The 57,671-nt window shown below is 33.0% G+C and carries 58 protein-coding genes, 4 tRNA genes and 1 riboswitch (2 of these 63 running past the window's edge); of the genes, 42 read left to right on the top strand and 20 right to left on the bottom strand.

Translation table 11 applies throughout. The features are described 5' to 3' along the window. The 3 genes from LPB88_RS20795 to tgt all read right to left on the bottom strand — a co-directional run. Positions 1–849 carry the 5' portion of a DMT family transporter gene (locus tag LPB88_RS20795; RefSeq protein ID WP_230717582.1) on the bottom strand. Its footprint begins 39 nt before the window's first position, so 849 of the gene's 888 nt are visible here — the first part of the coding sequence; it begins with the start codon at positions 847–849; its stop codon lies off the left edge, out of view. After that, the gene (locus LPB88_RS20790; protein WP_230717581.1) at positions 836–1,924 is read right to left on the bottom strand and encodes an LptF/LptG family permease; all 1,089 of its coding nucleotides are present in this window, start codon (positions 1,922–1,924) and stop codon (positions 836–838) included. Before LPB88_RS20790 ends, LPB88_RS20795 begins: the two co-directional genes overlap by 14 nt. Positions 1,925–2,022: 98 nt before the next feature. Next, complete coding sequence (tgt, locus tag LPB88_RS20785; protein WP_230717580.1) at positions 2,023–3,153, bottom strand: tRNA guanosine(34) transglycosylase Tgt; 1,131 nt, start codon at positions 3,151–3,153, stop codon at positions 2,023–2,025. Between the two features lie 412 nt (positions 3,154–3,565). Here tgt and LPB88_RS20780 point away from each other — a divergent pair, with 412 nt between their 5' ends. The 4 genes from LPB88_RS20780 to LPB88_RS20765 all read left to right on the top strand — a co-directional run bounded on the left by LPB88_RS20780 (position 3,566) and on the right by LPB88_RS20765 (position 6,980). Next, positions 3,566–4,438, top strand: a complete 873-nt coding sequence (locus LPB88_RS20780; RefSeq protein ID WP_230717579.1) for a polysaccharide deacetylase family protein — start codon at positions 3,566–3,568, stop codon at positions 4,436–4,438. Positions 4,439–4,555: 117 nt separating this feature from the next. Beyond that, positions 4,556–4,855 carry a hypothetical protein gene (locus LPB88_RS20775; RefSeq protein ID WP_230717578.1) on the top strand — a complete coding sequence of 100 codons (300 nt, stop codon included), beginning with the start codon at positions 4,556–4,558 and terminating at the stop codon, positions 4,853–4,855. A gap of 246 nt (positions 4,856–5,101) precedes the next feature. Then, positions 5,102–5,950, top strand: a complete 849-nt coding sequence (locus LPB88_RS20770; protein WP_230717577.1) for a transketolase — start codon at positions 5,102–5,104, stop codon at positions 5,948–5,950. Positions 5,951–6,026: 76 nt separating this feature from the next. After that, positions 6,027–6,980: a transketolase family protein gene (locus LPB88_RS20765; RefSeq protein ID WP_230717576.1), complete on the top strand. Its 954-nt coding sequence runs from the start codon at positions 6,027–6,029 to the stop codon at positions 6,978–6,980. Positions 6,981–7,179: 199 nt separating this feature from the next. On the opposite strand, the gene LPB88_RS20760 is transcribed toward LPB88_RS20765, so the two are convergent. Continuing rightward, on the bottom strand, positions 7,180–8,361 hold the full coding sequence (locus tag LPB88_RS20760; RefSeq protein WP_230717575.1) for an FKBP-type peptidyl-prolyl cis-trans isomerase: 1,182 nt from the start codon (positions 8,359–8,361) through the stop codon (positions 7,180–7,182). Between the two features lie 79 nt (positions 8,362–8,440). On the opposite strand from LPB88_RS20760, the gene LPB88_RS20755 reads away from it, so the two are divergent. After that, positions 8,441–8,827, top strand: coding sequence for an RNA-binding S4 domain-containing protein (locus LPB88_RS20755; RefSeq protein WP_230717574.1), 387 nt, complete (start codon positions 8,441–8,443; stop codon positions 8,825–8,827). 135 nt (positions 8,828–8,962) lie between these two features. Next, the gene (locus LPB88_RS20750) at positions 8,963–9,463 is read left to right on the top strand and encodes a phosphoribosyltransferase family protein (protein ID WP_230717573.1); all 501 of its coding nucleotides are present in this window, start codon (positions 8,963–8,965) and stop codon (positions 9,461–9,463) included. Here the strand turns inward: LPB88_RS20750 and LPB88_RS20745 are convergent. Further along, positions 9,455–9,973, bottom strand: a complete 519-nt coding sequence (locus LPB88_RS20745) for a shikimate kinase (protein WP_230717572.1) — start codon at positions 9,971–9,973, stop codon at positions 9,455–9,457. The two genes, LPB88_RS20750 and LPB88_RS20745, sit on opposite strands and share 9 nt — an antisense overlap. Positions 9,974–10,100: 127 nt before the next feature. Between LPB88_RS20745 and LPB88_RS20740 the strand changes: the two genes are divergently transcribed. The 14 genes from LPB88_RS20740 to LPB88_RS20675 all read left to right on the top strand — a co-directional run bounded on the left by LPB88_RS20740 (position 10,101) and on the right by LPB88_RS20675 (position 21,513). Next, a tRNA-Lys gene (locus tag LPB88_RS20740) sits at positions 10,101–10,173 on the top strand. Between the two features lie 41 nt (positions 10,174–10,214). Beyond that, positions 10,215–10,287, top strand: a tRNA-Lys gene (locus LPB88_RS20735). A gap of 41 nt (positions 10,288–10,328) precedes the next feature. Further along, positions 10,329–10,411: transfer RNA gene (locus LPB88_RS20730), tRNA-Leu, on the top strand. A 446-nt stretch (positions 10,412–10,857) separates the two neighbouring features. Beyond that, positions 10,858–10,930: transfer RNA gene (locus LPB88_RS20725), tRNA-Lys, on the top strand. Between the two features lie 354 nt (positions 10,931–11,284). Then, positions 11,285–12,097 (top strand): hypothetical protein, encoded by an 813-nt coding sequence (locus LPB88_RS20720; protein ID WP_230717571.1) that lies wholly within the window; start codon positions 11,285–11,287, stop codon positions 12,095–12,097. 271 nt (positions 12,098–12,368) lie between these two features. Next, positions 12,369–13,271, top strand: coding sequence for a LytTR family DNA-binding domain-containing protein (locus LPB88_RS20715; protein WP_230717570.1), 903 nt, complete (start codon positions 12,369–12,371; stop codon positions 13,269–13,271). Positions 13,272–13,372: 101 nt separating this feature from the next. Further along, entirely contained in the window at positions 13,373–14,527 is a 1,155-nt protein-coding gene (locus LPB88_RS20710) for an acyltransferase (protein ID WP_230717569.1), read from the top strand. A 173-nt stretch (positions 14,528–14,700) separates the two neighbouring features. Continuing rightward, positions 14,701–15,201: a tetratricopeptide repeat protein gene (locus LPB88_RS20705; RefSeq protein WP_230717568.1), complete on the top strand. Its 501-nt coding sequence runs from the start codon at positions 14,701–14,703 to the stop codon at positions 15,199–15,201. Positions 15,202–15,334: 133 nt separating this feature from the next. Continuing rightward, positions 15,335–16,294, top strand: coding sequence for an ion channel (locus LPB88_RS20700; RefSeq protein WP_230717567.1), 960 nt, complete (start codon positions 15,335–15,337; stop codon positions 16,292–16,294). Positions 16,295–16,359: 65 nt separating this feature from the next. Further along, positions 16,360–17,259 (top strand): MerR family transcriptional regulator, encoded by a 900-nt coding sequence (locus tag LPB88_RS20695; RefSeq protein WP_230717566.1) that lies wholly within the window; start codon positions 16,360–16,362, stop codon positions 17,257–17,259. A gap of 36 nt (positions 17,260–17,295) precedes the next feature. Continuing rightward, complete coding sequence (locus LPB88_RS20690; RefSeq protein WP_230717565.1) at positions 17,296–18,762, top strand: NAD(P)/FAD-dependent oxidoreductase; 1,467 nt, start codon at positions 17,296–17,298, stop codon at positions 18,760–18,762. Between the two features lie 3 nt (positions 18,763–18,765). Continuing rightward, complete coding sequence (locus tag LPB88_RS20685; RefSeq protein WP_230717564.1) at positions 18,766–19,605, top strand: phytoene/squalene synthase family protein; 840 nt, start codon at positions 18,766–18,768, stop codon at positions 19,603–19,605. A gap of 83 nt (positions 19,606–19,688) precedes the next feature. Next, positions 19,689–20,129 (top strand): sterol desaturase family protein, encoded by a 441-nt coding sequence (locus tag LPB88_RS20680; RefSeq protein WP_230717563.1) that lies wholly within the window; start codon positions 19,689–19,691, stop codon positions 20,127–20,129. Positions 20,130–20,217: 88 nt separating this feature from the next. Beyond that, complete coding sequence (locus tag LPB88_RS20675; RefSeq protein ID WP_230717562.1) at positions 20,218–21,513, top strand: deoxyribodipyrimidine photo-lyase; 1,296 nt, start codon at positions 20,218–20,220, stop codon at positions 21,511–21,513. A 51-nt stretch (positions 21,514–21,564) separates the two neighbouring features. On the opposite strand, the gene LPB88_RS20670 is transcribed toward LPB88_RS20675, so the two are convergent. After that, positions 21,565–22,869, bottom strand: coding sequence for an AarF/ABC1/UbiB kinase family protein (locus tag LPB88_RS20670; RefSeq protein ID WP_230717561.1), 1,305 nt, complete (start codon positions 22,867–22,869; stop codon positions 21,565–21,567). Further along, on the bottom strand, positions 22,866–23,528 hold the full coding sequence (locus LPB88_RS20665; protein ID WP_230717560.1) for a TetR family transcriptional regulator C-terminal domain-containing protein: 663 nt from the start codon (positions 23,526–23,528) through the stop codon (positions 22,866–22,868). The genes LPB88_RS20670 and LPB88_RS20665 overlap by 4 nt, the downstream gene beginning before the upstream one ends. 98 nt (positions 23,529–23,626) lie before the next feature. Between LPB88_RS20665 and LPB88_RS20660 the strand changes: the two genes are divergently transcribed. After that, positions 23,627–24,538: a TIGR01777 family oxidoreductase gene (locus tag LPB88_RS20660; protein ID WP_230717559.1), complete on the top strand. Its 912-nt coding sequence runs from the start codon at positions 23,627–23,629 to the stop codon at positions 24,536–24,538. Positions 24,539–24,541: 3 nt separating this feature from the next. Here the strand turns inward: LPB88_RS20660 and LPB88_RS20655 are convergent, their stop codons facing one another. From LPB88_RS20655 to rmuC, 5 genes are all read right to left on the bottom strand, one after another. Continuing rightward, positions 24,542–25,111, bottom strand: a complete 570-nt coding sequence (locus LPB88_RS20655) for a YceI family protein (RefSeq protein WP_230717558.1) — start codon at positions 25,109–25,111, stop codon at positions 24,542–24,544. 296 nt (positions 25,112–25,407) lie between these two features. Beyond that, positions 25,408–25,803 (bottom strand): VOC family protein, encoded by a 396-nt coding sequence (locus LPB88_RS20650; RefSeq protein ID WP_230717557.1) that lies wholly within the window; start codon positions 25,801–25,803, stop codon positions 25,408–25,410. 24 nt (positions 25,804–25,827) lie between these two features. Further along, positions 25,828–26,376, bottom strand: a complete 549-nt coding sequence (locus LPB88_RS20645) for an acyl-CoA thioesterase (RefSeq protein WP_230717556.1) — start codon at positions 26,374–26,376, stop codon at positions 25,828–25,830. A 6-nt stretch (positions 26,377–26,382) separates the two neighbouring features. Continuing rightward, entirely contained in the window at positions 26,383–26,748 is a 366-nt protein-coding gene (locus LPB88_RS20640) for a 6-phosphogluconate dehydrogenase (protein WP_230717555.1), read from the bottom strand. Positions 26,749–26,754: 6 nt separating this feature from the next. Next, complete coding sequence (rmuC, locus tag LPB88_RS20635) at positions 26,755–28,128, bottom strand: DNA recombination protein RmuC (RefSeq protein ID WP_230717554.1); 1,374 nt, start codon at positions 28,126–28,128, stop codon at positions 26,755–26,757. A 186-nt stretch (positions 28,129–28,314) separates the two neighbouring features. Here rmuC and LPB88_RS20630 point away from each other — a divergent pair, with 186 nt between their 5' ends. From LPB88_RS20630 to LPB88_RS20610, 5 genes are all read left to right on the top strand, one after another. Then, on the top strand, positions 28,315–29,196 hold the full coding sequence (locus LPB88_RS20630; RefSeq protein WP_230717553.1) for a protease complex subunit PrcB family protein: 882 nt from the start codon (positions 28,315–28,317) through the stop codon (positions 29,194–29,196). A 7-nt stretch (positions 29,197–29,203) separates the two neighbouring features. After that, complete coding sequence (locus tag LPB88_RS20625) at positions 29,204–29,602, top strand: hypothetical protein (RefSeq protein WP_230717552.1); 399 nt, start codon at positions 29,204–29,206, stop codon at positions 29,600–29,602. A 50-nt stretch (positions 29,603–29,652) separates the two neighbouring features. Continuing rightward, positions 29,653–30,204, top strand: a complete 552-nt coding sequence (locus LPB88_RS20620; RefSeq protein ID WP_089352958.1) for an RNA polymerase sigma factor — start codon at positions 29,653–29,655, stop codon at positions 30,202–30,204. Then, positions 30,201–31,964, top strand: a complete 1,764-nt coding sequence (locus LPB88_RS20615; RefSeq protein WP_230717551.1) for a hypothetical protein — start codon at positions 30,201–30,203, stop codon at positions 31,962–31,964. Before LPB88_RS20620 ends, LPB88_RS20615 begins: the two co-directional genes overlap by 4 nt. 70 nt (positions 31,965–32,034) lie before the next feature. Further along, complete coding sequence (locus LPB88_RS20610) at positions 32,035–32,562, top strand: MepB family protein (protein ID WP_230717550.1); 528 nt, start codon at positions 32,035–32,037, stop codon at positions 32,560–32,562. Between the two features lie 52 nt (positions 32,563–32,614). On the opposite strand, the gene LPB88_RS20605 is transcribed toward LPB88_RS20610, so the two are convergent. Beyond that, positions 32,615–36,043, bottom strand: coding sequence for a T9SS-dependent choice-of-anchor J family protein (locus LPB88_RS20605; RefSeq protein ID WP_230717549.1), 3,429 nt, complete (start codon positions 36,041–36,043; stop codon positions 32,615–32,617). A gap of 613 nt (positions 36,044–36,656) precedes the next feature. Between LPB88_RS20605 and LPB88_RS20600 the strand changes: the two genes are divergently transcribed. The 3 genes from LPB88_RS20600 to LPB88_RS20590 are packed head-to-tail and all read left to right on the top strand — an operon-like array spanning position 36,657 to position 38,565. Beyond that, positions 36,657–37,238, top strand: a complete 582-nt coding sequence (locus LPB88_RS20600) for a pseudouridine synthase (RefSeq protein ID WP_230717548.1) — start codon at positions 36,657–36,659, stop codon at positions 37,236–37,238. Between the two features lie 60 nt (positions 37,239–37,298). Continuing rightward, positions 37,299–37,754 carry a tRNA (cytidine(34)-2'-O)-methyltransferase gene (locus LPB88_RS20595; RefSeq protein WP_230717547.1) on the top strand — a complete coding sequence of 152 codons (456 nt, stop codon included), beginning with the start codon at positions 37,299–37,301 and terminating at the stop codon, positions 37,752–37,754. 1 nt (position 37,755) lies between these two features. Next, the gene (locus LPB88_RS20590; RefSeq protein WP_230717546.1) at positions 37,756–38,565 is read left to right on the top strand and encodes a hypothetical protein; all 810 of its coding nucleotides are present in this window, start codon (positions 37,756–37,758) and stop codon (positions 38,563–38,565) included. On the opposite strand, the gene LPB88_RS20585 is transcribed toward LPB88_RS20590, so the two are convergent. The 4 genes from LPB88_RS20585 to LPB88_RS20570 form a co-directional block, all read right to left on the bottom strand. Beyond that, positions 38,562–39,338, bottom strand: a complete 777-nt coding sequence (locus tag LPB88_RS20585) for an ABC transporter ATP-binding protein (protein ID WP_230717545.1) — start codon at positions 39,336–39,338, stop codon at positions 38,562–38,564. The two genes, LPB88_RS20590 and LPB88_RS20585, sit on opposite strands and share 4 nt — an antisense overlap. 97 nt (positions 39,339–39,435) lie before the next feature. Beyond that, complete coding sequence (locus LPB88_RS20580) at positions 39,436–39,849, bottom strand: GxxExxY protein (RefSeq protein WP_230717544.1); 414 nt, start codon at positions 39,847–39,849, stop codon at positions 39,436–39,438. A gap of 133 nt (positions 39,850–39,982) precedes the next feature. Next, positions 39,983–41,011, bottom strand: a complete 1,029-nt coding sequence (locus LPB88_RS20575) for an iron ABC transporter permease (RefSeq protein ID WP_230717543.1) — start codon at positions 41,009–41,011, stop codon at positions 39,983–39,985. 5 nt (positions 41,012–41,016) lie between these two features. Beyond that, entirely contained in the window at positions 41,017–42,159 is a 1,143-nt protein-coding gene (locus tag LPB88_RS20570; RefSeq protein ID WP_230717542.1) for an ABC transporter substrate-binding protein, read from the bottom strand. 177 nt (positions 42,160–42,336) lie between these two features. Between LPB88_RS20570 and LPB88_RS20565 the strand changes: the two genes are divergently transcribed. From LPB88_RS20565 to LPB88_RS20535, 7 genes are all read left to right on the top strand, one after another. Further along, on the top strand, positions 42,337–42,699 hold the full coding sequence (locus LPB88_RS20565; RefSeq protein ID WP_230717541.1) for a DUF5522 domain-containing protein: 363 nt from the start codon (positions 42,337–42,339) through the stop codon (positions 42,697–42,699). 104 nt (positions 42,700–42,803) lie between these two features. After that, the gene (gene cobU, locus LPB88_RS20560) at positions 42,804–43,328 is read left to right on the top strand and encodes a bifunctional adenosylcobinamide kinase/adenosylcobinamide-phosphate guanylyltransferase (RefSeq protein ID WP_230717540.1); all 525 of its coding nucleotides are present in this window, start codon (positions 42,804–42,806) and stop codon (positions 43,326–43,328) included. A gap of 95 nt (positions 43,329–43,423) precedes the next feature. Next, complete coding sequence (gene cobT, locus LPB88_RS20555; protein ID WP_230717539.1) at positions 43,424–45,103, top strand: nicotinate-nucleotide--dimethylbenzimidazole phosphoribosyltransferase; 1,680 nt, start codon at positions 43,424–43,426, stop codon at positions 45,101–45,103. Between the two features lie 191 nt (positions 45,104–45,294). Then, a complete protein-coding gene (locus LPB88_RS20550) occupies positions 45,295–46,086 on the top strand; it encodes an adenosylcobinamide-GDP ribazoletransferase (protein ID WP_230717538.1) in 792 nt (263 codons plus the stop codon). Further along, positions 46,071–46,607: an alpha-ribazole phosphatase gene (gene cobC / locus LPB88_RS20545; protein WP_230717537.1), complete on the top strand. Its 537-nt coding sequence runs from the start codon at positions 46,071–46,073 to the stop codon at positions 46,605–46,607. Before LPB88_RS20550 ends, cobC begins: the two co-directional genes overlap by 16 nt. A gap of 223 nt (positions 46,608–46,830) precedes the next feature. Next, a riboswitch (cobalamin riboswitch) is annotated at positions 46,831–47,037 on the top strand. A gap of 26 nt (positions 47,038–47,063) precedes the next feature. Then, complete coding sequence (locus LPB88_RS20540) at positions 47,064–48,917, top strand: TonB-dependent siderophore receptor (RefSeq protein ID WP_230717536.1); 1,854 nt, start codon at positions 47,064–47,066, stop codon at positions 48,915–48,917. A gap of 1 nt (position 48,918) precedes the next feature. Next, positions 48,919–49,962: a YncE family protein gene (locus tag LPB88_RS20535; RefSeq protein WP_230717535.1), complete on the top strand. Its 1,044-nt coding sequence runs from the start codon at positions 48,919–48,921 to the stop codon at positions 49,960–49,962. A 61-nt stretch (positions 49,963–50,023) separates the two neighbouring features. Here LPB88_RS20535 and LPB88_RS20530 read toward each other — a convergent pair whose 3' ends face one another. Continuing rightward, positions 50,024–51,493, bottom strand: coding sequence for a S41 family peptidase (locus LPB88_RS20530; protein ID WP_230717534.1), 1,470 nt, complete (start codon positions 51,491–51,493; stop codon positions 50,024–50,026). Positions 51,494–51,742: 249 nt separating this feature from the next. On the opposite strand from LPB88_RS20530, the gene LPB88_RS20525 reads away from it, so the two are divergent. The 6 genes from LPB88_RS20525 (at position 51,743) to LPB88_RS20500 (ending at position 55,091) form a co-directional block, all read left to right on the top strand. Beyond that, on the top strand, positions 51,743–52,252 hold the full coding sequence (locus LPB88_RS20525; protein WP_230717533.1) for an RNA polymerase sigma factor: 510 nt from the start codon (positions 51,743–51,745) through the stop codon (positions 52,250–52,252). Then, a complete protein-coding gene (locus LPB88_RS20520; protein WP_230717532.1) occupies positions 52,239–52,697 on the top strand; it encodes a hypothetical protein in 459 nt (152 codons plus the stop codon). Before LPB88_RS20525 ends, LPB88_RS20520 begins: the two co-directional genes overlap by 14 nt. 17 nt (positions 52,698–52,714) lie before the next feature. Continuing rightward, entirely contained in the window at positions 52,715–53,242 is a 528-nt protein-coding gene (locus tag LPB88_RS20515) for a DUF4252 domain-containing protein (RefSeq protein WP_230717531.1), read from the top strand. 1 nt (position 53,243) lies between these two features. Continuing rightward, positions 53,244–53,786, top strand: a complete 543-nt coding sequence (locus LPB88_RS20510) for a DUF4252 domain-containing protein (RefSeq protein ID WP_230717530.1) — start codon at positions 53,244–53,246, stop codon at positions 53,784–53,786. A 160-nt stretch (positions 53,787–53,946) separates the two neighbouring features. Then, a complete protein-coding gene (gene yiaA / locus LPB88_RS20505) occupies positions 53,947–54,345 on the top strand; it encodes an inner membrane protein YiaA (protein WP_230717529.1) in 399 nt (132 codons plus the stop codon). A 194-nt stretch (positions 54,346–54,539) separates the two neighbouring features. Beyond that, positions 54,540–55,091, top strand: a complete 552-nt coding sequence (locus LPB88_RS20500; RefSeq protein WP_230717528.1) for a DUF6252 family protein — start codon at positions 54,540–54,542, stop codon at positions 55,089–55,091. Between the two features lie 47 nt (positions 55,092–55,138). Here the strand turns inward: LPB88_RS20500 and LPB88_RS20495 are convergent, their stop codons facing one another. After that, positions 55,139–56,524, bottom strand: coding sequence for a S41 family peptidase (locus LPB88_RS20495; protein WP_230717527.1), 1,386 nt, complete (start codon positions 56,522–56,524; stop codon positions 55,139–55,141). Between the two features lie 151 nt (positions 56,525–56,675). After that, positions 56,676–57,671, bottom strand: partial view of a carbamoyl-phosphate synthase large subunit gene (carB, locus tag LPB88_RS20490; RefSeq protein WP_089352933.1) — the 3' end only. The gene runs 1,860 nt beyond the window's last position; 996 of the gene's 2,856 nt are visible here — the last part of the coding sequence; the start codon falls outside the window, past its right edge — the gene reads right to left on this strand; it ends in the stop codon at positions 56,676–56,678.

Here is a 57,671-nt window from a genome sequence, read left to right as displayed (position 1 = left end):
GTTTAAAATAACTGTAATAACAATTATAAAGGCTCCAATATAAAATTCTGTACTCATTTTTTCTTTTCCTCCAAGAATAAAATAAGCCAGAACAATTCCGTAAACAGGCTCTAAATTAGTCGTTAACATCACCGTATAAGGTGTTAATTTCTGCATAACTTTTACTGATGCCGTAAAAGCATAAGCCGTACAAATGGACGCTAAAACAAGCAACAAAATCCAGTTGTTTAATGACATTGTAAAAAAGTCGGCAGTAAATTTTCCCTGCACTAAAAAATAAATAGAAATAAAGAAAACTCCGGCACCAAACTCATAAAATGTAATAACGGACGGATCATGTTCTGTAATCAACTTACCATTCATTAAAGTAAACAAAACGCCTAAAATAATAGCTGCCAGGGCATAATACATCCCGTGCAGATATTTAACTTCGACTTGCATAATAAGTGCTAAACCGGCAATAATAATTAATCCGAAGAAAACTTCATAGAATAATATCTTTCTGCCATAAAAAAGCGGCTCTAATAAGGATGCAAAAAAAGCTCCTAATGAAAATATCGAAAGTGTTATCGAAACATTCGAAACGTGAATTGCTCTAAAAAAGAAAATCCAATGCAGCGCAATCAGCAATCCAACAAAAATCAATTTGGCAAAAGACTGAACAGAGATTACAAAAGATTGTTTTTTATAAACTATAAATCCGGCCAAAAAAATACCTGCTAAAAGCATTCTGAACCAAACTAAATTTTCGGCATCAATAGTGATTAAAGCGCCCAAAATGGCTGTGAAACCCCAGATAAAAACAATTAAATGAAGATTTAAATAACTTTTTAAATTATCGTTTCGCATTACGTAATAAGTAAACTGCCAGAATTCCGAAAACAATATTCGGGAACCAAACAGCTAATAAAGGTGAGAATGTAGATTTTTCGGCAAGAGTACCGAATATTTTATCAAAGAATACAAAAGAAAACGCAATTGCAATTCCAATAGCAAGATTCGTTCCCATACCACCGCGTCGTTTCATTGACGAAACTGCTACAGCAATAATTGTTAAAATAAAAGCCGAGACCGGTACGCTGTATTTTTTATAAAGTACAACTAAATAGGTATTAATATTTCCGGAACCTCTTTTTCTTTCTTTATCAATAAAGTCTATTAATTTTCCAAGAGACAGTGTTTCTGCAATATAAACCACAGGAGTTAAATCGGCCAATTCAAATTTAAAAGGCACCTTTTTTTCGGGTACTTTTTCAATTTTATCACCCAATTCTCCAATTGTTCTTTTAGTATAATCGTACAGAATATAGGTTTTAGCTTTCGGATCCCATTTAATACGGCTTGCAGTAATTTTATAGGTCAACTTATCTTTTTCAAAATGTTCCAACGAAAAATTAAAAGCCGTTTTAGACTCCTCATTAAAACTATTTACAAAAATAAAATCATGATCATTAAGTTGTCTGTACACGTTTGTACTTTCGCCACGCATCGCTTCTTTACCACCACCTTTTAAATAGGTATATCTAAAATTATTAAAGCCTTCACTTGCCGCGGGAACAATAAAAAATCCCATCAAAAGCACAAAAACCGAAACAATAGATGCACCAATAATATAAGGTCGTAAAAAACGCGTAAATGAAATACCCGAACTTAAAATAGCAATAATTTCTGTGTTATTTGCCAATTTTGAAGTAAACCAAATAACCGATAAAAACAAAAATATCGGAAATAATGAGTTCGCAAAATAAATGGTAAAGTTGTAGTAATAAATCGCAATTTGCGTAAACGGAATCTTATTTTCCAGCATTTTATTCACCTTCTCAGAGACGTCAATTACAATTCCAATCGGAATAAATAATAAGATCATCACCGAAAAAGTGGCTAAATATCTTTTTAAAATATACTTATCTATTATCGTTAGCATAGATTGTTCGTTTCAATTTTAACGCTCAGGTTTCAGGTTTCAGGTTTCAAGTTCTATACCGAACATGAAACCTGAAACTAAAAAAACTTGAAACTTTTTTATAGTCTTTGACTCATATTTTTAACCATCATTTCTTTCCATGGTCTAAAATCTCCTGCTAAGATATGTTTTCTGGCTTCACGAACCAACCACATATAAAAACCAAGGTTATGAATCGTAGCAATTTGTTTTCCTAAATATTCGTTAGCTGCAAATAAGTGACGCAAATAAGCCTTTGTATATTCAGTATCTACAAAAGTATGTCCCATTTCATCAACTGGAGAAAAATCAGCTTCCCACTTTTTATTCTTAATATTAATTGTTCCGTTTGCCGTAAACAACATACCATTTCTGGCATTACGAGTAGGCATCACACAATCGAACATATCAATACCTAACGCAATATTTTCAAGAATATTAATCGGAGTTCCAACTCCCATCAAATATCTTGGCTTATCCTCCGGTAAAATTTCACAAACAACCTCAGTCATTGCGTACATTTCTTCTGCTGGTTCTCCTACTGACAAACCACCAATAGCATTTCCTTGTTGTCCTGAATTCGCAATATATTCAGCCGATTGCTGACGTAAATCTTTATAAGTACTTCCCTGAACAATTGGAAAAAATGTTTGTTCGTAACCATATTTATAAGGCACTTTGTCAAGGTGATTGATACAACGATCCAACCAACGGTGCGTCATGTGCATCGAACGTTGTGCATACCTGTAATCGCAAGGATAAGGCGTACATTCATCAAAAGCCATAATAATATCGGCCCCAATTGTACGTTGAATTTCCATTACACTTTCTGGTGAAAAAAAGTGATATGAACCATCAATATGCGATTTAAACTTCACTCCTTCTTCCTTAATTTTTCTATTATTCGAAAGAGAATAAACCTGATATCCACCAGAATCAGTCAAAATATTACGATCCCAATTCATGAATTTATGCAATCCACCCGCTTTTTCAAGAATTTCGGTTTGAGGACGTAAATATAAATGGTATGTATTTCCAAGAATAATATCCGGATTAATATCGTCTTTTAGCTCACGTTGGTGTACACCTTTTACAGAAGCCACCGTACCAACAGGCATAAAAATAGGCGTTTCAATTACGCCGTGATCTGTAGTAATACTTCCCGCTCTAGCTTTAGATTGCGGATCTTTTTGTAATAAATCAAACTTCATCTGTTTCTTTTTTCAGTCGGCAAAGATAAGCTAATTTCAGAGATTTTTAATTAGATAATTTGGCAATTAGAAAATTAGACAATGATTTTTACCTGTCTTAAAGTTTGGAATTTGGAATTTTAAATAGTTGGAATTTTAAATATTTTGGGCGTTCCCTCCGGTCGGGCTATCCGCTATATCTTTTGTTCCAGTAATTATCATTGTTAATTAAGACCTCAAAGGTGTCACAAAAGGATGCCGCTTCTATCCCTAACGCAAAAAAAAGACATGACAGTTCAACAAGAAATCTTTAAATTTGAATAAACATATTATCAGGCTAAGCGGAGCCGAAGCTCCGCAAAGTAAAGGCATCAGTATAATAAAAAATCCGTTTAGATCCGTGTGCCATTAATTCACCACAAAAAAATCAAAAATGAACTTAGCTCAAAAACTAGGATATCCTGAAAACGCCAAACTATTAATTATCCATGCCGACGATGCCGGATTATCACATTCCGAAAATCAAGCAACCATAAAAGCACTTCAAAACGGATCTGTAAACTCCTATAGTATAATGGTACCGTGCGCATGGTTTTTCGAAATGGCAACATTCGCCAAAAACAATCCACAATTCGATTGCGGCATACATCTTACGCTAACCTGTGAATGGGAAAATTATAAATTTGGTCCAGTTCTTCCTATTAATGAAGTTCCAAGTCTAGTTGATAAAAACGGTTACTTCTACAAAACCAGAGCCGACTTTAAAAACAACGCAAAACCATCCGAAGTAAAAAAAGAACTCACCGCTCAAATCGAAAGAGCATTACAATTCGGAATCCAACCCACACATCTCGACTCGCACATGTGCAGTGTTGGCGTTACTCCTGAAATTTTAGAAATCTATAAAGAACTGGGAAAAACATACAATCTACCCGTTTTCATCAACAGACAATTTGTAGAATCGATAAGTTTATCTGACGAAAAATATGATTATGAAAACACCCTTTTAGCTGATAACCTTCTGATTGGCTATTTTGCTGATTTCGAAAAAGGAGAACTTAGAAGATCTTACGAAAAAGCTTTAGATACCATAAAACCCGGTTTTAATGTTTTCCTGCTTCATCCCGCTTTTGATGATCGAGAAATGCAAGGCATCACGATAAATCACCCAAATTTTGGTTCAGAATGGCGCCAGATAGATTTTGATTTTTTTACAAGTCAGGAATGCAAAACAAAACTTCATGAAAACAATATTCAATTGATAACCTGGAAAGAGATTCTTGCAATTAGACAATGTGTCAATTAGAAAATGAGACAATTACTTATTTTATTATGTGAATAGTAAAACTTTGTATTTGAAACATATAACAATCTGAACTCAATAATTCCATAACTTTAGTATCCATTTAAAAAAGTAGAAATCATGATAAATTCAGAAGATAACAATCCTATAAAAGAAGATCAAATCGAGAGAAATCTTGAAAATTTAGATTATCCTGCAAACGAAGATATTTACAATAAGGAAGACAAATTGAAAGACATCGATCTGGAGGAAATCTCATCAGAAAAAACAATCACGCCAAGCGATCATGAATGGAAACAAAATAGTGATAAACTTGGAAATGATTTAGACGTCCCAGGTTCAGAGCTTGATGACGAACAAGAAGAGATTGGATCTGAAGATGAAGAAAACAATTTTTACAGCGAAGGCGACACAGAATAAGCTTATCAAAATCACTAAGAAAAACAAAAGTCTCAATTTGGGGCTTTTTTTATTTTTAAATTTTCATCAAAAATAAGTCTGATAAAGACTCCATGTTTAAAAAATCAAAACCAATATCTATTTTTTTTCTAGGATCAACAAAAAAACAGTCGCAATTTAACAATTACGGCAAACTAAAGCAAAAAATCATTTGTCAGCCCGCAAAATAACGATTACTTTTGCACCAGTTTAACTTTTACATATAAAATGAAGCCTAACACACAACAATTAAGCGATTTAACTATCCAAGTAAGAAGAGATATTCTTCGAATGGTACATGCTGTCAACTCAGGTCACCCAGGTGGTTCACTAGGTTGTACTGAATTTTTGGTGACTCTTTACCAAAACATTATGGAGCGCAAAGAAGGTTTTGATATGAACGGAATTGGAGAAGATCTTTTCTTCCTTTCAAATGGTCACATCTCTCCTGTCTTTTATAGCGTTTTAGCACGTAGCGGTTATTTCCCTATTTCAGAACTTGCAACTTTTAGATTATTAAATTCTCGTTTGCAAGGACATCCAACTACTCATGAAGGATTGCCTGGAGTTCGTATAGCTTCTGGTTCATTAGGACAAGGTTTATCTGTAGCTCTTGGAGCGGCGCAAGCTAAAAAATTAAATGAAGACAATCACTTGATCTTTTCTTTACACGGAGACGGTGAATTGCAAGAAGGTCAAAACTGGGAGGCTATCATGTATGCTTCTGCTAAAAAAGTAGACAACATTATTGCAACTATTGACCTTAACGGAAAACAAATTGACGGTACTACTGATGAAGTTTTACCAATGGGAAGCATCCGTGCAAAATTCGAAGCTTTTGACTGGGACGTTCTTGAAATTAAAGAAGGAAACAATATCGACGCTATTCTTGCTGGTCTAACAGATGCTAAATCAAGAACAGGAAAAGGTAAACCAGTTTGTATTTTACTACATACTGAAATGGGTAATGGTGTAGACTTTATGATGCACACTCATGCTTGGCATGGTAAAGCACCAAACAACGATCAGTTGGCAAGTGCTTTAGCTCAAAACATCTCAACTTTAGCAGATTATTAAAAACTAGCTTTAAGCTTTAAGCAGTAAGCTATTTGCCTATTGCCTACAGCCTATTGCGTACAGCAAAAAAAATAAAATGAAAAAATATACAAATACAGGAAGTAAAGATACTCGTTCGGGTTTTGGAGCGGGAATGACTGAACTAGGTCAAAAAAACGAAAATGTTGTAGCACTTTGTGCTGATTTAATTGGATCATTAAAATTTGATGATTTTAAGAAAAATCACCCAGAGCGTTTTTTCCAAATTGGTATCGCAGAAGCAAATATGATTGGTATTGCAGCTGGTTTAACTATTGGAGGAAAAATTCCTTTTACAGGAACTTTTGCTAACTTCTCTACAGGAAGAGTTTACGATCAAATTCGTCAATCTGTTGCTTATTCTGATAAAAACGTAAAAATTTGTGCTTCTCACGCAGGTTTAACACTTGGTGAAGATGGAGCAACTCACCAAATCTTAGAAGATATTGGTTTAATGAAAATGTTGCCAGGAATGACTGTAATCAACACTTGTGATTACAATCAGACTAAAGCAGCTACATTAGCATTAGCAGATCATCATGGTCCTGCTTATTTACGTTTTGGACGTCCGGTTGTGCCTAACTTCACTCCTGCTGACGAGCCTTTCGTAATTGGAAAAGCAATTTCATTAAACGAAGGAACTGATGTTACAATCGTAGCAACAGGACACTTAGTTTGGGAAGCTCTTATTGCTGCTGAAGCATTAGAAGCAAAAGGAATCTCTGCGGAAGTAATCAACATTCACACTATCAAACCACTTGACGAAGAAGCTATTCTTAAATCATTGGCTAAAACCAAATGTGTGGTAACTGCAGAAGAACATAACATTCTTGGAGGTCTTGGAGAAAGCGTTTCAAGAGTATTAGCTTTAAATAACCCAGCTCCACAAGAGTTTGTAGCTGTAAACGATAGTTTTGGTGAATCTGGAACTCCAGAGCAATTAATGGACAAATACAAATTAAACAATCAAGCAATTGTTGAAGCTGTAGAAAGAGTAATCAAAAGAAAATAATTTTTATATTTTCTTACTTATAAAAAAACCTCGAAAAGCAATTTTCGAGGTTTTTTGTTTTTATTGAAGTCATATAAAATTAAAACTTCAACACTAAATACTTTTAAATTTCAACTAAACAAAAGTAAGCTCAAAACTTAGACATAAAAAAACCTCGAAATCACTTTCGAGGTTTTATATAAATCAAATCAACTAAGACTTATTTTTTTTGATAAGGATATGTATTATCGACATGTATTCTCTTTCTTCCTGCAGCTGCATAATCATCATCCACAAATTTTCGCGGATTATCAATAGATTCCGGTTTAGCTGGATCTGTAAGTTCACCTGTAGGTTTTCTAGGGATACCAAAAGTTTCTGATTCATTTGTATTTGGCGTTGCCGGATTGTCTACAACAGGATCCCAAGGATAGTACAAACTTACCCCTGTAACTGGAGCACCACTTGGTTTTGTAATTTCAAATCTGGTTGTATATCCATCTCCATCATCATCACTATCCAAAAAGTCAGGAATACCATCTCCATCCGTATCATCAGGATTAACTGGTTTATTAGGATATAGAGTAGTATTTCTATAATCACGAACATAACCATCACCATCAATATCTTCATTAATATCCAAGACACCATCAGGAGTTCCAACTATAGCACCATTAGAAATAACATACTCATGATCTAATCTTTTAAAATCATACAGTTTAAAACTAAAGATTAAAGGAGAATAAACAGGAATTGTACTCGAAGCAGGTGGTGATGCATAGTAACCCAATCCAGAAGGAATAAACAACACTCCAGCTCCAAAATTTTCATATTTATTACTTCCATCAGCATTAACAGAAGTTGTTCCAGTTTTAAATTGAGGAAAAATTTCACTCCAGCCCATTATAGCACCATACAAATCAAAAGCCGAATTTGGATATAAAACCTGCTCAAAAAATGTTGTCGTTAAATGTGATGGTACTGTCACTGTTTTTTCAATACGTGATAAATATTCCCCTCTATACGCAGCAACTACACCATCTGTATTCATTGGCGAAGTACCAACACCTTCTCTTAAAACCAAATAATACATTTTATATGCAATTCCGTGTAAATCTATATCTCTTAAAAGCAACTTAGGAAACGAATCGCTGTTTAAATAAGACATAATAGAAGGCTGTGTAGATGGATCAGTTATTAACGAAATTGTAACATCCATATCGGCATTCACCGTTATATAATTTGTTTTTAAATACTCTTCAATATTTGCGTTATCAACATCATACTGTGTCTTATAATCCCTAAGAGGAACTACAACCGGTTCATCATCATCTTTTTTAGAGCAAGAAACCAAAGAAATACCCGCAAGCAATAAAATAAAATAATATTTAAATTTATTCATTATTGTTAATTTTTTAAGTGCGCAAGATACAATATTGATTTATTTTTGTAAAGAATTTAACTTCGATTTTAGAAAAATTATGAGAATAGACAAATACTTATGGTGCGTGCGTTATTACAAGACCAGAAACATGGTAACTGAAGCCTGCAAAAAAAACCATATCACTGTAAATGGGCAAGTTGCCAAGCCCTCTAAAGAAGTTTTTCCTACGGATAAAATTACTTTTAGAAAAGATCAGATTACACAAATTATAACCGTACTCGATATTCCGGAAAGTCGCGTTGGAGCAAAACTTGTGGATATATACAGAAAAAATGAAACTCCGCCAGAAGTTTACGCACATTTAGAACTATTAAAACTTTCTAAAGAACATTATCGCAAAAGCGGTACCGGAAGACCTACCAAAAAAGACCGAAGAGATATTGACGAATATGGAAACGATATAATTGATGAAGAAACAGAATAAATTTCAATTTTTAAATTCCAAATTCCAAAAAAAGACAAAAACAAACCTCAACATTGGAATTTCTTTTTTTTAAGATTGGAATTTGGATTTTTTTTATTGGAATTTAAAATTTGTACTTTAGCAAAAAAATAAATCATGAGCAAAAACATCATCTTAACCAATCAGGAAATCGAACACAAAATAAAACGTATTGCATACCAAATTTACGAAACGTTTGTAGATGAAGAAGAAATTGTGATTGCCGGAATCGCGTCTAATGGATCTGTTTTTGCCCAAAAAATTGCTGTAGCTTTAAGCAGCATTTCGTCACTTAAAGTATCACTTTGTGAAGTTAAAGTTGACAAACAAAATCCACAGTTGCCAATACAAACCTCTTTGACCGCATCTGAATACGAAAACAAAGGATTAGTTCTTGTGGATGACGTTTTAAATTCAGGCACAACTCTCATTTATGCTGTTCGTCATTTCTTAGACGTTCCGCTTAAGAAATTCAAAACAGCAGTGCTTGTAGACAGAAATCACAAAAAATACCCAGTAAAGGCCGATTTTAAAGGAATTTCATTATCAACCTCTTTGTTAGAGCATGTTCAGGTAGTTTTTGACGAGAATGGTGGCGATTATGCCTTTTTAAGCTAAGATCTCTAAAATATCTTCAACCGTTTCTTCGACAGTTTTATCATCAACTGTAACTTTATGTTGCGCATGGTTGTAATAAAAACTTCTGTCGAACAAATGCTTTGCAATAAACTCTCTCATTTCTTCCTCATTCATATCGGCAATTAGCGGACGTTTGCTTTTGTTATGTACCAATCTATTATATAAAGTCTCTATAGAAGCCTTTAAATATATAGAAGTAACATCATCTCTTTTTAATAATTCATGATTATTGGCATAACAAGGCGTCCCTCCACCTAAACCAATTATACTATTTTCTGAAGATTGAAGTAATTCTACGAACATTTCATGCTCTAATTTTCTAAAATAGATCTCTCCATGTTGTTCAAAAATCTCATTTATCGATAAATTTGTTTTTTTTTCGATGCATTTATCTAAATCAAGAAACGGAATATTTGTAGTTTTTGACAAATTTTGAGCAATTGTTGACTTTCCGCAACCCATATATCCTAATAATATAATCTTTTTCATTTTAATAAGAACCTAAAAATTAAGGTGTTGTAAATTTTGAGTAAAAAAAGACAAATTTATAATAAAATAGCTTGCAAATATCAAAAATAACTCCTTATATTTGCACCCGCATTCAAGGAAAGAATATGACTCGATAGCTCAGTTGGTAGAGCACATCACTTTTAATGATGGGGTCCTGGGTTCGAGCCCCAGTCGGGTCACAAAATTTGTGATTTAACAAAATACTTTCCTTGATCGCAATGACTCGATAGCTCAGTTGGTAGAGCACATCACTTTTAATGATGGGGTCCTGGGTTCGAGCCCCAGTCGGGTCACAAAAGGTCGAGTATTAATTTACTTGACCTTTTTTATTTTAGGCCACGTGGAGAAACGGTAGACTTGCCATCTTGAGGGGGTGGTGCTCGTAAGGGCGTGTGGGTTCAAATCCCACCGTGGTCACTAAAAAAGAAAAAGCCTGAGAATCTATATTCTCAGGCTTTTTTTATGGAAGACTACAAAACAGACGTCAATTTTATACACATCTCGATTTCTGAAAACGTCAATTCGAGGATCACCTTTCTTTTTTTTATAGAATTCCTTCTCTTTCGGTTTCCTGCAATTCGTTTACACAAGTCAAAGAATTTCAAATTAAAGAGCTCCATAAAATATAAGACTAATAGACCTCACTTAAAACCTACAATTCCTCTAACAAAAGGCTCGAATTCCATACCATCAAGGCCTCTAAAAATTAAAAACACATAAAACGTATTTTATTTTCTTTTGTTTCTACCTCTATTTCAATTCATTAATTCAAAACAATCCTTTTACATTAAATTAACTTAAAAAAAGGTAGTGATATATAAAAAATAACTCCTTATATTTGCACCCGCGTTCAAGAAAAGAATGACTCGATAGCTCAGTTGGTAGAGCACATCACTTTTAATGATGGGGTCCTGGGTTCGAGCCCCAGTCGGGTCACAAAAAAAGGTCAGATATTAATTTATCTGACCTTTTTTCATTTTAAGCCATATGGAGAATATGTAATCATGTTCAAAATTTGGATATCACACAAATATCCTTTCCCTTTAACATTGTTTTATTTATATATTCAATGTTCACATATAAAATCAGAGTATCTTTACCCACGATTGCGATAAAGAATATGCAAATGACTGACCATCTTTCCTTTTCATAACTCCAAATCCCTGTTTCAAGTCATAACGTTATAATAACAAAATTTCACTAATAAACATTAACCTATTGCTAGTTTTCTTCCTTTTAGGTTTTTTATTAGTTTCCGCATTCAACCCTAATGAACTATAATATATGACATTGATATCCAAAGAAAAGTTTACCGAAGCTGCTGGCCTTTCAAAAATTCCTATCCCAGGATTACCTTCTTATTTAATGAAAGTAATGAAAATTGACAATTTAAATACTATTGTAAAAGAAGCAGGTAATCTTGAGGGTGCAGATTTTGCTAATTATGTCTTAATGAAAATTGGTGTAAAAGTCCAATTTGACGCTGCCGAGTTACTAAACATTCCTCGTGAAGGAGCTTTTATAGTTATTGCAAATCATCCCTATGGAGGTATCGAATCATTAGCCTTATTAAGTACAATCGCAAAAATACGTCCTGACACAATGTATATGGGGAACTTTTTATTAAAGGAAATTCCAAATCTTGAAAAATGCATTATTGCGGTAAATCCATTTGAAAATATACAAAATTCTGCAAGTATCACTGGATTAAAAATGACACTCAAAGCTTTATCAGAAGGCATTCCTGTCGCAATATTTCCCGCGGGAGAAGTTTCATCTTATAATTTTAAGACGAGTGAAATCACAGATCCGGAGTGGCATCCTGTGGTAGGCAAAATTATCTGCAAGGCAGACGTTCCTATTTTACCTATATATTTTCATGGAAATAATGGTTTTTTCTTCAGTATGTTAAAATCAATTCACCCTATGTTGCAAACTTCAAAACTGATTTCGGAACTCTTTAACAAACAAGGACATGTTCTAAAGATGACTATTGGAGAACCCATTTTTTTAACCAGGGTTCGAGGCAAAGTTTCTGATCCTCTAATGTTAAAAAATCTTAGAAGCAAGTTGTATGCTCTCAAAAATCAATTGCATAATTAAGAGATTCAATTTTCATAACAAACTTTGAAAATCAAATACTTTTCTTTTCACGCTTCTGTCACGTCACTTAAAAACTTAAAGTAAAAGGTTTAGATTTTATACCAAGGAAGTCATACACAAGCGGAAATCTTTATTTATAAAGGTTTCCGCTTTTTAATTTTATTAGCCCTACTAAATATAAAATCGCCCCTTACCACTCATAATACCCCTCAAACAATAAACACCAAACCTATTATTTTTTCTTATTTTTAATCCCGAAAAAAAAATAATCATGAAATTGTACATCAACATAGAACATTTGACAAAAGAAATTGAATATCCGCAACGATATCAATCTCAAAATCTAATCAAAAGTTCGGTTATTGTATTTCTAATTATTCTTGCATTTCTTTTATTATTCAAACCATTTGGAGTTTATGATCCGGAACTCAGGATGCATTATTTACTCATTTGCTTTTTCCATGCCTTAACCCCAGCGCTGGTTCTACTAACTTATTTTGGAATATTGAATTTCAGAAAAGCTAAAAACCAAATTAAATGGACTTTACTCAAAGAATACATTCAAATTGGAATACTATTAGTTTTAATAGGCACATCGAGCTTTTTAATGCGTGATTTTCTTTATAACAACCCAAACAACTCGTCGTGGAACTATTTTCTTGAAGAAATTAGAAACTGCTTTGTTGCGGGAATATTTTTTTATTTTTTTCTAAGATTATCCAGCTTTTATTTTGAATCAAAAAAAGGATCCCCATTTGTTCTTCAGTTTATTCCGCTGGCAGTTGAACCAGAAAGAAAAATCCTGAAATCCAATATTTTTATTAATACACAGGTAAAGCAAGACAACTTCAACTTAAACATTGATCAATTACTTTTCGCAAAAGCGGACGGTAATTATATTGAGTTAACAAAATCAAATGGCAACCAAATCACCACAGAAGTAAAGAGAATTTCTTTAACACAATTTGAAACCCAAATAACAGATTACCCACACTTTTTTAGATGTCACAGAACCTATTTAGTAAACATGTTCAAGGTTGAAAAAGTATCCGGAAACTCCCAAGGCTACCTATTATCATTTAATGAAACCAACATAAAGATTCCTGTTTCCAGAAAACAAATCGACAGTTTCAACAACTATTACCAAGAGCTTCGCAGTAAATATATTGCCTAAGCTAGTTGTTCATCACAAAAGCTAGTTGCCAGTAACAAGCCTTGCCATCACTGCCTTTTACTGTTGTACGTTTGCCATCAATAACGCTAAACCAATTTATTATGTCAACTGCAACTGCGACCCAAAATCAGAGTTCTGATTCTCAAAACAAATTATTATACATAGACAACATTAAAGTTCTATTAACCATATTAGTGGTCCTTCATCACACTTTTATCGCTTATAGCACTTCTGAAGGCTGGTATTACACTGAACAAACTAAACTACTAGGAGCAAGAATTCCCATGACAATGTTTATAAGCATTAATCAGTCCTTTTTTATGGGCTATTTCTTTATGCTAGCCGCATACTTTACGGGTTCTTCTTACTCCAGAAAAGGAATCTCAAAATTTATCAAAGACCGTCTTATTAGATTAGGAACTCCAATACTATTCAACTCTTTTATTCTTTCACCCTTCATCTCTTATCTTGTTTACTATTTTGCCAAAGCGCAGCATATTAACTATCTTGATTATTTAAGAGGCTATGATAGTTGGATCGATTTAGGAGTTACATGGTTTCTGGCCGCATTGTTACTTTTCTCTCTAATTTATGCTGCAGCTAAAAAAATATTTAATACTAGCTTAGAAAAACCATTAACAGCACCAAATTCAAAAACAATCTTATTATTTGCAGTAGCACTAGGAATTATTAGTTTTCTAGTCAGAATTCTATTTCCAGTAGGATGGGTTCTTGAACCAATAGGTTTCCAGCCTGGGCATTTTTCGCAATATATTGCCCTATTTATTATTGGATTACTGGCGGCCAAAAACAATTGGTTTGAACAGCTTTCAGACAAAATAGGCAAACAACTCAAAAGATCAGCTTTACTATGTTTATTATTTTTCCCCGTATTCCTTATAATCAAATTTAAACTAAACAGTCCTTCATCTTGGTTTTCTGGAGGTTTTCACTGGCAGGCATTATTATATGCAGTCTGGGAACAATGGATTGGTATTTCTATACTAACAGTATTACTAATTAAAGGAAAAAGAAGCTGGAATACTTCCTCAAAACTTCTTATTAAATTATCACGTAGCAGTTTTGCCGTTTATATTTTTCATCCGTTAGTAATTGTCGCATTCACCTTAGCGGCAAGAAACTGGGCTGTTGATCCTGCAATAAAACTTCTTGTAGCAGCACCATTAATAGTTTTAGGTAGTTTTGTACTTGGTTCACTTATTCTATTAATCCCGGGAGTTAAGAAAATTATTTAGTGATATCGTTTTAATTCAATGAAGTTATAAGATCTAGTTTTCTTCTCTATTTTCCATCAAAACCCCAGTAAAATAAATTACGATTATTTCACAACAAAATTTCTCTTACAAAATAAAACTTTCTTAAATTCGTTTCCGAATTATTAACCTACTAACTAATCCCAAATTGGTTTATGAAAAAATTATTACCTCTATTATTTATTATGGTCAGCTGCTCTACATGGGCACAATCTGCAACGGCTTATTTTGACAAAGCCTTAAAAAAGGCCGAAGCCGGAAACACAAAAGGCGCTATTAGCGATTACACAAAAGCGATCAACATGAGCCCAAAATTTGTTGAGGCTTATCAAAATCGCGGTGTTGCAAAAGTAAAATTAAACGATCTAAAAGGTGCTCTAGCCGATTTCAACAAAACAATCGAACTGGACAACATGAATGCAGATGCTCTTACCGGCCGTGCCAACGTAAACTACAAATTGCTAAACTACAACCAAGCAATAGAAGACTGCACTTCTTCTTTGGGTTTAAACCCAAAAGATTATATCGCTTACAATTTAAGAGGCTTAGCGTATAACAAAATAGGAGACAAAAAGAATTCTTGTAAAGACTTTTCAAAAGCAATCGAGCTAGGAAGCCAAAGTGCCATAAAAAACAAAGCTACTTTTTGTAGATAATACAAAGTCACTTGAAACATCAATACAAAAACAGTCTGTAAATTTAATTTTTCAGACTGCTTTTTTCATTAAAAACAGCACTATAACTTCATATTAAAGATATCCTTACATTTGCGCTATAAACCAAACCATAATGGCACTTTTAAGAAAAATAAACCACAACGTCGAGACAGATAAAAATTCAGGATTTGGCAGCAATGCCGGCAGTTACGGAGGAAGATTTGTAAACAAAAATGGAACTCCGAATATCGAAAAAAGAGGCATGCATTTACTCAATCGCATTAGCTGGTATCACACCATGATCGACATGCCAAACTGGAAATTCATGCTCATCTTGTTTACCTTTTATATCGCAATCAACTTTATTTTTGCGATTATTTATTATGCAATAGGAATTGAGCACCTTAACGGAATTGCACAATCACAAAGTGTATTGACTCAATTTGGACAAGCTTATTTTTTTAGTGCACAAACTTTCACCACCGTTGGTTACGGCCATATTAGCCCAACCGGATTTATGACCAGCGCACTTTCTGCTGCCGAAGCTTTAATTGGCCTATTAAGCTTTGCCATTGCAACCGGTTTATTCTTTGGAAGATTTAGCAAACCAACAGCATTTTTAAAATTTTCACATCATGCTTTGATTTCTCCTTACGGAAAAGATAAAGGATTAATGATTCGGCTTGTTCCCTTTAAAAACACCAATTTTACAGATGCTACAGCCAAAATTACTTTAGGACTGAGCTTTGAAGAAAACGGAGAAAAAACAAACAAATTTTACAATCTGGAATTAGAATTAGATCGAATAAATGCCCTTTCATTAAGTTGGACATTAGTACATCCTATAACAGAAAAAAGTCCGTTGTATAATTTTACCGAAGAAGATTTTAAAAAGACACATGGTGAAATATTAGTTTTCATCACCACTTTTGATGACATGTTCAGCAATACTGTTGCCGCAAGAACCTCCTATACATTTAATGAAATAATATATGGAGCAAAATTCGAAACCATGTACAACAGAAGCAAAGATAACTCTAAAACGATCCTACATTTAGACAAACTTAACCAATATGAAAGGATAACCCTCTAATAATCTATCATTTTAATCAAGTTTTAAAGTTTTTATTCTATTTTTGTTTATCAAATGGTATTATAATGGTAAACAACATAAGAACGGTCTTCAGTATTAAAGATCTGGAAAACTTATCTGGAATAAAAGCACACACTATTCGCATCTGGGAGAAAAGATATAACATCTTAGAACCAATGCGAACAGATACTAATATCAGACTTTATAATTTACAAAATCTACAGAAGCTTTTAAATATCACATTACTACACGAATACGGTTATAAAATTTCTAAAATTGCCACGTATCCTGAAGAAAAAATTCCGCAATTAGTACGCGAAATCATTTCTAAGAAAAATTCTCAAAACTACGCCATCACGTCATTCAAAATGGCGATGATGAATTTTGACCAGGAATTATTCTTCAATACTTTTGATTGGTTGATTTCTGAAAAAAGCTTCAAAGAAGTTTTCAAAGATCATTTTCTTCCTTTATTAAAAGAACTGGGATTATTATGGCAATCTGAAACCATAACTCCAGCAAATGAACACTTTATGAGTCATTTGATTAAACAAAAAATATTAATTTACACCGAAAGCCTTCAAATACAAAAACCAACCAAAACAGATCGGATTTTTGTACTCTCTTTACCTTTAAACGAAATTCATAAAATAGGATTACTCTATCTTCAATATGAAATTTTATCTAAAGGCTACAAAGCCATATATTTAGGAGAAAGTATGCCAATCGAAAATCTACAGGATTTAACCCGACATTTTGAGAATATTACATTTGTATCTTTCATGACGGTTCAGCCAGATCGCAATGTGATCAATCAATATGTGAAATCGATGGGACAAAAATTACTACAGGAAAGCAATGAAATTTGGCTTATGGGCAACATGACCGAGCACATTGATCAGAAAAATTTACCCGAAAGAATCCGCATTTTCGATACCATGGACGAAACAATTAGCATGTTATAATATTTTGTTTAAAGTTTTTGTATATTTGTTAAACAAATGAAAAAAACTATAGCAATAATAGGGTCCGGCTTCTCAGCATTAGCTGCTTCGTGTTACTTGGCAAAACAAGGAAACATGATAACTATTTATGAAAAAAACGATACTATTGGCGGGCGGGCGAGACAATTCAAGAAAGACGGTTTTACCTTTGATATGGGACCTAGCTGGTATTGGATGCCCGATGTTTTCGAACGTTTCTTTCAGGATTTCGACAAAAAAACAGCCGATTATTACGAACTTATAAAGCTAGATCCAGCTTATCGGGTTTATTTTGGTGTTGACGACTTTATCAATATCTGTGATAATTTAGAAGCCATAAAAACCACTTTTGAAACTATTGAAAAAGGAAGCGGCAAAAAATTAGAAACTTTCATTAAACAAGCCAAAAGCAATTATGACATTGCTATTAAAGACTTAGTTTATCGTCCAGGAATTTCTCCACTTGAATTAATCACCCTTGAAACTACTTTAAAACTCTCCCAGTTTTTCAGCAATGTAAGCAATGATATTCGCAAGAAATTCAAAAACGAAAAACTAATTCAGATTCTCGAATTTCCAGTTTTGTTTTTAGGCTCCAAACCTTCTAAAACACCTTCCTTTTATAATTTTATGAATTATGCCGATTTTGGATTAGGAACATGGCATCCAAAAACTGGAATGTTTGATGTTGTTCGGGCAATCGAAAAACTAGCTTTAGAACTTGGCGTTACAATAAAAACCAATTCTCCAATAGAAAAAATAGTTGTTGAGCATAAAACTGCAACCGGAATTATTATTGACGGAAAACATATAAAAGCAGATATTGTTTTAAGCGGTGCTGATTATCATCATACCGAAACTTTATTAAACAATGAACATCGGGTCTATTCTGAGAAATATTGGGAAAGCCGTGTTTTTGCACCATCTTCCCTTCTATTTTTCATCGGATTTGATAAAAAAATAGAAAACATTTCGCATCATGCTTTATTTTTTGATGTCGATTTTAACCAGCATGCCATTGATATTTATGACAATCCTAAATGGCCTGAAGCACCTTTGTTTTACGCCAATTTTCCATCAAAGACAGACGCATCTGCAGCACCGGAAGGAATGGAGAGTGGATTTTTCCTGATTCCGTTAGCACCCGGAATAAAAGACACACAAGCACTTCGCGAAGAATATTTTGAAAAGATAATTGATCGTTTTGAAAAGCTTACACAGCAAAAAATTAAAAATAACATTATCTTTAAAAGATCATTTTGCAAGAACGATTTTGTCACTGATTACAACGCATACAAAGGAAATGCATACGGAATGGCCAATACATTATTACAAACCGCTTTTTTAAGACCAAAGCTAAAGAGCAAAAAAGTCAGGAATTTATATTTTACAGGACAATTAACCGTTCCTGGACCAGGAGTTCCGCCAGCCTTAATATCAGGAAAACTAGTAGCTGAGTTAATTCAAAAATCTTTTAGATCCTAAAAAATGAAATCACTATTCGACACCGTTTCTTTCAAATGCAGTAAATTAGTTACTCAAAGCTACAGCACTTCATTTTCGTTAGCAGTCAAAATGTTGTCACCAAACATTCGTGAAGCGATTTACAGCATCTACGGATTCGTACGTTTTGCTGACGAAATTGTCGATTCTTTTCAAGATTATGACAAAGAAAACCTCATCAATGATTTCGAAAAAGAATATTACAAAGCCATTAAAGCTGGCATTAGTTTAAACCCAATTCTAAACTCGTTTCAACACACTGTAAAACAATACGACATTACAGACGATCTTGTTCAGGCATTTTTAAAAAGCATGAAACTCGATCTTATCAAATCAAATTACAATACACAAACCGAATACGAAGATTATATTTATGGCTCTGCCGATGTTGTGGGTTTAATGTGCCTTAAAGTTTTCGTAAAAGGAAACAATCAAAAGTATGAGCAGCTAAAAAACGAAGCAATGCGACTAGGATCAGCTTTTCAAAAAGTAAATTTCCTGAGAGATCTAAAAGATGATAATTTGGTTTTGAACCGAAATTATTTCCCAGGCGTTAATCTAAATTCTTTTGATGAAAATACTAAAACAGCCATCATTAATGAAATTGAGGAAGATTTCAGAATCGCTTATCAAGGAATTGTAAAACTCCCTATAGAAGCAAAATTTGGCGTTTATACTGCTTTTATCTATTATAAAAAGCTATTGACAAAACTCAAAAACACACCTTATTACGAAATTGGAAGTTCAAGAATCAGAGTTTCAAATTATACTAAAGCTGGGCTTTTGGCACAATCTTTTGTAACTTACAAACTAAAACTGGTTTAATAATTTCTCCTCGGTTTTTATCATTTCGACAGAGGAGAAATAACAAACCCGAACAATAACTTTAATATTTCAAAATATACAAAATGATTTCTTTTCTAATCTTTTTAAGTGTTTTTCTCTTCATGGAATGTGTTACCTGGCTCACGCACAAGTATATCATGCATGGATTAATGTGGTATTTTCACGCAGATCATCACAAACCCAAATACGAACACACATTTGAGCGCAACGACATTTTCTTTGTCATTTTTGCAACTCCAAGTATAATTCTTTTTTATTTTGGCGTTGAGGGCAGATTCAACTATTTGTTTTTCATTGCCTGTGGCATAACTTTTTATGGTTTGTGTTACTTTTTAATTCACGATGTATTGATTCACCAGCGTTTTAAATGGTTCAAAAACACTAAAAATAAATACCTGATTGGTTTACGAAAAGCACATAAAATACACCACAAGCATTTAGGAAAGGAAGATGGAGAATGTTTCGGAATGTTATTCGTCCCTTTTAAATATTATAAAATATAAATAATTTGGGCATTTTCGCCGTGGCGAACAGGTTTTACGTTCCCGTTTATTTGTATCAGGCAAAAGACAAAACAAAGAATTTCCAACAATGACAAAACAAAAAGTTACTTTTTTCTGGTTCCGACGTGATTTACGTTTAGATGATAATACTGCATTATTTCAAGCTTTGCAATCTGATTATCCAGTAATTCCGCTTTTTATTTTTGATGAAGATATTCTGGAAAATCTTCCAAAAAATGATGCACGAGTGACTTTTATCTACGATTCACTAGAGAAAGTAAACCAAGAACTTCGTGCAACTAATTCATCAATTTTAATCAAAAAAGGAAAAACTTTAGATGTTTGGAAATTACTTTTCGAAGAATTCGATATTCAACAAATCTTCTTAAATAAAGATTATGAACCATTCGCGATTAAGCGTGACGCAGCGATTCAGGAATTAGCAAAGCAAAACAATATTGAAGTCTTTTCGTTTAAAGATCACGTCATTTTTGAAGAAAAAGAAATCACAAAATCAGACGGACTTCCCTACACTATTTATACACCCTATAAAAATAAATGGCTCGAGAAATATCATCTTATGGGACAAGTTCCGGAATATGACACCAAACCATTATTAAAGAACTTTATCAAGCAGCAATTCCCATTTCCTGATTTATCAGAAATTGGTTTTGAAAGAAGTGCCATAAAAGTACTTCCGCATAATTTAACTCAAATTGCCAATTATAAAGAAACACGAGATTTTCCGGCTTTAGACAGCACCTCCTATCTTTCGCCACATTTACGTTTCGGAACCGTTAGTATTCGGAAATTAGTGAATTGGGCAAATACCAAAAACCAAACCTTTTTGAGTGAATTAATCTGGCGAGAGTTTTTTATTCAGATACTATTTAGTTTTCCAAAAGTGGTGAATCACAACTTCAAATCGGCTTATGATGGCATTCAATGGCGTAATAACGAAGACGATTTTAAACGCTGGTGCTCCGGAACTACAGGTTATCCAATGGTTGATGCCGGAATGCGCCAACTGAATGAAACGGGTTATATGCACAATCGTGTTCGCATGGTTGTGGCAAGTTTTTTATGCAAACATTTGTTGATTAACTGGCAATGGGGCGAAGCTTATTTTGCCGAAAAATTATTGGATTTCGAATTGGCTTCAAATGTTGGAAACTGGCAATGGGCCGCTGGAACAGGTTGTGATGCTGCACCGTATTTTAGAGTTTTTAATCCTGAGATTCAACAAAAGAAATTTGACGAGAAAGGAATCTACATCCGTAAATGGATTCCTGAGTTTGATTTAGGTTATAACGAACCAATGATTGATCATGCTTTTGCAAGAGATCGTGCGATTGAGACTTATAAGGCGGGAATTTTAAAATAGTTTTATTTTGTTTCAAGTTTCAGGTTGCATAACCTGAAACTTGAAACAACTCTAATACTTCAAATAATTCTCTACTTTAATTTTAGCTTTTAAATCAAACATCAAATTATACAAGCCAAAGAAGGTTCTATTCATATAAATGAAGTGTTTAGAACCACGATTTCCGTTCATTTTTTTGAGATTGGTATCGTTAGAAAAACGCTCTCCTAATTTGGCAATGCTTTCAAAGAAAGTTTCATCTGCAAAATCGAAAGTTTCGCCTTGAAAAGGTTTCGTGAAAAGTGATAATAAATCATGAAACATCTCCGTAAAATATTCAATTTCAGAAGGCGAATCGTCCGGACGAAGAATCTCTAATTCGAACAATTTTTGATTGAAAAGTGTTTGATCTGTGATGACATTTTTATTGATCAATTCGAAATAGGGCTCATAAAACTCAGCTGGAATTTGTTTCATACAACCAAAATCCAAAGCAATCAAACGGTTTTGATCGTCTACCAGAAAGTTTCCGGGATGTGGATCTGCGTGCACTTTTCTCAAAACATGAATTTGATACATATAAAAATCCCAAAGCGCCTGACCAAGTTTATCGCCCACTTCACGATCTGTGCTTTTAGCTGTAAACTCCGAAAGATGAATTCCGGTCATCCAATCCATCGTGATTATTTTCTCTGATGAAAACTCCGGATAATAATTCGGGAACACTATGTTTTCTATTTTACTGCAAGCTGCAACGACTTCCTGACTTTGTTGAAGTTCGAGTAAATAATTAGTTTCTTCGATAAGTTTATCTTCTACTTCTTTAAAATATTTATCCGAGTCTTTTCCCTGAAGATTAAACATTCTAATTGCGATAGGTTTTACCAAAGCCAAATCTGACGAAATACTGTTGGCAACTCCCGGATATTGGATTTTTACGGCTAGTTTTTTGCCGTTTTTAGTTGCCAAATGCACCTGACCAATACTAGCTGCATTTACAGAATTGGCATTGAATTCGTCAAATATTTCATAAGGTGTTTTACCAAAATTGGTTTTGAAGGTTTTTAGAACCAATGGTGCCGAAAGTGGCGGAACTGAGAATTGTGATAAAGAAAATTTCTCAACATAAGCCTGAGGCAAGAAGTTCTTGTCCATACTTAGCATTTGAGCCACTTTTAGCGCGCTTCCTTTTAGACTCTTTAAACCATCGTAAATATCTTCGGCATTATTTTCATTTAGTTTATCACGGGTCAAATCTGAATTTACCATTTTTTCGGCATAATGCTTTATGTAGTTTACGCCTACTTTTGCACCGGTTTGCACCAATTTACTGGCTCTTTCTATTTTTGACGTTGGTATATAATCGATCGTTTTCATTGTTTGCTGTATATTTTTTCTTTAAACAGGAATTTTCCAAAATCTAAAAGATGATTCATTGGCGCAACATTCATTAATTCGAATGAGGCATTTACTGATTTTTCGATAAAAATATCGGTTTTTTCAAAAGCCGCTGATTCATCGTGCATCCAGAATTTTATGGTCATCATCAATTGCAGCCAAGCTGATTCCTGAATGGCTTTTTCTTGAAATTTTTGAAGTTTTTCTTGTTCAAGTCTATAATCATCCGTCAGGATTTCAGAAACATATTCTTTAAATCCTTCACGAAGCGAGGTTAATTGCACTAAATTTCTAATTGGATTTTTATCAATTTTTAATGCCTGAAGAACATAACTTCTATTGGCTGTCAGAATCTCAAAGAAGGTAAAATAAAAGCTCAGCATTTTGTTCTTCATATCGTATTCCTGATAATCTGCATTTTTATGCAACAAATCGATTGTATTGACTAAAAAGAGTCTGAAAATCTCTTTTTCTAAACCTTCTAAGGTTCCAAAAAACACATAAAATTCGGCCTCTGTAAAATCATTTTCTTTTGCAAAATGATAAACCGACTTTGGTTTTTGCCCTTTTTCTAAAACCTCATCCATATATTTTGAAACAATATCATCTCTTGTAATTGTCTTATTTTTAGTTGCCATTTCATTAAAATTTAGAATTTGCCTTAAAGGTAAGCAATGTTTAAGTACCTTTACTTTGCCTTAAACATAATGCACTGTTAAATATATTATAAACTATTATGGCGAAAAATGTTTTAATAACCGGAGGCACTGGTTTTATAGGAAAACATCTAACTGACACACTCTTAGATAATGGTTTTACAGTATCTATTTTGAGCCGGTCTGCCAGAGAAAACACCTCTTTGATCACTTATTACAAATGGAATTTAAAGACTGATTATATCAACGAGGAAGCCATTTTGCAAGCTGACTATATTATTCATTTAGCAGGAGAAGGTATCGTTGAAAAAAAATGGACTAAAAGTCGCAAAAAAGTTATTCTGGAAAGCCGCCTAAAACCAATCGACTTAATCTTCTCTATTTTAAAGAAAAACAATAAAACATTAGATGGTTTTATTTCTTCTTCGGCCGTTGGGATTTATGGCGCTATTACCAGTCCGGAAATTTGTACCGAAGCTACCACTCCGGCAAATGATTTTTTGGGAGTTACTTGCCAGGAATGGGAACAAACGGTAGATAAAATTAGTTCTTTAGGTATTAGAACGGTTAAAATTAGAACTGGAATTGTATTAGGAAAAAACGAAGGTTTTTTAAAAAAAATGAGCCCCAATTTTAAAGCTGGTTTTGGTATGATTCTAGGTACAGGAAAACAATATCTTCCCTGGATTCATATTCAGGATTTATGTCAGATTTACTTGAAAGCATTAACAGATCCAGAAATGCACGGAGCTTATAATGCCTGCGTAACCGACAATACAACAAACCAAACGTTTTCAAAAACACTGGCTAATTTGTACGGATATAAAATCTGGCTCCCAAAAATCCCTTCGTTCCTACTTAAAATTGTTTTAGGCGAAATGAGCGAGGCAGTCTTAAAAGGTCAACGAGTTTCTTCTGAAAAAATTCAAAAAACAGGTTTTCAATTTCAATTTACCAATTTAGAACAAGTGCTTTTAAATTGTTTGGATTAAACTTTATTTTAAAGTCAGATACATAGACTCGTTTGTTCTCACAATCCCAATTAATTCTGTATTGACTGTTTGAGAAACTTTAGCAGCTATTCTGTTTGGAATTTGAATATTGAAATCAGACATCGAAATGGGAAAATCGGATATAATTTGAATTCCGTCACCAACTTTTTTGATTAAAGCACTTACAATGACTTCCTTAGTTTTTCCGTGCATTATAAGCTTTCCTTTTACTTGATATTCTTTTTCAACTTCTGATACATCCTTTAAATCAAATTTTTGAATTTTGCCTTTAAAAACAGCTTTAGGATATCGATGGCTTTCCAAATAATTTTCATTAAAATGTTCCTGCATCAGGTCTAATTTAAAACGAAAATCTTTGATAATAACGGTACAAACAAATGTACTTGTTCTAGGTTCTAAAAGGATTGCAACCTGTCTGTTTACGGCTTTTACTTCTTCAAAAAACGGAACTGATGCTTCAAAGTTTACTGTTCCTGTGTTAGTAAAGAATTTTTCCTGCGCAATAACGGAATAAGCGGTAAATAGCAAAATAAGTAAAGTAGTTTTTTTCATAATCGTCAATAATTAAACAATTATGTCATTCGTATTTTTTTATTTTAAGAAGAGAAAAAAACTGGACTTAATATAACATTTAAAAAAAATAGAATGGCAGTACTCCGTGAAAAACAGTAACCCAATCATTATACTTAAAGTTACGAAATTTTAAGGAATATGGTTTCCTTTTAATCCTAAATGTTTGTGAAATGTTTTATGGGGTGAAATGTCATTTGTGAAATGAAAAATGACTTTACAAGTTGTTGTTTTGTAATGCTAAATATTGTCCGTTTGGGACAAAATATTTCAAGCTATTATCCTTGCACTTCTGTACATATCTCAATTAAAAAACCATCTAGATCCCGAACATAAGCTACAATTTGTCCCCATGGTTTTTGTTTTGGTTCTGTTACTAAGATTGCACCAAAAGAAATTGCCTTTTTCACCAACTCTTCAACATTGTCAGTTATAAAACCAATTTCTATTGCAAAAGGCTTCTCTTCGATTTTACTTTCCAGGAAACCTTCTTTTAAATTTTGCTTTGCTAATGTTTTTGAGGCAAACGAAATGGTTGTTTCTCCGGTACTTAATTCTCCGTAATCGTTTCCAGGTGCGATAAATTTTCTCGAAAAACCAAATGCATTTTCATAAAACACAATAGATTTTTCGACATCTTCTACATATAGAATTGTATATCCAAACTTTACCATTTCTCTTTTATTTAATAGATTACTCTAACTAATTTCCAGCAATACATTGTATTTGTCTAAACTTGCTAAATCTTCGATAGAATTAACGTTAGCAATTTTTTCATGATCCTCTACTTCTTTTCTAACTTCAATATGCTTAATTGCTTTTCTAAAACGTCTAACCTCTTCCAGATTCGATAAAATTAATCCGGGAACCTGTACGCTTTTCCCTTCCTTATCTTTAGCAACCATTGTAAAATAAGAAGAGTTACAATGTTTAATCGCTCCGGTTTGAATATTCTCGGCTTCTACACGAATACCTACGACCATCGAACTTCTTCCCACATAATTTACAGAAGCTTTCATGGTAACCAGTTCTCCAACTTCAATAGGTTTTAAAAAATTCACCGTATCAACCGAAGCCGTAACGCAATAATTACCACTAAATTTTGAGGCCGAAGCAAAAGCAATCTGATCTAACAATTGTAAAATATATCCTCCGTGAATTTTACCACTAAAGTTAGTGTGCGACGGTAACATTAATTCTGAAATACTAATTTTTGATGAGGAAACGGGTTTAAAATCTGCGGCCATAATTGTTTATTTATATTTAAATGGGGAAGTTTCTTTTCGAACTGCGGTGATGAAAAAACGAGAATCTCCCCACCAGCTAAATGTTTTATATCTTTCAACATAAGTCAATTTTACGTATTGACCTTCTAATTCATTCAATTGATCTATTACTTTTTGATCACTGTCTAATACTGAAAATCTAAATATTTGCGAACTAGAAACGCCTTGGCTTAACTCTCCTTCCCAGGTTTTCATTATTACACCTTTATGACTCATTCTAATCAATTCGCCTGAGCGATAACCTTCACTATAAGGTACAAAATAGATAAAGGCAAAATAAATGGTAAAAATAAGAACACAAAGTGCAGCAATTATTAATAAAATTCTTTTCATAGGATCTTAGTTTAAAGATTGATTTTCATCTGAATTTGAAGCTCTGGCAATAATATTTTCAGGAAGTGCTTTTTTAGCCTTTGCTCCCATTTTCTTTAATTTTTCGACACTCGAAATCAGATTTCCTCTACCATCAACTAGTTTGTTCATGGCATTTTCGTATTCCGTTTTAGTATCTTTTATTTTAGTTCCAATTCTTAATAAATCACTCACAAAGCCTTCAAATTTATCATACAATGCTCCGGCTTGTCGAGCAATTTCAAAAGCGTTTTCCTGTTGTTTTTGATTCGTCCACATACTATCAATCGTCCTTAAAGTTGCCAATAAAGTTGTTGGTGTAACGATTACAATATTTCGATCAAATGCTTTATTATATAAGGTAGAATCTTCGTTTAAAGCTATGGCAAATGCGGGTTCTATTGGAATAAAAAGCAAAACAAAATCCGGACTTTCTATTTGGTATAAATCATGATAATTTTTACTTCCTAGTTGTTCAACATGCCTTTTAATTGAACTTACATGTTCTTTTAGAAAATCTGCTTTGAGAATTTCTGATTCTTCATTAATCCATTTTTCATAAGCAACCAGAGAAACCTTAGAATCGACAATCATCTTTTTGCCATCCGGTAAATTAATTACAACATCCGGCAATACTCTGTTTCCTTCGTTATTGGTAAAACTTTGCTGAACTTCATACTCTCTGCCTTTTTCTAAACCTGATTTTTCCAGAACACGCTCCAGAACCAATTCGCCCCAATTGCCCTGCATTTTACTATCACCTTTCAAAGCTTTGGTAAGGTTTAAGGTTTCTTTGCTCATTTGCGCATTCATTTCGCTTAACCCAACAATCTGCTGACGTAAAGCGGCGTGATAATCGATACTTTCTTTATGAGTTTGCTCGACTTTTTTCTCAAAACCCTGAATTTTATCCTGCAATGGCAGCAAGATACTTTTCATATTTTCACTATTTTGTTCGGTAAATTTAGCCGACTTTTCTTCGAGAATTTTATTGGCTAAGTTTTCAAACTCTTTGGTGAATTTCTCCTGAAGTTCTGTGATTTCATTTTTCTGCTCTTTATGACGTTCCCATAAATTTTCGAAATCAACTTCTTTTTTTGAAAGCTGAATTGCTAAACTGTCTTTTTCTGTCCGAATATTTTCTTTCTCTGAATTCGTTAATTGAAACTGCTTCTGAAAGTTATTTCTTTCGTTCTCAAATTGCTCTTTTTGTAACTGCAGCTGATTTGTATTTGCGTTTAATCGCTCTTCTAAACTCACTCTTTCTGATTGCGCTCTGGCAGAAAACAACAATTTCCCTAAGTAAATTCCAAGAAATAATGCAATAACAAAGGCCAGTAAAAGTGGAAGAAAATCAAACATACTTAAGTTTATTTTTAAAGTAAAAGTAAGCAATAATACGTAGTACTTAATTTTTAAAATTAAATTTTTACAAATTAGTACTGATTCTAAATCACTTAAACTTTGAAAAAAAATCAAATAAAAAAATACTTTTTTACGCAACCTTTTTAAAAGAAGTTCATCTACCAATTATAACCTAATAAAATAATGATGAAAAAAATAATGCTAAGCTTGTTTATAGCTTTTGGATTTAGCGCCTGTTCTCTTAGTAATGATGATAATACAAATGTAGACTGCGGAACATATTCTGATGTTTCGTTCACAGGATATCCTTTTTACTGCAACTATAGCATGGTAACAAACCAAACTACTCCTGCGGCTCTTGTAACAATTTCACAAGAAAAAATGGAGCAGTATTTTAAAAAACATGACAATACCTGCCCAAACTCAAGTAATCCAACAATCGATTTTACTAAAAACTTTTTGGTTGGAATTTTCTCCGGATTAAAACCTACGAGTGGTTATACCATTAAAATTACTTCGATCATTGAAAACAAATGTCAACTGGTTATCAATTATTACGAAAAAGCACCTTTACCTGGTGAAACAATATCATCTGCTGCAACTTATCCTTCAGATTTTATTTTGATTCCTAAAACTTCGAAACCAATTGTTTTTAACAAAACAACAGAGAGCCCTGACAATATTGTAATTGGAAGTTTTAATAACAAATGTACCGGAGCTGATTGTCAAAGCTTCTTTCAAATAAACGATTTTAATATTCTGAAATTTCAGAATGTAGTTGCCGGAGGATATGATTTTAATCAATACAGATATACTTCAACAACTAAAAGAGGTGATTATACAGCGCTTTTAAAAAATGTTCCGTCTGAAATTTTAAGTATTCAGGGGCAAACTAAAACATACGGATCTCCAGATTCAGCTGATCAGGGTGGTGTATATTTTGAACTTCGCCAAGGTATAAAGATTACCAGAATTTATATCGACAATAACGATACTACAGATCAGGGAACTGAAATCAAACTTTTCAAAAAAGCAATTAAAGATAAAATCGCAGGCTTAAAATAATCAGATTATGAAAAAAACTTTCTTATTTCTTATTGTACTTTGTCTTTTCTCTAGTGCATATTCATTAGAATCGACATCGTTAAATTCTGGTTCTATCGTAAATACATGGACCTGGGAAAAATCTATTGGCGGGGCTAATAATCCGTATACCTCAACTCCAAAAACTATTGGTTTTAATAAAAAAATAGTTTTTACTCCAGAAGGAAGAGTAATCACTTATAAAAATGATATAGAGATTAGAAACAGTACTTATCAAATAGAAAAGGGAATTGGCATTTTTGATCAGTCAGAACATGACTTAATTAGCTTTGAAGGCAAGACTTACATCATAGAAAAGCTTGACAATCAAAATCTAACAATCGTAAGCAATAATCAAGACGCAGCTCGTACTATTTATAAAAGATAGTTTTGTAAGCTTATAAAAACTATTTTTGCAAAACCAAATTTAACCACTTCTTGAAAGACGATTTAGAAAAATACATCAAGCTTTGCCTGAAAAATGACAGAGAAGGACAACTGAAAATTTATCAGTTGTTCTCTCCTGTTCTATACGGTATTTGCCTGAAATATATGAAAAACGAAGACGATGCCAAAGATGTATTTCAGGAAGCATTTGTAATTGTCTTTCAGAAAATTGGCCAATATAAATTTGAAGGAAGTTTTGAAGGCTGGCTAAAACGTATTTTCATCAATAAACTGATTGAAACTTTAAATAAAAAGAAAAAAGAAAGTTTCTTCTTGGATGTTTTTGACCCTGATACTGATTTTGTCGAAGAGGAAGAATTAGAAGCAATCCCAATCGAACAAGAAAAACTCTTAGAATACATTCGGGATTTACCAGATCAGTACAGGACAGTTTTTAACTTGTATGTTTTTGAAAAAATGAAACACAAGGAAATCGCCGAATTATTAAAAATCTCTGAAGGAACATCAAAATCAAATTTAAATAGAGCCAAGCACATTTTGCAGAAAAGAATTTTGAGCATAAAAAATTTTAAAATAGCATGAAAAAGCAAAATATAGAAGATATTTTTTCATCAATGGAGGACTTTTCAAGTGTTCCGCCGCCTGAACTATGGGGGCAAATTGAAGAAAAATTAGACAAACCTAAAAAGAAAAAAAGAGCTATTCTTTGGTGGTCGGCTGCGGCATGCCTACTATTAGGTTTGTTGCTTCCTTCTGTTTTACATTTCACTTCTAATTCAGAAATCAAAAACTTAAATAACGGCGCTTCCGATGCTAATAAAGTTGTTATTGAAGAAAAAAATGGAGAGAATAAGAATGACTTAAATAATACTGTTATAGCTACTCCGGAAAATAATACACGGAAAAATGATCTTGAAAAAAATGATCTTAAAAAAGATCAAAGGGACAAAAATGAAATAGAGAAAAATTCAAATGCATCTGAAGGAGAATCATCATCATCAAAAAACACAATCAATCCATCAAATACCATTTATCAAAAACCGGAAACTGCAGTAGCTCATGCTGATTCTGAAAATAAATCAAAAGACAACAATAGACTTCCTAAATCAAATATTGAAAAAAGAAAAGCGAATCAGGCTGTAGCCGAGCAAATTTTTGTAACAGGAAAAGGAGATTCTTTTAATTCTGTTTCAAAATACCAACTTCCCAATACTAAAAAGACAGCTACGGATAAGATTCTTTCTGAGAAGACATTTAATTCAGGAAAAACAAATGGATTTAATTCAAACTCAAAAAATCAATTGTCAAATTCTATTTTTGAAGATAAAACAACTGCAAAAAACAGCAGTAATATTGCTTTTTATTCATCAAACCCAACTTTGAATAACAATCAAAACGCATCAAATAGTAATAATAAAACGATTCAAAAAGCGGAAACTCAAAAAGTAGAAGCAATAGATTATTCTAAAAAAACTATTATTGCCAGCAATGAAAAGAGCAATTCAAAATCTGGTAATTCACTTAGTAAAGTAGATTCTGTTCAATTGGCAGAACTTCAAAATCTGGAAAAAGATATCGTAGCGGTAACACCGGAAACTAAAAAAGAGAAAAAAAACAAACCTGTTTCTAATGCCGAAAAATGGGCTGTAGAAGTTTTTGCTGGTATTGCAAATTCTGAGAACCACAAAAACGATAAAACATTAGGTTACTCAAACGATTCTAAACAAGGTAGCACTTATGGTGTTAAAACAAAATATAAAATCACCAATAAATGGGCTGTAGGCTCCGGTTTTAAAATTAATGAACTAGGTCAAAGCATCGCAAATGTTTCTTATATAAACTCAAAAAATATGGCTTCATTTGCTCCTGCGGGGTATTATAATGCTAACGCATCTGTTACACCTGCGCAAATAACGAACAACTCAAATTATGTTTTTGTTTCAAATAGCACTACTGATGCCTTAAAAATGAATGATATTCAGAGCGAAAATTTACAAAGTGGAAATATAGATCAAAGCCTTAAATACATCGAAATGCCATTAGAGGTTTCCTATGCGGTATTTACTAAAAATAAAGCAAGCATTAGTTTAAATACAGGAGGATTTGTAGGAAAGCTGATTTCTAACAATGTATCACTTGATGGTAACTCAATTGGGGATAATGTCAATGCAAATGACTATGTTTATGGCTCTACTTTAAGCAGTACTTTGCAATATCGTATTTATAAAAAAACAAATATTTTTGCAGAACCTGCTATAAATTATTACCTTAATCCCTTGAACAATCAATCTTTTAACCAATTCCAATGGGGATTGAATTTTGGATTGAATGTTACATTCTAAGGAATATTTGCCTTTTTACGACAAAAAATGCAGTCCTTTTAAAAACAAACTTTAAACCCATCTTCTCAAAATGATACTTAAAAATCAGTGGTTAAATCAAAAATCTATCCCTAAGGATTTGAATTTAGCCAAAGAATTGGTCTATGATTATTTTGATTTTGATTGTTCAGAACCTGTTCCCGTGCCTGAAAGTGCTGAGTATAATGCCTATCAGTTTTACTTAGACAAAAAATATATTTGCTATCGGGAAGCCAAAATCACTCCAATAAAAATTGGTCAGTTTGTAACTTTATGGAAACGGAACAAATCCGAAATAATAGAGCCTTTTGATTTTTCTGACGAAATTGATTTTGTAATCATTAGCGCAAGAAAAGAAAATCGTTTTGGGCAATTTATTTTCCCGAAAGCCATTTTACTGGAAAAAGGAATATTCTCCACAAAAACAAAAGAAGGGAAACGAGCAACACGTGTTTATCCGCCGTGGGATGAAGCTATAAGTCCGCAAGCCAAAAAAACACAGCAATGGCAATTGCGCTATTTCTATGAAATAAGTCCTGAAATAGATTTTGAAACCTTTACAAGATTAATTCAATCCTAAATAAAAAAGGCATCCGCCGAAGTGGATGCCTTTTTAATACATTCTATTTTATTTATTTTTTTATAACCTTATCACTAAAGATTACCTTATTATTTTCGGTTAAAGTATAAATATAAATCCCCGATTGTAAATTATTTATTGGAACTACAGTTGTATTTTTTTCCTGCCCTCCGCTAATATCTACAGAATTTCCAATCAAGCGACCCTGAAGATCGTAAAGTCTTAATTTCAAATTCTTATTTCCTTCAGTTTTTACCACAACATTCAGTTGATCTGTTGCCGGATTAGGGTAAGCTTTAATAACATAACCATTCTTAGCTTCAAAATCAATCGTTGATAAAACATCTGCTTTCAATGCAAAACGAGCAATCACAGGTCCGTGATCTGAAGTCGTATTCGTATAATTTGTAATATCAGCTCTAGGATCATAAACAGCAGTTGAATTTGGAATGTATTGATCTGTTAATTCATTAGATATAATGATATGATCTAAAAATCCACCTGAACTTAAAAAACTATAAGCACCTGCTTTACTAATATCTAAAGTAAGAGCATTAAAATTAGTAACATCATCAACCATTACCTGATATGTAGACGGATTATTTGTGCCTACAACTGATTTTTTCACATCATCATTAAAGTCTCCTAAAATCATCAAATTTGCTTTTGAATAATATGTATTCAAACTATCAGCCAAAACTTTAATATCGTATTTACGCATATTGTATTTAGACATATCTGATCCGCTATTAGCACGAGCATGAATATCTACCAAATTAATAAGCTTTTTTACTCCACCAACATTGGTTTCGATTTGCACCATATAAGGCAAACGTCCTGAAGCGAAAAAGCTTTTTTGATCGTCTGGATAATCCGCCAGAGTTACTGATCCGTTACGGACTTTATCATAAAAATCCTTAAACATAACACGGGTATTTTTTACAGTAGCGGTTTGTGTATTGTAAAGTACTACCAATTTTTGAGGAGGAAAAGTTGGTGATGGTGCATCAAAAGAATAAGACCATGATGGCGAAATTGTTTTTTCGAATGTTTTTCCGTTAATATTTAATTTCGTAATTAACTCATCCAAAGCAGCATCATTAGATACTTCCTGAACTACATATACATCCGCATTTAGCTTGTTCATTACTTTGGCAACATTTTCAATTTGCACATCATCATCTGTTGGTCCAAATTCTACTCCGTCACTTCCTTTTACATCAGAAGCAAAAAACTCTAAGTTATACGTTACCACATCAAAAGTATCAGCTTTTAGTAAAGAAGAACCTTTAAGAGATCCTATTTCTTTATTTAACGAAGTTCCCATTACAGCTATCTTACCTAAAATACTTAATTCTTTTACAGTAGGTGTAAATCTTACATAAACTGTTTTTCCTGCTAGCGCATCAGCTTCAGTAACAGCGACACTCGACTGGAATACACTATTATCTAACGAAATCTGATAATTTGCAGGTGCAGTAAGTGTAATATCATTGTAACCAATGGCTTTAAATATAAATGACTGACTTGTAGAAATACTATTTTGAGCCACTTCTCCAAAATCTAAAACAGGGTTTGAAACTACATAACCGGTTTCATTAGTAATCGCAATATCATCCAATGACCATTCGGCAGCATTATTAGTTCCTGAAGCGGTAGTTTCATAAACCCAGGCAACATAAGTATGATCTGTTTTATAAGCGCTTAAATCTATATATTGAGATTGAACATAAGTTCCTGTAGTTGTTGGAAAGCTTCCGTTTATCGCTGTCCATGTAGCATTTTCCGGATTACCTTTTCCATCATAATCAACAGAAACCATTAATTTCAATTCTGGTCCTGCATAAAACTTACGGGAATAAAAAGACAATAATGGCAATTGAGTAAAGTTATTCAAACGTAATCTAGGCGAAACTAACCAGTCTTTACTAGCTCCACTTTCAGAAAATCCATTCATTAAAACGGCACCAGTTCCTGAATTTACATTTCTTGCAACAGTTGTATAGGCCCATTTATTTACTGTTCCTGCCACATTAGATTGTGTCCAGCCACTATTTGTTAAAACACCTGCATCGTTAAATCCCTGAACGTATGGATTAATTCCTATTCCTGATAACGTAACAATTTTAGCGGTTGCTCCAGTTGATTCATGAGTGATTTCAGCAGAAAAATTACCCACTGCATTTGGCGTAAAATGAACATAAACAATTTGATTTACAGCTAATTCGACAGCCGTAAATGTTACCGAAGATCCAAAAGTGCTGTTATCTTTAGATAAAGTAAAATTGGTCGAAGAAGAAGTCGCTACAACATTATCTGAAAGATTTGAAGCCTGAATTTGATAACTAAAACTATCAGAATTAAAACTTGCCTCAGAAAATCCTAAATCAAGTGAAGAAACTGTTGTTGATAAAGACGGAACTACAACATTTGCAGTTGTAACATCAACTTTAGCAACATTGGTTTGTATGTTTCCATAAGAATCTTCAGAAACAGAGAAAACCGAATATGCTGTATTAATACTCAATCCTGTAAAACTTTTTACATATACCTGAGATTGATCTGTAACATCCAAAAATCCTGCTTGCAAAGCTGCAGTATCATTAGCATCAAGACCCGCTTTTACCTGAGCAATAGTTGGCGTTGTGCTTCCTGAAGGCAATAATACATAATATGTTTTTCCTGTTTCATTTAATTTATCAGAAAAATCAAAACTAGCAGTTGTGATATTATCTGCTTTTGGATAACCTGCCTGACTTACAGGTGCAATATTATCACTTCCAATAACAATATTGTCTATTGCAAATGATGGTCTTGAACCTGCTCCCGACTCTTGTCTGGAAATCCATCGTACTTGAACTATAGGCTGATTATCACATTCGGAGGGTAATGTAGCTCTTATTGTTATCAAGTTCTGAGGACTTGTAGTTGCAGTTACTTGTTGTACTGTATTATTAATATATGTGGTTTCTGGCAAAGTAATAAATGCATTAGTTGTCCCAACACGATATTGTAAAACCATTTCGTTTTTACGACTTGACACCGGACTTCCAGGCAATCCATAAGGATTACGAATTGTCATCGCATCATATTTAATCTGTATTGCCGAATAACCTGTAGTATTAAAAGCAAAACCTATAGTAAAATCTAAAGTACCCGTATTCAGAAAACCAATTTTCCCGGTATAGTTATATATGTCTCCAGTTCCAGTTGCAGCAGTAGGTGCAGAACTAGACATAATAGCTGTCATAGTTTTATCAGTTAAAGCAGCATTTGTTTTAAAAGTTGACCCAGGCGATCCAGCAGCTGTCCATCCTTGAAATCCATCCGGATAAGTAGTTGGCTTATCAGTTAATCCATCAAAATTCTGTGTATAAGGCAACGCTTGCGGTGCAGGCATTGTCTGGGCAAAAAGATTTACCGAAAAGCAAAAAAAACTTAAAAAAGCCATCAGATGGCGTGCAGCGTAAATGTTCTTCATATAATTAAAAATAGAGTTTTTAGAAATCAAATTTATAGTCTTTAAAGTTAATAGAATATTATAAAAACATGAAGTAATTGTAAGATATTATTTTAATTACTGTCAGTAAAAATAAAACATTTCACAAATAAATAAACTTTTCTAATTCCGAAAACAACAACGAAATAACTAAAAAAACAGATTGGTCGTTTAATATTATTTGAAACTTCTTCATTTTTCTCTACATTTCTTGCGCTATCTGCAATTTCTTTATTTCGATTAGGGCCAACTATAACTTCTTTTTTATGATTGCAAAATACTCATCAAAATTGTAACTTTAGGAGAATTCTAAACTCACTTACAATGAACTTTTTCAACATAAAAACAAGTTGGTCAAACGCAGAATTTATTCCAATAAAACTATGTATAGCGTCTGCATATATTTTAATAGGAAGCTATTTTCATAATTTTTTCAAAGATTATTATACGCCATTGCTTGTTATATTTGGTATAACCGTAATCTGGTTCTTTTTTGCATGGCTAAAGAAAATGAAAGCTTCAAAACAGTAATAAATACACCTTAGAATTATTTACTTTCTGAAACAAAACTATCTTTGCAGTCTAAAAATACGGCATGCATCAACATTTTATTCTTTTTAAACCTTACGGCTATCTGAGTCAATTTATATATGAGCTAAAAAGAAAGAAAAAGCTTTTGGGCGAATTATATGATTTCCCCGAAGGAACGATGGCGATTGGCCGTTTGGATGAAGATTCAGAAGGATTGCTTTTATTAACTACTGACGGAAAAGTAAGCGAACAAATAAGAAGCAAAAAAGTAGATAAAGAATATTATGTTCAGGTTGATGGTGTTATTACTCTAGAAGCCATTGAACAATTGCAAAATGGTGTCGAAATTGGTTTCGATGGCGGAAAATATAAAACCAAACCATGCTCTGCTTTTATTGTAACCGAAATTCCTGATTTTGGACCAAGAGCCAAAAAAATACGAGACGAACGCCATGGACCAACCTCATGGGCTTCAATAACTGTAAATGAAGGAAAGTTTCGTCAGGTTCGAAAAATGACTGCGGCAGTTGGTTTTCCGACTTTAAGATTAGTTCGTGTGCGTATAGGAAATGTATATTTGCAAAACTTAAAAGCGGGAGAAGTTCTTGAAGTTTCCGATTTTAAATTAGATAATGTGCCAATATGAGAATTAGATAATTATTGCAAACTCATAATTCATAACTTATAATTCATAACTCAAAAAATAATGCTAAACGTTGTTCTTGTAGAACCTGAAATACCTAATAATACTGGAAATATTGGACGATTATGTGTAGGTACAGAAAGTAGATTACACTTAATTCATCCTTTCGGATTTGTGATTAATGATAAAAACCTGAAACGTTCGGGTTTGGATTATTGGGTGCATCTTGACGTAACTGAATATCAAAATATAGAAGAATGGATTGCGCAGATTCCTGATCAGTCACGTGTTTTTTTAATGAGTTCTCATGCAGATAGATCTTATCTTGAAACTGATTTTCAAGACGGAGACTGGTTGGTTTTCGGAAAAGAAAGCGTTGGCTTAAGTAAAGAAGTTTTAGCTCGTTTTGAAAATCATCTAACCATTCCGATGTCAAAATTAATCCGAAGCTTTAATATTGCTAATTCCGTTGCTTTTGTAGTTGGTGAAGCTAAGAGACAGATTGGATTGAAGGTTTAAGATGGAGAAAATAGTTACTGTAAATGAAGCCTTGCAAAAAGGAAAAATCAGACTTGTTCACTTACCAATGCTGATTATTTTTGGGATTATCATACTAAGTTTCATTCTAAACGCAAAAGAAATTATTCCTGGATGGGTTATTCCAATAGGTTTCATCATCGGCTTTCTTTGTGGTTGGTTAACTTGGAGTTATTTTGTGAATAAATGGAAAATTTGGGCATTTGAAAATGTACGAAATGTTCACGAGTTAAAACAAAAAGCAATTGATCAAAGACTAATTTGGGAAAGTGATAGTTGGTTTGAAAAAACTGAATTTAAAACTCTACAGCAAAAAACAAAACTAAAATCATTAGAAAAAAAATTTCTTGAAAAGGATATTTATAAAGATGATCTTAGTGTACCTAAACAAACGATCATTTATTATTCGAAAACTTCTTTAATTTTTGTTTTAATTATAAGTTTAGGAATGATTTGTATTGGATTATATTTTCTTTGGAACGGAGATTATGTTCCTTCACTCCTTTTCTTTTTTGGTTTATATCTAACTTACGATCAAATTAAAAAACTTAGAGACAATGAACCTCAAGTTATAATTAATGACAAGGGAATTAAGTTAAAAAACGAAAAACTAATTCCGTGGAATAGAATACATAATGACAAAGTATTCACAAAAACAAGTGGAAAAAGCTCTACAAATTATCTCGCGTTTAACAACGAACTTGTAGATATTGGTGAGTTAACAATTAAATTTGATGAATTAGAAAATTTACTTCATGTTTATCGGGTTCGTTTTGAAAAGAATAATTCTTAAGTAATCACAAACTTCCCTTTTTCGGCATCAAAAATAATATGTTCGTCTTTGAATAAAGTGGCGAAACTGCCTTTTGAAATTAAATTACAAGGTTCGTCCTGAACTACTAAATCTGGCGTCATAATAATCATTTCATCGCTTAATTGTATGGCCAAATCAATATCATGTGTTGAGAACAAGATACATTTTTGAGTTTCCTGTGTTAACTTCTTCAACAATTTAAACAATGACACTTTGTGCAATAAATCAAGATGCGTTGTAGGTTCATCCAAAATAATTAACGGTGTATCTTGTGCCAAAGCTCTAGCAATTAAAACCTTTTGTAATTGTCCGTCGCTAATTTCGAAATGCCTTTTTTGAGCTAAATGTTCAATTTGAGTTAATGCTAATGCTTCCTGAACTTTTTCGATATCAGCTGGAGTCAAAGTGCCAATCCAGTTTGTATAAGGCTGACGACCCAAAGCCACTAACTCAAAAACTGATAAATTACTTGGTGGTAATTTTTCTGTTAAAACCAAACTTAAATTTTGTGCTAAATCTAAAGGCTTGTAAGTGCTTATATTTTTATCATTCAAAAAAACATTTCCTGCCAAAGGATGTTGAATTCCAGTAATGGTTCTCAACAAAGTCGATTTCCCGATTCCGTTTGCTCCAATTAAGGAAATGAGTTTTCCGGAGCTTAGATTCAAGTTCAAACCCTGAGCTATAGTCACAGTTTCTTTCTTGGACTTATAGCCAATACTTAAATTTGAAGTTTTTAGGATTTTACTCATTGCAGTATATTTTTTAAACACATAGAAACATAGTTTTTTCTTTTTTCAGAAAGGTAATTTTAAAATTTACTTGTAAATTATCACATAGCTTATGATGCTAAAACTTTGGCAATAATTTATAATGTTCGTTAACAAATGTTTTTTGACCTTCTTTAAAAATGTTAAAACAATTAAAGTTAACTATTATTCCTTTTGGAGCTTTTAAGAGTTTCATATAGGTTAAAAGTTGAGCCTCATGTATTCCACTTATTTCCGAAACAGATTTTAATTCCGCAACAAAACAATTTTCAATAAACAGATCACATCTAAGATCTGCATTTAACTCCTTATTTCGATATAGCAAAGGCACTTTCATTTCGGTAACAAAATTTATCTTTCTATATATCAGTTCTTCCTTTAAACATTCGTGATAAATACTTTCTAATAATCCTTTACCAATTGCTTTGTGGACTTCAATACGAGCTCCGATTAATTCGTAGCTTAATTCATCTAAATATTTTTGAGTAACCATTAATTTTTAATTAAAAAAGAAACTTAACGTTCACCATCTATGATTGTTTAAAAAAGTGAAACGCCTTTTGTAGATCCTTTAAATCTATGCTTCTAGGTGTTAAAAAACTAAGACACGAAATATTTGTAAGTTTTTACTGAAAATTTCTTTTTCGCATTAACAGCCAAACCACAACTGGTGCACCAATTATAGAAGTGATTGCATTGATTGGCAATGTGGTATCTAACCCCGGTAATTGAGATGCCATATCACAAAACAACATGATTATTCCACCATAGAAAAAAGTGCTCCAATATAAAATAGCGTGATTACTGGTTTGAAAAGTGAGCTTTGCAATATGCGGAACTGCAAGGCCTATAAAAGCTACAGGGCCTGCAAAAGCTGTAATACTTCCGGCCAAAATACTCGTTGCAAAAATAATGACAAGTCTAGCTTTCTTGTAATTTAAGCCCATACTCTTAGCGTAATTTTCACCTAGTAACAATGCATTTAATGGTTTTATACTACTCGCACTCAAAAGCAAACCAAGACCAACACAAATTGCCAGAATTGAAATAGAAGTCCAGGAAAGATTTCCCAAACTTCCTAACGACCAGAAAGTGAATTTCTGCAATTGTTCGGCCGAACTAAAATAGGTCAAAACCCCAACAATGGCATTTGTAAAACTAGCAAACATAAGTCCTACAATTAAAATTGCCATAGTATTTCGCAAATGTTGTGCTACTAACAAAACCAACATTAAAACTGCTACACTGCCTAATGTCGACGCCAAGACGATCCCGTATGGTGATAATAAGATTGAATTTAAAAATGGCGGCAATAAACCGGCACCTAAAATTACAATCGCCACCGCCAAAATTGCTCCCGAGCTTAACCCTAAAACATCGGGTCCTGCCAATGGGTTTCTAAACAATGTTTGCATTAACAATCCGCTTACTGACAAGCCAACCCCAACTAAAACTGCTGTAATTGCTTTTGGTAAACGATAATTAATAATGATATATTCCCAAGTTGATTTACTTGCCTGACCTCCTGTGATACTGGTATAAACTTCCTTAAACGGAATCGTAACCGACCCCAAACTAATGTCCAGAAAAAACATAAACAGAAGCACTAAACCAAGTACGGAAAACAGGATTATATTTCGTTTTTTATTTACCAATGCTCTTAATTTAATTTAGATGCAAAAGTAAACTCATAACTTGGCAATACATCCGGATGAAAAATCTTGATATAATCTTTCAGCACTAAATCCGGGCGACTTGGTGCCAACTCATAATAAATGGTTCCACCTGTTGCTCCAAATTTACCTTCAAAACTATATACATTCTTAGATTTGTAAGCATCAAATTCAGTATAATGCGGATTACTTTTTCCAAATTCATCTAAGGTTTTAAATGAGCCCGAAGCAATCCAGAAATTCGCCGCTTTTGCCTTAACAAGTACTTTTTCGAAAGACAGACCTTCGCTTCCTGATCCTTTTAAATCAGCCCATAAATAATTTGCCTGAGCATCTTTCATAAATTGAGCTACCCAACTATTTCCCTTGGCAACGTACCAAACGTCCTCATACATAGAACCATACAAAACAGTTGAAGTTGATGGCTTATCTGCTACTAATTTCTTAGCCTGATCATAACTCAAAACAATTTTATCAAACAACTCTTTCGCTTTATCTTCCTTCCCAAACAAAGCTCCGTAAAGTTTAATCCATTCTGCTTTTCCTAGTGGAGATTGCTCCATCCAATCGGCTTGAATAAAAACATTTAGTCCGCTTTTTTTCAAATTCTCCAACATCGGATTGTTATTATCAACTCCAAAGGTTACAATAAGATCCGGTGATAGTTCTATTAATTGCTCGACGTTTAATTTTTCATTCTGACCAACATTCTTAACCGAACCTTTATCGATTAATACTCTTGTTTTTTCCGAAGAAATATAATCGGTATGTGGAAAACCAACCAATTTATTTTCGACTTCCAACATTTCAAGAAATGGAATATTAGTGGTCGAAGTCACCACAATTGACTCTAAAGGAACTTTGATTGTATTATATTTTTGCAAGCTATCAGGAACTTTTGCATCTTTCTCTTTTAAGACATAAGTAAACTTTGCATTCGCATTTGGCCAAGGTTCTAAAACTGTTACAACCGAGTAACCTTCGTGCTTTACGATAGAAAGTCCGGAAGCATATTCAATACTATTTTTTGCGATTTCGGGTTTAGTAATTTCCGTAGTTTCATTCTTTTTACATCCAACGAGAAGAAAAAAAGATAAAATAAAAATAAATTTAGGTAGTAAATGTCTCATATATAGGCTTTATTATTTTTTTAAGGAATTTGGCTTTATTTTTCTTTGTTATGGCATGTAATTTGAATCTTTGCATTTTCAAAATTTACATTTTCAATAGCGACAAAGGTAAGGCAATTTCTATTTTTTTTGTTTACCTTTATTCTTACAAAACCCAAATAACACCATCTTACCCGTATGAATACCACAAAAACAAAAGTTTGCTCGAGTTGTGATTCTCCTTTTAGTTGTGGAGATACATCAACCGAAAACAAGTGTTGGTGTAATGACTTCCCTCCTATTTTCAACCTCGCAGAAGGAGGAGATTGCCTTTGTCCAACATGCTTTAAAGAAGCTTGTGAAGACAAAATTGATGCGTATATAGAAACAATGACCCCTCAAAAAGCACTTAAAAATAAAGCAATATCTTTACCAAAACAAGAAAAACTAATCGAAGGAATTGACTATTATATCGAAAACGGAAATTACGTTTTTAAAGCCTGGTTTCACTTAAAAAGAGGAACCTGCTGCGGAAATGATTGTCGTCATTGCCCTTACTAAATAATTATGAATTATAAGTTTTGAATTATAAGTTACCCAATATGTAACTTGAAATTTTATTCAAAACTCATAACTTATAATTCAAAACTCATAATTCAAAAAAAATGATTTACTTAATTACCGGAGGAGAACGATCAGGAAAAAGCAGTTATGCTCAAAATTTAGCCTTACAACTTTCAGATTCTCCAATGTATGTGGCGACGGCCAGAAAATGGGATGCCGATTTCCAGAACAGAATAGACAGACATCAGCAGGAACGCGATGAGCGTTGGACAAATATTGAGAAAGAAAAACATTTAAGCGAAATTGATTTTAACGGAAAAGTTGCTTTAATTGATTGCGTAACATTATGGTTAACGAACTTTTTTATTGATCATAAAAATGATGTTGCCCTAAGTTTAGAAGAAGCTAAAAAAGAATTTCTTTCGATCGCCAGCCAGGAAAATGCAACTTTGATTATCGTAACCAACGAAATTGGAATGGGCGTTCATGCTGAAACTCATATTGGAAGAAAATTTACCGAATTGCAAGGCTGGATGAATCAGTTTCTTGCCTCAAATGCCGATGAGGTTGTGTTGATGGTTTCTGGAATTCCGGTCAAAATCAAGGGATCAAATTCCAAATTTTAAATTCCAAATTCCAAAGCGATACTTTACCTTTACTTAAATATTTAAATTCTAATAGAATTGGAATTTGGAATTTAAAAAATTGAAACTTAAATAACATGAGTTACTTAGATGATATATTAAAATCTCGCCGTGATACCCGACACTTTACAACTGATGAGGTTCCTGATGAAGTAATCGAGAAAGCCTTACAAGCTGGACATTGGGCACCATCTGTTGGACTGACGGATGCTACAAGATATTATATCATAAAATCTCCTGAGGTTAAAAATGCTGTAAAAAATCTGTTTTTAGATTATAATAAAAAAGCGGAGGAACTTACCGATAATCCGGAACAAAAAGAACATTATAAATCATTGAAATTAGAAGCAATAGAAGAAGCTCCAATTGGACTTATTATTGCTTACGACCGCGCCGTTTTAAATCAGTTTACGATTGGGACAGTTGGCAGTAATGAAGCTGTCAAATTTAGTTCGGTTTGTGCGGCACAGAATATTTGGCTATCACTTACAGAACAAGGTTATGGAATGGGTTGGGTTTCGATTTTGAATTATTATCAGTTTAAAAAGATTCTTGATTTACCCGAAAATATTGAACCTTTGGGCTATTTCTGTATCGGAAAACCCGCTACGAATTATGATAATCAGCCCATGTTACAACAATTGCATTGGAAACAAAAATCGGCAGTTCCGGATTGTACAGAAATTAAAAATATTACTGTGAATCCTGTTTTAGATTTTGAATTAAAATTTAAAGCTTCCGCTGAAAGTCAGAATGGTTTCAGTACACTTCTACAGGACAAGATAGATTCTAAAACCAAACCTATTGGCGCTTTGGGAACTCTGGAAACCTTAGCTTTTCAGATGGCAACGGTTTTTGAAACTTTAAACCCCAAAATAATAAATCCAAACATTGTTGTTTTTGCAGCTGATCACGGTATTGCCAATCATGGCGTGAGTGCTTATCCGCAAGATGTGACCCGGCAAATGGTTGGTAATTTCCTAGAAGGTGGTGCAGCGATAAATGTCTTTTGCAATCAAAATAATATTCAGCTATCGATTGTTGATGCCGGTGTCAATTATGATTTTCCCACAAATGCAAATCTAATTCATGCTAAAATAGCAAAAGGAACTCAGTCTTTCTTGCATATTCCGGCAATGAGTGAATCGGAATTGGAATTGTGCTTCGAAAAAGGAAAATCTATCGTTGAAGATATTGCTAAAACAGGTTCTAACTGCATTGGTTTTGGCGAAATGGGAATTGGAAATACATCGACAGCTTCGGTTTTAATGAGTCTTATAACCGGTTTTTCTATTGAAGAATGCGTAGGAAAAGGAACCGGTGTTGAAGACGAGAAACTTCGTCAGAAACATGATTTACTTAAAAAAGCGATTGAAAATTATTCCGGTCAAGCCGAATTAAAACAACAATTGGCTTATTTTGGAGGTTTTGAAATTATTCAAATGGCAAGCGGAATGTTAACTGCATTTGAGAACAAAATGCTCATTTTGGTAGACGGTTTTATTTGTAGCGTTGCATTTTTAATTGCTTCAAAGATGAATCCTGATATTCATAAAAATGCCGTTTTCTGTCATTGTTCTGCCGAAAAAGCGCATCAAAAATTATTAAATTATTTAGAAGCAAAACCAATTTTAAACCTAGATTTGCGTTTGGGTGAAGGAACTGGCTGTGCTGTTGCTTTCCCGATTTTAAAATCTGCCGAGGCTTTTTTAAATGAAATGGCTAGTTTTGAAAGTGCTGGGGTTAGTAGGAAGTAAACTTTCTATATTTGTCATCAGAAAGACAATGTTTTTCACCAATGTGTCATTTCGACGAAGGAGAAATCCTCGCAAGTAGCTCCATTCCTAAAAGCCAATCTTTGTCGAGTTTCTTGCGAGGATTTCTCCTTCGTCGAAATGACAAAACTAACTAGAATATTTTCTTAAAATATAAAAAAAGATCTCTTTAAATGAAAAAAGAACTACATATTTTCTTTACCTGTTTAATGTTTTACACCAGAATTCCATGTCCGAAAAACATTAAACACGATCCTGATTATTTGAATAAAGCAACACGATATTTCCCTTTCATTGGTTGGATTGTTGGCAGCATTTCTTTTTTAGCATTTTATCTTTTTTCACTTTTTCTTTCAACAGAAAGCGCTGTAATCTTAGCTATTATCGCTTCTATATTGACAACCGGAGCTTTTCACGAAGATGGATTCGCTGATGTTTGTGATGGTTTTGGCGGAGGCTGGACCAAAGAAAAAATCCTGATGATTATGAAAGACAGCGCCATTGGTGCTTATGGAGCAATTGGTTTGGTTTTACTTTTTTTACTGAAATTCAAATTGCTTTCAGAATCTATTTCGCTTTTCGCAAATGAAAACTCTTATCTTCTTATTTTTCTTTTATTTATTTCTGCTCATGCTTTAAGTCGTTTAGCAGCTATTTCAATCATTTTCACACATGAATATTCTCGTGATGATGCTTCGAGCAAAAGTAAACCTATTGCTAAAAAACATACTTGGAAAGAAATTTTAGGATCGTTTTTCTTCGGATTAATTCCGTTATTCATTTTCTCTTATTTCCAATATAAATTTCTTTTGGCACTTATTCCTGTTTTTATAATGCGTTATTTTTTGGCACGTTATTTCCAAAAATGGATTGGTGGTTATACCGGAGATTGCCTTGGTGCAACGCAACAAGTTTGTGAAGTGGTTTATTATTTAAGTATTCTTTTGATATGGAAATTTATCTAGTTAGACACACTGAGACTGTTTGCGAAAAAGGTATCTGTTACGGACAATCTGATGTAAATCTGGTTGAACCTTTTGATTTAATTTTTGAAAATATTCTTTCGCAATTGCCCGCAGAAGCAATTATTTTTTCAAGCCCTTTAAAGCGCTGTGTAATTTTAGCAGAATACATCAAGAAGAATATTAAAACCATTTCGTTTGAAAAAGAAGAACGATTAATGGAAATGAATTTTGGTGATTGGGAAATGAAAACCTGGAATGATATCTCACCGGAAGAACTCAATCCGTGGATGGAAGATTTTGTCAACATTAAGGTTTCAAACGGAGAATCTTTTGTTGAATTACATAAAAGAGTTGCCGATTTTTTATCCAATCTAACTTCAAAAAAAATAGCAGATCCTATTGTTATCATAGCCCATGCCGGGGTTATAAGAAGTCTCTTATGTCATCATACTTCATTACCTCTCAAGGATGCTTTTAACAACAAAGTAGACTTTGGTCAGGTCATTAAAATAAAATTCTAAATCTACCATCAGTACACAAATCTAGAAACAATACTAATTTGTTTCACCTGTTCGACTTTCAGTCTCGGGTAACAAATTGGTATAAATTCGTGGCAATTCGTGAAATTCGTGTTCAAATAGATTTGTAAGATTTATATCTGAAAAGTAGGCTCTAAACCTCGTTTTGTTTAGATTTTTCTCGAAAAGCTAAAACAAATTTGAAAATTCAATAATTTTAACTTTATCTTTGCACGAAATTTAAGGTTGTATTTTTATTAAAAAAACACATTAAAAGGGAATCAAGTATAAATCTTGAGCTGTACCCGCAACTGTAAGCTTAATCCTGAACAGGATGCTTGTTGTTACTACAAAACCACTGCTCGCCCCGGCGAATGGGAAGGTAAACAACAAGACGCGAGCCAGGAGACCTGCCTTTGTAACGAATATCGAGCTCTCGGGAAAAAGAGTGTAGAAATTATGACTTTAAAAAAACGTTTTGCTTTTTGTTTTCTTTTATTGTGCCAAATTATTTCGGCGCAGAACGACTCTATTACTAAACTGAAAGAAGTTCTGGTATCTGATGCAAATCTTAAAAAATACTCCAATTCACAGTCGGTTTTAAAACTCAATGATTCGGTTATTAATAAAAATGAGGCTTTATTAACTGATCTTTTAAACTTCAATTCAACAATTTACTTCAAAGAATACGGACGTGGAATGCTCTCAACGGTATCTTTTAGAGGAACTACTTCATCTCAAACGGCCGTAATCTGGAACGGAATCAATATTAATTCTCAAATGAACGGAAGCACTGATTTTAATACAATTTCAGGTTCTGATTATAATTCTATAAGCGTAAAAGCTGGCGGAGGAAGTGTTATTTATGGAAGTGGTGCCGTTGGAGGAACTGTACACTTAAACAACGATTTGGCATTTTATAATCGATTTGAGACTAATTTAAAACTTGATTATGGAAGTTTCAATACTATCGGAATCAACTATAAAACCAACATTTCGAACGAAAAATGGAGTGCACAAATTGGCTTTTCTAAAAACAGTTCGACAAATGATTATAAGTATATAAATAAGTATAACTGGAAAGGCGAACAACGCTGGAACCAAAACGGTCAATACGATGTTATAACAATGAGCGCGAATGTTGGTTATAAATTCGACGCTAAAAACAGTTTAAAATTATACAGTCAGACTTCAAATACGGATCGAAATACTTCTTTAATTTCAGAATCAGAAACCAAATCCAAGTACATAAATGGTTTCAATAGAAACTTATTAGAGTATGATGGTGATTTTGGCAAGTTTACGACCAATTTCAAAACGGCCTATATCTTCGAAAACTATCAGTATTTTCCTGACAATTCAAACAATAACTATACTTACGGAAAAACGGAAAGCCTGATTACCAAAGTTGATTTAGGCTACAAGATTTTCAAATCGACACAAATAAATGGAGTTCTGGATTACAACAGAACAAAAGGTTACGGAAGTGGTTTTGGAAATCATGTTAGAGAAATTAGTTCTGCTGCTATTTTGGTAAAACAAGATCTTTCGTCAGATTGGAAAAATGAATTCGGAATCCGAAAAGAGTTTACAGACAATTATGAATCTCCGCTTTTATTTTCTTTAGGATCCTCGTATCAATTTGGCAAATTGTACAATTTGAAATTGAATTTATCCCGAAATTTCAGAATTCCAACCTTTAATGATTTGTATTGGGAACAAGGTGGAAATCCGGATTTAAAGCCTGAAAGTTCGTATCAGGCAGAAATAGGAAACGTTTTTACCTTCAAAAATATCTCATTGACTCAAACCGTTTATTACATGAAAATAAAGGATTTGCTACAATGGGTTCCTGGCAGTAATGGTATCTGGTCACCAAAAAATACTGACAACGTAAACAGCTACGGAACAGAAACTTTATTGGGCTGGAAAAAACAATACGGTAAAAATTACTTTGCAGCGAATGCAACTTACGCTTATACGGTTTCTAAAGACGATGCAACAAAAAAACAACTCTTTTTTGTGCCTTTTAATAAAGTAACAGGGGCAGTTTCTTATTCAAGAAATAGAATTTCTGCTTATTATCAGTTTTTGTACAATGGCTTTGTTTATACAAGAGCCGACAATGATCCAAAAGAAATTATAAATGATTATACCGTTTCAAACATCGGGATTGATTATGATTTTAAATTCTTAAAAACCTTCAAACTTGGCATTCAGGTGCTGAATCTCTTTAATGAGGAGTATGAAAGTTTAGAAGACAGACCTATGCCGGGTCGCAATTTTAATATGTATTTAACCTTAAATTTTTAATATGATGAAGTTTAGTAAATTATTTTTAATAGCGCTTAGCGTTTCGTTATTCGTTTCTTGTTCGAACGATGACAACGACAACGAACCAAAAGGTGTTTATGATAATGGTTTTTTTGTCCTGAATGAAGGAAGTGCCGGACAAGGTTCTGTTTCTTTTTCTAGTGACGATTTTAGTACTTTTACCAAAGATGTTTATACTGCAGTTAACGGAACTGATTTACTTGGAAAATATGCCCAAAACATCTTTTTTGATGGCGACAGAGCTTATATTATTGCTGGTGGTTCAAATGTTATCAATGTAGTTAACAGATATACTTTTAAACTAATTGCAAAGGTAGATACTGGACTTAAAAACCCAAGATACGGTGTTGTAAAAGACGGAAAAGCTTATGTAACAAATGCAAATACGTATTCATACGAAAATGCAGCAACGGGAAATACAGATGATTATGTTGCTGTAATTAACTTGGCAACTAACACTTTTGAATCAAAAATAGATTTAAATTCCACTGCTAACAGAGTCGTATTGAAAGACGGAAAACTTTATATCACTGATTCTTATAACGATAAATTATTAGTTGTTGATATCGCTACGAAAAAACTGGATGCTCCTGTACAAATTGGCCTGAATGCTGATTCTATTGAAGAAGAAAATGGAGTTTTATACATTTTAAAAGGAGGTTTTGGAAATTCAAGCGAAATTGTAAAAGTGAAAATTGCTGATAAAACTACTTCTAAAATCACTTTCCCAACAGCTTTAGACGGAGCAGGATTTATGGACATCTTTGATAGCAAAATTTATTATACAGTTGGTGGTGCAGTTTATGCAATAAGCACTACTGCAACAGCAGCTTCAACAACTGCAATTGTAACTACTTCTGTTGGATATTTATATGGATTTGCAGTTAATAATAATCATATTTATATTGCTGATAGTGGAGATTTTAAAGCAGACAGTAAAGCTTATATCTACAGCTTAAGCGGAACTTTACAAAAAGAATTAAACGTTGGTGTTGGACCAAATGGTTTTTACTTTAACGATTAATTTTAGAATTTGTTTTTGGACTTTAACCCAAAAAAGGCTTTCATTTCTGAAAGCCTTTTTTTTATTTTAATGATCTTAAAAGTCCTTCGGGAGCTTTTTCAAGATACATTTGATTCTTAATTCCGTTCATAGCTTTAGAATCTGTAAACGCTTGTAATGCTTTTTCATCACTTTGTACTCTTTTCGCAGTCGAACCAGTAATATTTGAAATTGCAATACTTAACAATGGTTCCGATGGATCTCCTAAAACTCCCATATTACCAATAAGTTCTTTTTGCTCATAATTTGGTTTTAAACCATCAGTATATTCTCCAAAATCTACAGCATTTACAATTTTCAAAACCAAAGGCTGCATTGCATATTTATGATTTGGATTTCTATTTGTTTTTCCAAAAGTTGGTGAGTCATATACTGTAATCGAACCTACGTTTTTACCAACAGTCGTCTCGCCTATTTGAACTACAGAAATATAAGGTACCAAACCATTTATAACTAATTCACTTGCAGATGCTGTCCCACCAGTAGTAATAATATAGATTTTGCTCAAATTCAAGCTATTAATCGCTGCTCCATCCATTTTATCTACAAACCTGTCATTCAGAGATTCTGCATCTTCACTTTCATAAAAAGCATTTACTTTTGCATTCCATTTTATCTTTGCAAAAATTTTATCCGTAAACTGCCCTGTAAGCATACTTGCCAAACGAGTTGCTGTTTGTATAGAACCTCCTCCATTATATCTTAAATCCAAAACAAAATCAGTTACACCCTGCGCTTTTAAATCAGCGAAAGCAGCATTAAGTTGTGCATCATAATTGCCATAAAACCCGTTATACATTAAATATCCAATTTTATGACTTCCTGAAGTAATCACTTTATTAATAAAAATAGGATTTTCATCTAAAGTTGTTTTTACTAAAGAAACAGTGTTACCATTTGAAGTAAAGGTAGCACCATCATAAGTGGCAAGATTAAGTGTGTAGCTATCAGTACCTAAAAGTGATTGATAGTTTGAAACTGTCAATTGGGTTCCGTTAATACCTGTAAAAAGATCACCACGTTTCATACCTTTTGCTGCCGCATCAGAATTTGGAATAACATAACGAACAAACCCCACAAGTTCTGTTGTGCTTCCTGGCTTATAACTCAATCTAAAATCCATACCGTTATCCTTCGAAGTCCCCTGAAGTTCTTGCTCCAAAACAGTATAATCATCAACAATCCAGCTAAAACGATCAATTGCCTGACCTTTTGGGAATTTACTAATTGGTTTATTCAATAAATCCTGAAATAAACTTTCAGGACTAGAATATCCTCTTAAAAATGAATTTAAAGCTTCTTGACTACCAAAGTGATCATCGGCTAAATTAGGCACATCTGCCTGCCATAAATAATACTGATTTAATCCTTTCCAGATAAAATTATTGATCTGCAAATCAGCAGGAGCAGCTACATCATCTTGATCTTCGCAAGATTGTAAAGAAAATGCAAGCAGAAATAATAGTAATAGGCTCTTTAAAATTGTTTTCATGTAGTGATATCTATGTAGTAGTAACGTAAAAATAGTATCTTTAGTTTTAACTATAATAAGTTTATTTCATTTTTTTGATAAAAAAATTTAAATTGGGTTGTAACAAAAATAATAGTGCCTCGTCTTGACTATATAAGCTAACGAGTAATCTTTGGATTTATAAAATGAAAAGACCTTAAAATAGTCCAAAATCATTGATAGAAACAGATAAATTACAAAACGACCAAAAACCAAAAAAAACAACCATTTATGAACCAGATTGTGTTTATAGAATTAGTAAATCCTTTTAAAGACAAAGTTTTTCGTCTGGCAAAACGATTACTCACCAGTACCGAAGAAGCTGAAGATGCTACTCAGGAAGTAATGGTAAAATTATGGAATAAAAAAGACAATTTGGATGCTTACAATAATATAGAAGCTGTCGCAATGACAATGACCAAAAATTATTGTCTGGATCAATTAAAATCAAAAAGAGCAGGGAATCTTAAAATAGTACATAATAATTTTACAGATCGCGAACCTCAATTAGATAAAAAATTAGAAGATTCTGATAGTCTTGAGTGGGTAGAAAAAATTATAAATCAGTTGCCCGAACAACTTCAAATATTAATTCAGCTTCGTGATGTTGAGCAATATGAATTTGATGAAATTGCGAAAATTGTCAACATGAATGAAACAGCTATTCGGGTAGCACTTTCGAGAGCGAGAAAAAAAATACGAGAATCAATGGTTAATACACACAGTTATGGAATTAGATAAAATAGAAAATATATTAGAAAAATACTTTCAGGGAGAAACTTCTATTGCTGAAGAAAAAGAATTAAAAGAATACTTTTCTTCGTCGAATGTTGCGCAGCATTTGGAGCAGTATAAACCAATGTTTGGTTATTTCTCTCAGGTAAAAGAACAAAAATCGACGCAAGAGATTCCACTACAAACTAAAAAACAAAATGTGGCGTGGTTATCAATTGCTGCTTCGGCTGTTCTCTTACTAGGAATTGGAACCTTTTATTTTGTGAGCCAAAAAACTACACCTCCGGTTGTAGCGCAATCAGAATTAGGAACCTATGACAATCCTGAAGAAGCACTTGCAGCAACGCAAAAAGCTTTGGCACTATTGTCAAACAATGTTAATGTAGGTATTGAAAGTGTAGGTTACATTAAAGAATACGAGCAATCAAAAAACAAAATTTTTAAACAATAATTAAAATTCAATCAAAAATGAAAAATTTCATCATAACACTAGTTTTCGCATTCGTTACACAAGCTTTTTATGCACAAGGCGCTTTTGACAAATTTGATGGTCAGGACGATGTAACATCTGTAATTGTAAACAAAAAAATGTTTGATTTAATGAGTAAAGTAAAAACTGATGGTTCTGATAAAGAAACTCAGCAATACATTAATCTGATCAAAAAATTAGACTACTTAAAAGTATTTACAACTAAGAATCCAAAAATTGAAGCCGACATGAAAGCTTCTGCTGATAAATATGTTAAATCTGCTGGTTTAGAAGAATTAATGCGAGTAAACGATGGTGGAAGAAACGTAAGAATTTCTGTAAAATCTGGAGCAACAGATTCACAAGTAAAAGAATTACTAATGTTTATTGACGGTGCTAAAGGTGACGAAACTGTTTTATTGTCATTAACAGGTAATTTTGATATCAACGAAATCTCAGTTCTAACGGATAAAATGCAGCTTCCAGGTGGTTCTGATCTAAAAAAAGCCTCAAAAGGTAAAAAATAATATGAAAATCAGCGTCTTTACCTCAGCCCTTTTAGTATTACTAACCTTAGTAAGTTGTAATTCTGAACCTTCATTACAAAAGTATTTTGTTGAAAATACCGATAACAAAGATTTTATTGCGCTTGATATTTCGCCTAATATCCTCAATGTTGATAAGGCAAAATTATCTTCAGACCAAAATGAAGCTTTGAATTCGTTTGACAAAATGAATATCCTGGCTTTCAAAGCCAATGACAAAAATCAGGCTCAATTTGAAACAGAAAGAGCTAAAGTTAAAACAATTCTAAAAGATCCTAAATATCAAAAATTAATGACATTTGGTTCTGGTAAAGACGGTGCATCTATAAGCTATGTTGGCACAGATGATAATATTGAAGAGTTTGTAGTTTTTGCCAACAGAAAAGAAAATGGTTTTGCAGTGGTTCGTGTTTTAGGAAAAAATATGAATCCGAATAACATTATGACTTTAATGTCTGTTTTACAACAATCAAAAATAGACATGGAACAATTGAAGCCTTTGCAGCAATTGATTAACAATAAGTAATTCATCTTACTTTAGATTCAAAAAAAGCTCCAATTATGGAGCTTTTTTTATTTAACAATTTACAAGATTATACTTAATAATATTTATCGCGATTTATTATAATCAGAATCTAATTTAATTATATTTGTTACTTAACCAAAACAAGATTATTAAATTAAATATGGTACAAAAAACATCGAATGCCTTTATAGCGGCATCTTGGGTAGCTCTTGGAGCTGGAACAGTAGGTTTTATTGTTGGACTTGCAAGAGCCGAAATGTTATTAAACGAAAAAGGATATTATTTTACAGTTTTAATGTTTGGCCTTTTTGCTGTGGTTTCATTACAAAAAAGTGTCAGAGACCGACTTGAAAATCTTCCGGTAACTGATATTTATTATGGAATTTGCTGGTTTGGAACACTGTTATCAATTGTACTGTTGACTGTTGGACTTTGGAACGCTACTATTTTACCAAGCGAAAAAGGTTTTTATGCATTTGCCTTTTTACTAGCTCTATTTGGCGCTATTTCAGTACAAAAAAACACAAGAGATAATATGTCGTTCTCTTCAAATGAGTAACATTCAATAAATTGACAGTATAAATTTATACATTACAAAAAAGCTCCATTTTCATGGAGCTTTTTTCATTAATACTTTTCAGTTTTTTCCTGATTAATAATTGATATTTTTTTTTAAAATACGTCTTTTTTCCCTGCTTAAATTAACCTAATTTCACCTACATTTACTTCTAATTTGAACCTTAATTTCAACCGATGAAAACACCAAAATTCTTATTACTTCTTTTAATTATTATTTTAAGCAGCTGCTCAAGCGACAATAGCAGCGAAGACAATCCGAAAGACCTTACTGCACCAACTTCAAAATTTGCAATGACTGCAAAAGTCGATGAGACTGTATGGGAAGTAAACAATCCATATAACTCAAATTATGCTACTAAGCCATTATTTGATTATTATCCTGCTACCGACTATATTCAAATAGTAGGTCGAAGAAATGTAATAGATGAAATTAGACTTTACATTAAAAGAAGCGATCTTAAAGTTGGTACTTATCCTATAACATCAACTACTTTTGATGCTTCAAAAACACAAATTGAAGTTTCTCTTAATAGCAAAGGAAAATCTCAATATGTAGTAGAAGGCAGTTTGTCTATTACTTCAGTTGACTTAACCGCCAAAACAGTAACAGGAACTTTTTCTTTTAATTGTGTAGACGATTACTCAAAACCGGTAAGCGCTTCTAATCCCGTTACAACAAAAGTTACAGCAGGTACTTTTAATTACAAATATGATTTTGCTTATTAGAAACCAACAATACTAAACAAAAAAGCTCCATTTTCATGGAGCTTTTTTTATTTATTGCTTTTTGCCTTTTCATATCGCATTTTTAACCCTTCTAAATATGGCGCTTTTTGTTCTTCTGCTAATGCTATTGATTTCTCGAAGTTTGTCAAAGCTAGATTTTTCTTGTCATTGAGTTCAAGAATATCACCATAAGCTAAATAAGTCATTGGAGATTTAGAATATAAAGCAGTATTACTTTTAAATATAGACTCTGCGATAATAGGATTTTTTTTGATGTTTTGAGAACCGAAGAAATTAATCTCACCTTCGCTAAATAAATTCAAATCCTTCCCTTTGGTAAAAATCTGGAGTATTTGTTGGTCTATTTTTGCAATATCACTTTCTGAATAGGATTGAGTTGGTTTATCAAGAATCCCTTCTAATTCAGCATATAATTTTTTTGATTCGGATGCTTTCTTATTTCTATATATTTCTGCAGCCTGACTCGCTAATTCAACAGTTTTAGAATAGGCCATTTCAGCTGAAGTTTTAATTTCCGGGATAACACCAATTCCCTCCCAATTTGTTTTTGTTATCGGATTTGTACCTGTTCCTGTCGGAATAAAAATTTCTAAATCTGAATTTACCTTGAAAACATCCCCCGGATTTGCAGCTCCTCCTGTGGTTTCTCCAACTAATGTTGCTCTTTTTTGGGTTTGCATATTATAACTAAATTCCTCAGCTCCTGAAAAAGCTTTTGGGCCAGTAATTATAAATAAAGGAACATCAATCATTTTCTTTCCATTTATTTCATGAGTAATAACTTCCTCCTTTCGATTTCCCTGTCTAAAATAAAGCGTGTTAATCAATAAATTACTCTCCAAAAAATAACTGCATAAGTAATTTACTGTTTTAGGATTACCGCCGCCATTATCCTGTAAATCAATAATTACAGCATCTGTATTAGCTAAAAGACTCATATAAGCATCAATCGTATTATTCGTTTCCGCAAGAAAAAAATCGATGTTTAGATAACCAATATTTCCATCAATTATTTTAACCTCTTTAAAACCGTTGGCTTGTTTACGAGTATCTGTATAATTTTTTAAATAAATCTGATAGTCATTATTTGAGACTTCCTGTTCTTTTACAGGAACAAAAGCTGGCCAAACACCCAAATGTTTATCATTATTAACAATCCTAATTTCTTTAGTTAAGCCAATCGCGAATGAATCAAGCAATTCATATTTCTTAAATTTCCCTTCCTTTAAACTTTTGTTTAAGTAACTACTTATCAACTCTGCCTGATCTGGAAAAACATAATTCTCTTTTAACAATAAATCAATTCTACTGATTGTTTCTTTTTTGAACTTTTCATTTATTTTTTTTTGTCCAAAGACATCAACTTTAAAAACAATAATAAACAATAAGAGATAGACAGAAAATGATTTCATATTTTTCCTTTAGAATTAGTTACAATAAAAATTACGGAGTTAGGTAGGTCCTTATCAAATATAGGTAAATATTTCATTATCAAATACAACTTAAAAAAAGCCATAAAAAAAGCTCCATTTTCATGGAGCTTTTTTATATCAGGATTTGAGATTATTTACTCAAATACATTTTTCTTCTTGAGTACAATTCGTAGAATTGATCGTCTTTTAAGTCATCAATGAATAAGATACTTTCTCCAGTTGATTTCATTTCAGGCCCTAATGCTTTGTTTACATTGTGGAATTTACTGAAAGAGAAAACCGGTTGTTTGATCGCGTATCCTTTTAATTGCGGATTAAAATCAAAGTCAGTTACTTTATTATGACCTAACATTACTTTTGTAGCATAGTTTACATAAGGTTCTCCGTATGCTTTTGCAATAAACGGTACCGTTCTCGAAGCTCTAGGATTCGCCTCGATAATATAAACCGTATCATCTTTAATCGCAAACTGAATGTTGATTAAACCTACTGTTTTAAGAGCTCTTGCAATTTTATAAGTATGATCTTTTATCTGTTGCATTACGAATTCTCCTAAGTTAAAAGGAGGCAAAGTTGCGTTACTATCTCCAGAGTGAACTCCGCAAGGTTCGATGTGTTCCATAATTCCGATGATATAAACATTACCATCAGCATCACAAATTGCATCAGCCTCAGCTTCGATTGCTCCGGCTAAGTAGTGATCTAAAAGCAATTTATTTCCTGGAATCGTTTTCAATAAGTTGATAACGTGCTCTTCAAGTTCTTTCTTGTTGATTACGATTTTCATTCCCTGACCTCCTAATACATAAGAAGGACGAATCAATAATGGGAAGTCAAGAGTATCTGCAAGAGCAGAAGCTTCGTCAGCCGTTTCAGCGATCCCAAATTGTGGGAAAGGAATATGTAATTCTCTCAATAAATCTGAGAAACGTCCTCTGTCTTCAGCTAAATCAAGTGCATCAAAACTAGTTCCGATGATTTTTACTCCGTATTTAGATAATTTTTCAGCTAATTTCAAAGCTGTTTGTCCACCTAACTGTACAATAACACCTTCTGGTTTTTCATGCTGAATGATGTCATAAATATGTTCCCAGAAAACTGGCTCGAAGTATAATTTATCAGCTGT

Origin of the sequence: Flavobacterium sp. JAS (assembly GCF_020991455.1) — a bacterium.
In the GTDB taxonomy this organism is placed as follows: Bacteria; Bacteroidota; Bacteroidia; order Flavobacteriales; family Flavobacteriaceae; genus Flavobacterium.
Note: the sequence above shows the minus strand (reverse complement) of the source record. Positions and strands in the feature narration are given on the sequence as shown.

Excerpts from the sequence above, each read along its gene's own strand:
- LPB88_RS20625 (WP_230717552.1), top strand. The coding sequence starts at position 29,204 with ATGAAAAAAACTTTCTTATTTCTTATTGTACTTTGTCTTTTCTCTAGT.
- LPB88_RS20650 (WP_230717557.1), bottom strand. The coding sequence starts at position 25,803 with ATGGTAAAGTTTGGATATACAATTCTATATGTAGAAGATGTCGAAAAA.
- LPB88_RS20520 (WP_230717532.1), top strand. The coding sequence starts at position 52,239 with ATGGAATTAGATAAAATAGAAAATATATTAGAAAAATACTTTCAGGGA.
- LPB88_RS20600 (WP_230717548.1), top strand. The coding sequence starts at position 36,657 with ATGCATCAACATTTTATTCTTTTTAAACCTTACGGCTATCTGAGTCAA.
- cobC (WP_230717537.1), top strand. The coding sequence starts at position 46,071 with ATGGAAATTTATCTAGTTAGACACACTGAGACTGTTTGCGAAAAAGGT.
- LPB88_RS20615 (WP_230717551.1), top strand. The coding sequence starts at position 30,201 with ATGAAAAAGCAAAATATAGAAGATATTTTTTCATCAATGGAGGACTTT.
- cobU (WP_230717540.1), top strand. The coding sequence starts at position 42,804 with ATGATTTACTTAATTACCGGAGGAGAACGATCAGGAAAAAGCAGTTAT.
- LPB88_RS20610 (WP_230717550.1), top strand. The coding sequence starts at position 32,035 with ATGATACTTAAAAATCAGTGGTTAAATCAAAAATCTATCCCTAAGGAT.
- LPB88_RS20675 (WP_230717562.1), top strand. The coding sequence starts at position 20,218 with ATGACAAAACAAAAAGTTACTTTTTTCTGGTTCCGACGTGATTTACGT.
- LPB88_RS20500 (WP_230717528.1), top strand. The coding sequence starts at position 54,540 with ATGAAAACACCAAAATTCTTATTACTTCTTTTAATTATTATTTTAAGC.
- LPB88_RS20630 (WP_230717553.1), top strand. The coding sequence starts at position 28,315 with ATGATGAAAAAAATAATGCTAAGCTTGTTTATAGCTTTTGGATTTAGC.
- LPB88_RS20780 (WP_230717579.1), top strand. The coding sequence starts at position 3,566 with ATGAACTTAGCTCAAAAACTAGGATATCCTGAAAACGCCAAACTATTA.
- LPB88_RS20745 (WP_230717572.1), bottom strand. The coding sequence starts at position 9,973 with ATGAAAAAGATTATATTATTAGGATATATGGGTTGCGGAAAGTCAACA.
- rmuC (WP_230717554.1), bottom strand. The coding sequence starts at position 28,128 with ATGTTTGATTTTCTTCCACTTTTACTGGCCTTTGTTATTGCATTATTT.
- LPB88_RS20570 (WP_230717542.1), bottom strand. The coding sequence starts at position 42,159 with ATGAGACATTTACTACCTAAATTTATTTTTATTTTATCTTTTTTTCTT.
- LPB88_RS20585 (WP_230717545.1), bottom strand. The coding sequence starts at position 39,338 with ATGAGTAAAATCCTAAAAACTTCAAATTTAAGTATTGGCTATAAGTCC.
- LPB88_RS20770 (WP_230717577.1), top strand. The coding sequence starts at position 5,102 with ATGAAGCCTAACACACAACAATTAAGCGATTTAACTATCCAAGTAAGA.
- LPB88_RS20755 (WP_230717574.1), top strand. The coding sequence starts at position 8,441 with ATGAGAATAGACAAATACTTATGGTGCGTGCGTTATTACAAGACCAGA.
- LPB88_RS20515 (WP_230717531.1), top strand. The coding sequence starts at position 52,715 with ATGAAAAATTTCATCATAACACTAGTTTTCGCATTCGTTACACAAGCT.
- LPB88_RS20665 (WP_230717560.1), bottom strand. The coding sequence starts at position 23,528 with ATGGCAACTAAAAATAAGACAATTACAAGAGATGATATTGTTTCAAAA.
- yiaA (WP_230717529.1), top strand. The coding sequence starts at position 53,947 with ATGGTACAAAAAACATCGAATGCCTTTATAGCGGCATCTTGGGTAGCT.
- LPB88_RS20775 (WP_230717578.1), top strand. The coding sequence starts at position 4,556 with ATGATAAATTCAGAAGATAACAATCCTATAAAAGAAGATCAAATCGAG.
- LPB88_RS20760 (WP_230717575.1), bottom strand. The coding sequence starts at position 8,361 with ATGAATAAATTTAAATATTATTTTATTTTATTGCTTGCGGGTATTTCT.
- LPB88_RS20510 (WP_230717530.1), top strand. The coding sequence starts at position 53,244 with ATGAAAATCAGCGTCTTTACCTCAGCCCTTTTAGTATTACTAACCTTA.
- LPB88_RS20640 (WP_230717555.1), bottom strand. The coding sequence starts at position 26,748 with ATGAAAAGAATTTTATTAATAATTGCTGCACTTTGTGTTCTTATTTTT.
- LPB88_RS20700 (WP_230717567.1), top strand. The coding sequence starts at position 15,335 with ATGGCACTTTTAAGAAAAATAAACCACAACGTCGAGACAGATAAAAAT.
- LPB88_RS20525 (WP_230717533.1), top strand. The coding sequence starts at position 51,743 with ATGAACCAGATTGTGTTTATAGAATTAGTAAATCCTTTTAAAGACAAA.
- LPB88_RS20655 (WP_230717558.1), bottom strand. The coding sequence starts at position 25,111 with ATGAAAAAAACTACTTTACTTATTTTGCTATTTACCGCTTATTCCGTT.
- LPB88_RS20690 (WP_230717565.1), top strand. The coding sequence starts at position 17,296 with ATGAAAAAAACTATAGCAATAATAGGGTCCGGCTTCTCAGCATTAGCT.
- LPB88_RS20495 (WP_230717527.1), bottom strand. The coding sequence starts at position 56,524 with ATGAAATCATTTTCTGTCTATCTCTTATTGTTTATTATTGTTTTTAAA.
- LPB88_RS20590 (WP_230717546.1), top strand. The coding sequence starts at position 37,756 with ATGGAGAAAATAGTTACTGTAAATGAAGCCTTGCAAAAAGGAAAAATC.
- LPB88_RS20705 (WP_230717568.1), top strand. The coding sequence starts at position 14,701 with ATGAAAAAATTATTACCTCTATTATTTATTATGGTCAGCTGCTCTACA.
- LPB88_RS20550 (WP_230717538.1), top strand. The coding sequence starts at position 45,295 with ATGAAAAAAGAACTACATATTTTCTTTACCTGTTTAATGTTTTACACC.
- LPB88_RS20670 (WP_230717561.1), bottom strand. The coding sequence starts at position 22,869 with ATGAAAACGATCGATTATATACCAACGTCAAAAATAGAAAGAGCCAGT.
- LPB88_RS20540 (WP_230717536.1), top strand. The coding sequence starts at position 47,064 with ATGACTTTAAAAAAACGTTTTGCTTTTTGTTTTCTTTTATTGTGCCAA.
- LPB88_RS20660 (WP_230717559.1), top strand. The coding sequence starts at position 23,627 with ATGGCGAAAAATGTTTTAATAACCGGAGGCACTGGTTTTATAGGAAAA.
- LPB88_RS20580 (WP_230717544.1), bottom strand. The coding sequence starts at position 39,849 with ATGGTTACTCAAAAATATTTAGATGAATTAAGCTACGAATTAATCGGA.
- tgt (WP_230717580.1), bottom strand. The coding sequence starts at position 3,153 with ATGAAGTTTGATTTATTACAAAAAGATCCGCAATCTAAAGCTAGAGCG.
- LPB88_RS20695 (WP_230717566.1), top strand. The coding sequence starts at position 16,360 with ATGGTAAACAACATAAGAACGGTCTTCAGTATTAAAGATCTGGAAAAC.
- LPB88_RS20645 (WP_230717556.1), bottom strand. The coding sequence starts at position 26,376 with ATGGCCGCAGATTTTAAACCCGTTTCCTCATCAAAAATTAGTATTTCA.
- LPB88_RS20595 (WP_230717547.1), top strand. The coding sequence starts at position 37,299 with ATGCTAAACGTTGTTCTTGTAGAACCTGAAATACCTAATAATACTGGA.
- LPB88_RS20680 (WP_230717563.1), top strand. The coding sequence starts at position 19,689 with ATGATTTCTTTTCTAATCTTTTTAAGTGTTTTTCTCTTCATGGAATGT.
- LPB88_RS20535 (WP_230717535.1), top strand. The coding sequence starts at position 48,919 with ATGATGAAGTTTAGTAAATTATTTTTAATAGCGCTTAGCGTTTCGTTA.
- LPB88_RS20765 (WP_230717576.1), top strand. The coding sequence starts at position 6,027 with ATGAAAAAATATACAAATACAGGAAGTAAAGATACTCGTTCGGGTTTT.
- LPB88_RS20605 (WP_230717549.1), bottom strand. The coding sequence starts at position 36,043 with ATGAAGAACATTTACGCTGCACGCCATCTGATGGCTTTTTTAAGTTTT.
- LPB88_RS20715 (WP_230717570.1), top strand. The coding sequence starts at position 12,369 with ATGAAATTGTACATCAACATAGAACATTTGACAAAAGAAATTGAATAT.
- LPB88_RS20530 (WP_230717534.1), bottom strand. The coding sequence starts at position 51,493 with ATGAAAACAATTTTAAAGAGCCTATTACTATTATTTCTGCTTGCATTT.
- cobT (WP_230717539.1), top strand. The coding sequence starts at position 43,424 with ATGAGTTACTTAGATGATATATTAAAATCTCGCCGTGATACCCGACAC.
- LPB88_RS20685 (WP_230717564.1), top strand. The coding sequence starts at position 18,766 with ATGAAATCACTATTCGACACCGTTTCTTTCAAATGCAGTAAATTAGTT.
- LPB88_RS20790 (WP_230717581.1), bottom strand. The coding sequence starts at position 1,924 with ATGCTAACGATAATAGATAAGTATATTTTAAAAAGATATTTAGCCACT.
- LPB88_RS20710 (WP_230717569.1), top strand. The coding sequence starts at position 13,373 with ATGTCAACTGCAACTGCGACCCAAAATCAGAGTTCTGATTCTCAAAAC.
- LPB88_RS20750 (WP_230717573.1), top strand. The coding sequence starts at position 8,963 with ATGAGCAAAAACATCATCTTAACCAATCAGGAAATCGAACACAAAATA.
- LPB88_RS20565 (WP_230717541.1), top strand. The coding sequence starts at position 42,337 with ATGAATACCACAAAAACAAAAGTTTGCTCGAGTTGTGATTCTCCTTTT.